The organism is Streptomyces sp. NPDC048659, assembly GCF_040650575.1.
Classification (GTDB): domain Bacteria; phylum Actinomycetota; class Actinomycetes; order Streptomycetales; family Streptomycetaceae; genus Streptomyces.
This window is the reverse complement of sequence record NZ_JBEZHM010000019.1, coordinates 1-56244: the sequence shown is the minus strand read 5'-3', so window position 1 is coordinate 56244 and position 56244 is coordinate 1. Positions and strand designations below refer to the sequence as shown.

At 72.6% G+C, this 56244-nt stretch carries 53 protein-coding genes and 1 riboswitch (1 of these 54 only partly in view); of the genes, 21 read left to right on the top strand and 32 right to left on the bottom strand.

Going from position 1 to position 56244, the window contains the following annotated elements; all coding sequences use genetic code 11:
• From AB0C99_RS17145 to AB0C99_RS17070, 16 genes are all read right to left on the bottom strand, one after another.
• A protein-coding gene (locus AB0C99_RS17145; protein WP_362475610.1) for a site-specific integrase crosses the window boundary here: on the bottom strand, positions 1 to 924 show its 5' portion. The gene continues 336 nt to the left of window position 1, outside the view; only the first 924 of its 1260 coding nucleotides appear in the window; it begins with the start codon at positions 922 to 924; its stop codon lies off the left edge, out of view.
• Positions 925 to 999: 75 nt separating this feature from the next.
• Positions 1000 to 1221 (bottom strand): helix-turn-helix domain-containing protein, encoded by a 222-nt coding sequence (locus tag AB0C99_RS17140; protein WP_362475608.1) that lies wholly within the window; start codon positions 1219 to 1221, stop codon positions 1000 to 1002.
• Between the two features lie 207 nt (positions 1222 to 1428).
• A complete protein-coding gene (locus tag AB0C99_RS17135; RefSeq protein ID WP_362475606.1) occupies positions 1429 to 2589 on the bottom strand; it encodes a DUF3631 domain-containing protein in 1161 nt (386 codons plus the stop codon).
• 65 nt (positions 2590 to 2654) lie between these two features.
• Complete coding sequence (locus AB0C99_RS17130) at positions 2655 to 3575, bottom strand: bifunctional DNA primase/polymerase (RefSeq protein ID WP_362475604.1); 921 nt, start codon at positions 3573 to 3575, stop codon at positions 2655 to 2657.
• Positions 3572 to 4297 carry a DNA methylase gene (locus AB0C99_RS17125; protein ID WP_362475602.1) on the bottom strand — a complete coding sequence of 242 codons (726 nt, stop codon included), beginning with the start codon at positions 4295 to 4297 and terminating at the stop codon, positions 3572 to 3574. Before AB0C99_RS17125 ends, AB0C99_RS17130 begins: the two co-directional genes overlap by 4 nt.
• 86 nt (positions 4298 to 4383) lie before the next feature.
• On the bottom strand, positions 4384 to 5133 hold the full coding sequence (locus AB0C99_RS17120) for a hypothetical protein (protein WP_362475600.1): 750 nt from the start codon (positions 5131 to 5133) through the stop codon (positions 4384 to 4386).
• Positions 5134 to 5156: 23 nt separating this feature from the next.
• Positions 5157 to 5411 (bottom strand): hypothetical protein, encoded by a 255-nt coding sequence (locus tag AB0C99_RS17115; RefSeq protein WP_362475599.1) that lies wholly within the window; start codon positions 5409 to 5411, stop codon positions 5157 to 5159.
• Positions 5412 to 5425: 14 nt separating this feature from the next.
• Positions 5426 to 5842, bottom strand: a complete 417-nt coding sequence (locus tag AB0C99_RS17110; RefSeq protein WP_362475597.1) for an RNase adapter RapZ — start codon at positions 5840 to 5842, stop codon at positions 5426 to 5428.
• 11 nt (positions 5843 to 5853) lie between these two features.
• Complete coding sequence (locus AB0C99_RS17105; protein ID WP_362475595.1) at positions 5854 to 6351, bottom strand: hypothetical protein; 498 nt, start codon at positions 6349 to 6351, stop codon at positions 5854 to 5856.
• A gap of 220 nt (positions 6352 to 6571) precedes the next feature.
• Positions 6572 to 8692 (bottom strand): hypothetical protein, encoded by a 2121-nt coding sequence (locus AB0C99_RS17100; protein WP_362475593.1) that lies wholly within the window; start codon positions 8690 to 8692, stop codon positions 6572 to 6574.
• Positions 8693 to 8694: 2 nt separating this feature from the next.
• On the bottom strand, positions 8695 to 10299 hold the full coding sequence (locus AB0C99_RS17095) for a hypothetical protein (protein ID WP_362475591.1): 1605 nt from the start codon (positions 10297 to 10299) through the stop codon (positions 8695 to 8697).
• Positions 10300 to 10378: 79 nt separating this feature from the next.
• On the bottom strand, positions 10379 to 10594 hold the full coding sequence (locus AB0C99_RS17090; protein WP_362475589.1) for a hypothetical protein: 216 nt from the start codon (positions 10592 to 10594) through the stop codon (positions 10379 to 10381).
• Positions 10595 to 10607: 13 nt separating this feature from the next.
• A complete protein-coding gene (locus AB0C99_RS17085; protein WP_362475717.1) occupies positions 10608 to 11000 on the bottom strand; it encodes a DUF3307 domain-containing protein in 393 nt (130 codons plus the stop codon).
• Between the two features lie 20 nt (positions 11001 to 11020).
• Positions 11021 to 12133 carry a hypothetical protein gene (locus AB0C99_RS17080; protein ID WP_362475715.1) on the bottom strand — a complete coding sequence of 371 codons (1113 nt, stop codon included), beginning with the start codon at positions 12131 to 12133 and terminating at the stop codon, positions 11021 to 11023.
• A complete protein-coding gene (locus AB0C99_RS17075) occupies positions 12127 to 12408 on the bottom strand; it encodes a DUF6303 family protein (RefSeq protein ID WP_362475587.1) in 282 nt (93 codons plus the stop codon). Before AB0C99_RS17075 ends, AB0C99_RS17080 begins: the two co-directional genes overlap by 7 nt.
• Positions 12405 to 12671: a DUF6284 family protein gene (locus AB0C99_RS17070; RefSeq protein ID WP_362475585.1), complete on the bottom strand. Its 267-nt coding sequence runs from the start codon at positions 12669 to 12671 to the stop codon at positions 12405 to 12407. Before AB0C99_RS17070 ends, AB0C99_RS17075 begins: the two co-directional genes overlap by 4 nt.
• A 577-nt stretch (positions 12672 to 13248) precedes the next feature.
• Here AB0C99_RS17070 and AB0C99_RS17065 point away from each other — a divergent pair.
• The 6 genes from AB0C99_RS17065 to AB0C99_RS17040 all read left to right on the top strand — a co-directional run bounded on the left by AB0C99_RS17065 (position 13249) and on the right by AB0C99_RS17040 (position 20158).
• A complete protein-coding gene (locus AB0C99_RS17065) occupies positions 13249 to 14085 on the top strand; it encodes a sigma-70 family RNA polymerase sigma factor (protein WP_362475583.1) in 837 nt (278 codons plus the stop codon).
• 1 nt (position 14086) lies between these two features.
• Positions 14087 to 14896: a protein phosphatase 2C domain-containing protein gene (locus AB0C99_RS17060; RefSeq protein WP_362475581.1), complete on the top strand. Its 810-nt coding sequence runs from the start codon at positions 14087 to 14089 to the stop codon at positions 14894 to 14896.
• 149 nt (positions 14897 to 15045) lie between these two features.
• A complete protein-coding gene (gene rlmN / locus AB0C99_RS17055) occupies positions 15046 to 16152 on the top strand; it encodes a 23S rRNA (adenine(2503)-C(2))-methyltransferase RlmN (RefSeq protein WP_362475579.1) in 1107 nt (368 codons plus the stop codon).
• 29 nt (positions 16153 to 16181) lie between these two features.
• Positions 16182 to 16291, top strand: a riboswitch (TPP riboswitch).
• A gap of 83 nt (positions 16292 to 16374) precedes the next feature.
• Positions 16375 to 17466, top strand: coding sequence for a thiamine ABC transporter substrate-binding protein (locus tag AB0C99_RS17050; RefSeq protein ID WP_362475577.1), 1092 nt, complete (start codon positions 16375 to 16377; stop codon positions 17464 to 17466).
• 59 nt (positions 17467 to 17525) lie between these two features.
• Positions 17526 to 19139 (top strand): iron ABC transporter permease, encoded by a 1614-nt coding sequence (locus tag AB0C99_RS17045; protein WP_362475714.1) that lies wholly within the window; start codon positions 17526 to 17528, stop codon positions 19137 to 19139.
• Positions 19139 to 20158, top strand: a complete 1020-nt coding sequence (locus AB0C99_RS17040; protein WP_362475575.1) for an ABC transporter ATP-binding protein — start codon at positions 19139 to 19141, stop codon at positions 20156 to 20158. Before AB0C99_RS17045 ends, AB0C99_RS17040 begins: the two co-directional genes overlap by 1 nt.
• Positions 20159 to 20190: 32 nt before the next feature.
• On the opposite strand, the gene AB0C99_RS17035 is transcribed toward AB0C99_RS17040, so the two are convergent.
• From AB0C99_RS17035 to AB0C99_RS17010, 6 genes are all read right to left on the bottom strand, one after another.
• Entirely contained in the window at positions 20191 to 21162 is a 972-nt protein-coding gene (locus tag AB0C99_RS17035) for a hypothetical protein (RefSeq protein WP_362475573.1), read from the bottom strand.
• Positions 21163 to 21241: 79 nt separating this feature from the next.
• Entirely contained in the window at positions 21242 to 22396 is a 1155-nt protein-coding gene (locus AB0C99_RS17030; RefSeq protein ID WP_362475571.1) for an LOG family protein, read from the bottom strand.
• Positions 22397 to 22444: 48 nt separating this feature from the next.
• The gene (locus AB0C99_RS17025; protein ID WP_362475569.1) at positions 22445 to 23533 is read right to left on the bottom strand and encodes a hypothetical protein; all 1089 of its coding nucleotides are present in this window, start codon (positions 23531 to 23533) and stop codon (positions 22445 to 22447) included.
• Positions 23515 to 24243: an ATP-binding cassette domain-containing protein gene (locus AB0C99_RS17020; protein WP_362475567.1), complete on the bottom strand. Its 729-nt coding sequence runs from the start codon at positions 24241 to 24243 to the stop codon at positions 23515 to 23517. The genes AB0C99_RS17025 and AB0C99_RS17020 overlap by 19 nt, the downstream gene beginning before the upstream one ends.
• Positions 24244 to 24440: 197 nt before the next feature.
• On the bottom strand, positions 24441 to 25820 hold the full coding sequence (locus AB0C99_RS17015) for an aspartate aminotransferase family protein (RefSeq protein WP_362475565.1): 1380 nt from the start codon (positions 25818 to 25820) through the stop codon (positions 24441 to 24443).
• Positions 25805 to 26311 carry an Lrp/AsnC family transcriptional regulator gene (locus tag AB0C99_RS17010; protein ID WP_132918998.1) on the bottom strand — a complete coding sequence of 169 codons (507 nt, stop codon included), beginning with the start codon at positions 26309 to 26311 and terminating at the stop codon, positions 25805 to 25807. The genes AB0C99_RS17015 and AB0C99_RS17010 overlap by 16 nt, the downstream gene beginning before the upstream one ends.
• A 191-nt stretch (positions 26312 to 26502) precedes the next feature.
• Here AB0C99_RS17010 and AB0C99_RS17005 point away from each other — a divergent pair, with 191 nt between their 5' ends.
• From AB0C99_RS17005 to AB0C99_RS16995, 3 genes are all read left to right on the top strand, one after another.
• Positions 26503 to 27939 carry a gamma-aminobutyraldehyde dehydrogenase gene (locus AB0C99_RS17005; protein ID WP_362475563.1) on the top strand — a complete coding sequence of 479 codons (1437 nt, stop codon included), beginning with the start codon at positions 26503 to 26505 and terminating at the stop codon, positions 27937 to 27939.
• A 132-nt stretch (positions 27940 to 28071) separates the two neighbouring features.
• Entirely contained in the window at positions 28072 to 29271 is a 1200-nt protein-coding gene (locus AB0C99_RS17000; protein WP_362475561.1) for a spermidine/putrescine ABC transporter substrate-binding protein, read from the top strand.
• Positions 29272 to 29384: 113 nt separating this feature from the next.
• Positions 29385 to 29960, top strand: coding sequence for a hypothetical protein (locus AB0C99_RS16995; RefSeq protein ID WP_362475559.1), 576 nt, complete (start codon positions 29385 to 29387; stop codon positions 29958 to 29960).
• Here AB0C99_RS16995 and AB0C99_RS16990 read toward each other — a convergent pair.
• The 6 genes from AB0C99_RS16990 to AB0C99_RS16965 all read right to left on the bottom strand — a co-directional run bounded on the left by AB0C99_RS16990 (position 29926) and on the right by AB0C99_RS16965 (position 35647).
• Complete coding sequence (locus AB0C99_RS16990; RefSeq protein WP_362475557.1) at positions 29926 to 31101, bottom strand: serine hydrolase domain-containing protein; 1176 nt, start codon at positions 31099 to 31101, stop codon at positions 29926 to 29928. The genes AB0C99_RS16995 and AB0C99_RS16990 overlap by 35 nt on opposite strands.
• A 121-nt stretch (positions 31102 to 31222) precedes the next feature.
• Entirely contained in the window at positions 31223 to 31912 is a 690-nt protein-coding gene (locus AB0C99_RS16985; RefSeq protein ID WP_362475555.1) for a response regulator transcription factor, read from the bottom strand.
• Positions 31909 to 33087 carry a histidine kinase gene (locus AB0C99_RS16980; RefSeq protein WP_362475553.1) on the bottom strand — a complete coding sequence of 393 codons (1179 nt, stop codon included), beginning with the start codon at positions 33085 to 33087 and terminating at the stop codon, positions 31909 to 31911. Before AB0C99_RS16980 ends, AB0C99_RS16985 begins: the two co-directional genes overlap by 4 nt.
• Positions 33088 to 33117: 30 nt before the next feature.
• Positions 33118 to 33897, bottom strand: a complete 780-nt coding sequence (locus AB0C99_RS16975; protein ID WP_362475551.1) for an SAM-dependent methyltransferase — start codon at positions 33895 to 33897, stop codon at positions 33118 to 33120.
• Complete coding sequence (locus AB0C99_RS16970) at positions 33894 to 34583, bottom strand: glycerophosphodiester phosphodiesterase (RefSeq protein ID WP_362475550.1); 690 nt, start codon at positions 34581 to 34583, stop codon at positions 33894 to 33896. The genes AB0C99_RS16975 and AB0C99_RS16970 overlap by 4 nt, the downstream gene beginning before the upstream one ends.
• Before the next feature lie 38 nt (positions 34584 to 34621).
• Entirely contained in the window at positions 34622 to 35647 is a 1026-nt protein-coding gene (locus AB0C99_RS16965) for an adenosine deaminase (RefSeq protein WP_362475548.1), read from the bottom strand.
• Between the two features lie 76 nt (positions 35648 to 35723).
• Between AB0C99_RS16965 and AB0C99_RS16960 the strand changes: the two genes are divergently transcribed.
• On the top strand, positions 35724 to 36296 hold the full coding sequence (locus AB0C99_RS16960) for a DUF4190 domain-containing protein (protein ID WP_362475546.1): 573 nt from the start codon (positions 35724 to 35726) through the stop codon (positions 36294 to 36296).
• Between the two features lie 171 nt (positions 36297 to 36467).
• Here the strand turns inward: AB0C99_RS16960 and AB0C99_RS16955 are convergent, their stop codons facing one another.
• On the bottom strand, positions 36468 to 37010 hold the full coding sequence (locus AB0C99_RS16955) for an NADAR family protein (protein ID WP_362475544.1): 543 nt from the start codon (positions 37008 to 37010) through the stop codon (positions 36468 to 36470).
• A 175-nt stretch (positions 37011 to 37185) separates the two neighbouring features.
• On the opposite strand from AB0C99_RS16955, the gene AB0C99_RS16950 reads away from it, so the two are divergent.
• From AB0C99_RS16950 to AB0C99_RS16915, 8 genes are all read left to right on the top strand, one after another.
• A complete protein-coding gene (locus AB0C99_RS16950) occupies positions 37186 to 38700 on the top strand; it encodes a gamma-aminobutyraldehyde dehydrogenase (protein ID WP_362475543.1) in 1515 nt (504 codons plus the stop codon).
• 49 nt (positions 38701 to 38749) lie between these two features.
• A complete protein-coding gene (locus AB0C99_RS16945) occupies positions 38750 to 39997 on the top strand; it encodes a spermidine/putrescine ABC transporter substrate-binding protein (protein WP_362475542.1) in 1248 nt (415 codons plus the stop codon).
• A gap of 40 nt (positions 39998 to 40037) precedes the next feature.
• Complete coding sequence (locus AB0C99_RS16940) at positions 40038 to 41189, top strand: ABC transporter ATP-binding protein (protein ID WP_362475541.1); 1152 nt, start codon at positions 40038 to 40040, stop codon at positions 41187 to 41189.
• The gene (locus AB0C99_RS16935; protein ID WP_362475540.1) at positions 41186 to 42112 is read left to right on the top strand and encodes an ABC transporter permease; all 927 of its coding nucleotides are present in this window, start codon (positions 41186 to 41188) and stop codon (positions 42110 to 42112) included. The genes AB0C99_RS16940 and AB0C99_RS16935 overlap by 4 nt, the downstream gene beginning before the upstream one ends.
• The gene (locus AB0C99_RS16930) at positions 42112 to 42906 is read left to right on the top strand and encodes an ABC transporter permease (protein ID WP_362475538.1); all 795 of its coding nucleotides are present in this window, start codon (positions 42112 to 42114) and stop codon (positions 42904 to 42906) included. Before AB0C99_RS16935 ends, AB0C99_RS16930 begins: the two co-directional genes overlap by 1 nt.
• 36 nt (positions 42907 to 42942) lie before the next feature.
• Positions 42943 to 44370 carry an FAD-dependent oxidoreductase gene (locus AB0C99_RS16925; RefSeq protein ID WP_362475536.1) on the top strand — a complete coding sequence of 476 codons (1428 nt, stop codon included), beginning with the start codon at positions 42943 to 42945 and terminating at the stop codon, positions 44368 to 44370.
• Positions 44371 to 44502: 132 nt separating this feature from the next.
• Positions 44503 to 44982 (top strand): hypothetical protein, encoded by a 480-nt coding sequence (locus AB0C99_RS16920; RefSeq protein ID WP_362475535.1) that lies wholly within the window; start codon positions 44503 to 44505, stop codon positions 44980 to 44982.
• A gap of 120 nt (positions 44983 to 45102) precedes the next feature.
• The gene (locus AB0C99_RS16915; RefSeq protein ID WP_362475533.1) at positions 45103 to 46908 is read left to right on the top strand and encodes a glycoside hydrolase family 18 protein; all 1806 of its coding nucleotides are present in this window, start codon (positions 45103 to 45105) and stop codon (positions 46906 to 46908) included.
• On the opposite strand, the gene AB0C99_RS16910 is transcribed toward AB0C99_RS16915, so the two are convergent.
• From AB0C99_RS16910 to gabT, 3 genes are all read right to left on the bottom strand, one after another.
• Entirely contained in the window at positions 46893 to 48197 is a 1305-nt protein-coding gene (locus AB0C99_RS16910) for a S41 family peptidase (protein ID WP_362475712.1), read from the bottom strand. The genes AB0C99_RS16915 and AB0C99_RS16910 overlap by 16 nt on opposite strands.
• Before the next feature lie 182 nt (positions 48198 to 48379).
• The gene (locus AB0C99_RS16905) at positions 48380 to 49126 is read right to left on the bottom strand and encodes a phosphatase PAP2 family protein (RefSeq protein WP_362475531.1); all 747 of its coding nucleotides are present in this window, start codon (positions 49124 to 49126) and stop codon (positions 48380 to 48382) included.
• 97 nt (positions 49127 to 49223) lie between these two features.
• A complete protein-coding gene (gene gabT, locus AB0C99_RS16900; RefSeq protein ID WP_362475529.1) occupies positions 49224 to 50558 on the bottom strand; it encodes a 4-aminobutyrate--2-oxoglutarate transaminase in 1335 nt (444 codons plus the stop codon).
• A 457-nt stretch (positions 50559 to 51015) separates the two neighbouring features.
• Here gabT and AB0C99_RS16895 point away from each other — a divergent pair, with 457 nt between their 5' ends.
• The 3 genes from AB0C99_RS16895 (at position 51016) to AB0C99_RS16885 (ending at position 56105) form a co-directional block, all read left to right on the top strand.
• On the top strand, positions 51016 to 53331 hold the full coding sequence (locus tag AB0C99_RS16895) for an ATP/GTP-binding protein (protein WP_362475527.1): 2316 nt from the start codon (positions 51016 to 51018) through the stop codon (positions 53329 to 53331).
• 105 nt (positions 53332 to 53436) lie between these two features.
• The gene (locus tag AB0C99_RS16890; protein WP_362475526.1) at positions 53437 to 55020 is read left to right on the top strand and encodes a PucR family transcriptional regulator; all 1584 of its coding nucleotides are present in this window, start codon (positions 53437 to 53439) and stop codon (positions 55018 to 55020) included.
• Between the two features lie 110 nt (positions 55021 to 55130).
• A complete protein-coding gene (locus AB0C99_RS16885) occupies positions 55131 to 56105 on the top strand; it encodes an EamA family transporter (protein WP_362475524.1) in 975 nt (324 codons plus the stop codon).
• The last annotated feature ends 139 nt before the right edge of the window (positions 56106 to 56244 follow it).

The following is a 56244-nucleotide window of genomic DNA, read 5'->3' as shown; positions in this document are numbered from 1 at the left end:
CGCCGTGTTGGTGAAGAGCAGGCGCACGGTGACGAGTGGCCCGTCCGGCGTACGCCAGGGGAGAGTCACCTCCACGGGCGGGTACTCCTCCGAGTGCCGACGCAGGGATGCGGCGACGTACGGGGACATGGGTACGTCCCGCTCCTTGTTGCCTTTCGGTGGGGCGAACACGGCCTTGCCGCGGATGAACCGCACCTGCCTGATGACATGGATGACTTCGGCGTTGTAGTCCACGGCGTCCTCGCCGAGGCCGAAGATCTCGCCCTGCCGCAGCCCGCATCCCGCCCCGGTGTCGCAGGTCGCGCGGTACCGGCCGGAGAGTCCTTGGCGGACGGCGAGGACGCGCTCGGGAGTCCAGGGGACGACCCGACGCGGCTCGGGCGACGGGGGCCGGACCGTCCGTGCCGCGCAGGGGTTGCGGGCCAGCAGCCCGTCGTCCACGGCGGCGGAGAGGACGGCCCGGACATCGCTGTAGATGTTCCGCGCGTACGAGGCGCCGATGGGGCTCGCCTCCAGGACGGCGAGGAGCTCCCGGATGTGCTGCGGCCGGAAGGAGTCCAGCGGCCGGGAGCCGAGGACGGGGAGCGCGTGGAGCCGAAGTCGACGCTCGATCTCGATCTGGCTCGACAGCTCTGAGGTCAGCCCCTGGAGCCACCTGTCGGTGTAGCTCTTGAAGGTGGTCCGCCCGGCGCGCGGGTCGACGTAGGTGCCCCGGGCCATGTCCGCCGCGATCTCTGCGATCCACCGCTCGGCGAGGCGCTTCTGCTTGTCGGGGAAGCTCTTGGACTTCTCGGTGCCGTCGGGGCCGATGTAGCGGGCCCGGTAGCGGAGGCCCGTGCCGTAGCGGTCGGTCTTGACTCTGACGGACTTGCCGTCGGGGCCGGTCTCGGCCTTGTACCAGCGGTCTTGGATGTGGCCAGCCATTGGGCTGAGGTCCTTTCGCTGCATGAGAAGGCCCGTGGCGCTCCGGGGGAAGCGCCACGGGCCGGGTGATTCGGGTCAGGCGACGATGTCGAGGCTGCTCTGTCTGGTGACCCAGTCGCGGACTGCGGCGGGGTCGTATCGGACGTGGCGGCCCACGCGGAATCCGGGCGGGCCGGTGCGCTGCTTGCGCCAGTGGTAGACGGTCTCGATCGGTACGGAGAACATCGCGGCGATGTCCTCGGGGGTGAGGTAGCGGTCCGGGAGTCCGGCCCGCAGCGTGGTGATGGCGGATGCCACGCTCGCTCTCCTCTCAGCGGGGCCTTCCCGGCCCCCTCCTGGAAAGTCCGCTACATGCGCTTCGCCGCTACATCGCAGGTCAGCGGCGTGGTGGGTGTAGCGGGAGGGTGGGATGTAGCGGCTACGGCAGGTTCCGGGCCCGTCCGGGTGTGGTGGGGCGGGGCTGGTGTGACGTGTGTGCGTAGCCGCTACATCGGGGGTGCCCCGCTACGCGGGAAGGGGCTGTGAGCTGGGATGTAGCGGCTGGAGCGCTTGTAGCGGCTGCTGGGAGGGGGGCGGGCAGTAGCGCTGCCAGGCGTCGTGGAGGTCGGTGGCGTAGTAGCCCTTCAGGATCCCGCCGGACGTGCGGATGTTGCGGGAGCCGATGGGCTCGTTGTCGCCGGTCATGTACTCGCTGAGCATCCGGGACAACCTTCGGTTGTCGAGGGGCTTGCCCTGGAGGTCGGCCCAGGGGGCGTCGTCGAGGGAGTTGAGGCGGTCCAGGACGGCGATGGTGGGGAGCCGGTCGACGCCGATCATGACGTGGTCGCGCAGGTCGGTCAGGAGCCGGATGCCGAGGGACCCCTTGTCGTCGGCCTGGGACGCCTTGACGAGTTCCAGGCACGCGGTGCGGGCGCGCTTGGGCCAGTCCCCGCCGGCCGCGTCGGCGACGGCGAGCAGCGGTTCCCACACGTCGGCGGGGCGGTCGGTGACTCCTTCGGGGAGCTCGGGCCAGGCGTCGCGGACCTGCTCGCTGACCTGCTCGGCCCATGCGGCGAGCTGGTCGCGGAGCTGGTGGCCCTCCTTCTCGTGGAGGCGCTGGCGGTAGGGCTCGACCCGCTCGTTGCGGGCGCGGCGGCGCATCCGGACGATGACGGAGCGGGTGAGGATGGTGTCGGGCAGGGACCCGAGTCCGGCGACCGCGACGGCGGTGTAGGACGGGAATGCCTGCACGGTCTGGTTGCCGCCGTCGCCGATGCACCGGTAGGTGACTCCGGAGCGGCGGTGCCCGGCGTTGAGGAAGCCGCGGAGTTCCTCGTTGTCCCCGGCCTTGGGGCCGAAGACGGTGTCGATCTCGTCGAAGAGGATCGTGGGCCGTCCCTCGCCGCTGGACACGGCGCGGAACAGGGCGGCGGCGGACGCGTTGACGGCGACCATCGGCTTGGGGACCAGGGTCTCCACGATCTCCAGCGCCCGGGACTTGCCGGAGCCGGGCTCGGGGGAGAGGAAGGCCAGTCGGGGGGTGGAGTCGAAGGAGTCCAGGAGGTGGGCGTGGGCGTCCCACAGCACCACGGCCACGTACGCGGCTTCCCTCGGGAACACGTTGAAGCGGCGGTGGAACTTCTCCACCTGGTCGAGCAGGGCGGCCCCGTCGATGGGCTCGGACATGCTGCTTTCCCTCCGGGCGGGGGCGCTGGGGGTGGTGCTTTTCAGGTGGGGGGAGTTGGGGCCGGTCATGCGGCGGCCTGCCGGGGGCGGGCGGTGCGGATGGACCAGTCCAGGGCGCTGCGGATGGTCGCGCGGCACTCGGCCGGCGGGAGTCCCGCCGCCTCCCCCGCTCCCTGAAAAGCGTCCTCGACCACGTGCCGGGGGAGGTCTCCCCACGCGACGAACCGCCCCAACGCCCTAACAGACGAGAGGAGTTGTGTGTTGCGTCCGCCCTCGGGCGAGCTCTGCACGGCGGTGGTCTCGCGTTCCAGGGCGACGGTGGCGACGCGCGGTCCGTTCACGGCCCATGTGGCCGGCGCGGCCTGGACGGGCTCGGGGCGGGCGGTGAGGGCATCCAGCAGCCATCCGGGCAGCGGGGCCGGGGGGCGGCTGTCGAGGAGGGTGTAGGTGCCGTCGGGGGTGGTGCTGCCGGGGGCGACGACGTACCCGCCCCAGCCCCGGGTGTCGATGTGAGTGCCGAGGCGCCCGGCGGTGGAGCCGAGGCGGGCGCCGGTGGGCGGGGTGAAGTACAGGTGCTGTCCACCACGGCACGTCCGGACTCGGTGGGTGAGGGGGACGGCCTGCCCGGCGCGCTCGCAGAGCGCTTCGAAGGAAGTCACGCCGTCAGGCGTTCCTTCCTGTTCTCCCTCTTTGACCGTGTCGAGGTCGACGACGAGCAGCCGGCTCGGGCCGGTGGCGATGCCGATGTTGTAGGGGGCGTGGGTCCAGGCGGCGGCGATGAGGTCCGGGTCGGTGGTGGCCCGCTGCTCGGGGGTGCGGTGCCCGGCGGCGCACCGGCCGGTGCCGGGGCAGGTCCGCTCGGGGTGGCCGGCGGGTCGCTTGTCGCGGGGGCGAAGGGGGAAGACGTGCCAGCCGCGCTCGGCCGCCGCGACGGCGTGGGCGAGCAGGTCCAGGCCCGCCAGGTCGATCGTGGGCAGGTCGTTCACGCCGCCACCTCCACCCGGACCTGGGCCATGAGCGCGGTGCCGATCCATTCGGTGTAGGCCGGGGGGATGGCCTCGGTGAGCTCCTCGCGGACGTCGGTCCAGGTGATGCCCATGGCGGCCTGGAGTTCCGCCACGGAGGGCTTGCCGCCGCCGTTGCCGTAGGCGGCGACGTACGGCCCGTCGAAGAAGGCGCCGTGCCTCCAGCCGCGCACCCGGCCCCGGTGGGGCTTGTGGGCGGGCTGGGCGGTCGTCCAGCGGCCGAGCTCGAAGTTGCGGTGGCGGATCACGCCGAGGCCGAACTGTTCGCCGCACAGGGTGAGGTCTTTGCGGATCTGGGCGCGGCCGTTGGGCTGCTCGATGACGTACGGCAGGCCGGACGCCTCCAGCAGGACGCGGGTCGGCGCGACCAGGTCCATGTGGGTGCCGCCCCAGCCCATGGCCTGGTTGGTGCCGACGGTCAGGGAGCATCCGGCCTGGCACGGCGGGGAGGAGTGCGCGGCCGAGAACTGGGCGATCTCGCCGGTGGCGATGAGGTCGGCGAGGAAGGCGAGGGCGTCGGCCTGGACGAAGGTGAAGGGGTAGTTCGGGCGCGGGGCGATGTCGACGCCGATGACGTCGAACCCGGCCCGGTGGTAGCCGGTGGCGGCGCCGCCGGCGCAGCAGAACAGGTCCAGGAGTAAGGGCCGGTGGCCATCTCGCCGGATGAAAGTCGAATGGGTCATGCTGGGTGCTCCAGTTCTGGCTGGAGCCGGGGCGACCGCATCCCTTTTGCCGAGACGACGCGGTCGCCCCGGCGTGTATGCGGGGGCTAGTGGGTGGCGGGCGTGACGCGGATGACGACGACGGTGGCGTCGTCGCGGTAGCCGTCGGAGTCGGGGCGGGCGGCGGCGGTGATGGCGTCGGCGAGGGCCTGCGGCTCGCCCGCGTGCTCCCGGACCAGCCGCTTCATCACGTCGTGGGTGGTCTGGGTGTGGGCGCCGTCGGACGTGAGGATCACCAGGCCGTCGGTGATGAACGCGAGCGGGACGGTGGCGATGGAGCAGCGGCCGAGGGCGGCGCGGGCGAGGTCGTCCAGGACGAGCGCGGCGGCCTCGGTGGTGACGGTCTCGTCGGGGCGGTCGTCGCGGTGGAGGGTGACGGCGGTGCCGCCCCAGTTCCGCAGCCACGTGCCCATGGTCTGGTCGGTGGACCGCTGGACGAGTTCGGTGCCGGTCCATCCGTAGATCCGGGCGTCACCGGTCCACGCGATCTGCGTGATGCCGGACTCGGCGCTGGAGACGGCGACGACGGCGACCCCGTCTTCCACGCGGGCGCCGGGCGGGGCGGCGGCCATCTCGGCGGCGGCCAGGATGCCGAGCAAGGGACCCTTGCGGGCACCGACGCGGGCGGCGACCTGAGCGGCGACGTAGGAGAACTCGACGGCGGCGGCGGTGTTGCCGATGCCATCGACGAGGGCGGCGGCCACCATCGGCGTCCCCGGCAGGCGGTGGACGACGGCGGAGTCGGCGTTGCGGGGGCGGGTGCCGCGCCGGGTGGCGACGGCGGTGGTCACAGACATGCGGATCTCCTGTCGGGCAGGGGCTAGAAGGGCGGTTCGTCGCTGTAGCCGCCGGACGGGGCGCGGCGCGGGAGCGGGAGGAGGGTCCAGGAGCGGGTCTCGTCCCAGCACAGGCAGGGCTCCCATTCGGTGCCGGCGTACTCGCCGGTGTCGTAGTCGCCGTAGTCGTACGAGCGCCCGCCCGCGCCGTGGCAGTCGGGGCAGTCGGGCCGGGGCGTGTCGGTGAGGGCGAGCGTGCGGCGGGTCCAGCCGGTCACACGGAGGCGCAGTCGGGGCATGGTGGTCCTTTGGGTCAGTGGCCGGTGAGGTTGTGGAGGCGGGAGCGGAGGATCGGCCGGGCGATGTGGCGGTGGGTGATCCGGACGTCGTCCTCGGTCAGCCGCAGATCCGCGGCGAGGTGTTCGGCGATGGCGACGGAGCGGTGGCGGCCGCCGTAGCAGTGGACGTGGACGTGGATGACGCGGTAGCCGGTGGCGATGCGGTGCTCGATCCGGCGCAGCGCGGTCGCGATGAGCTTGTCGGCGCCGGGGGTGGCGAGGACGTAGGCGGCGACGTCGGGGTGCAGGCCGGTGAGCTGGGTGAGGGTGGCCCGGACGGCGGGGTCGTCGGGCGGGTTGTGCAGGGTGGTGGTGTCGATGACGACCGGGGAGTAGGCGGCGGGCTTGTCGTGGTGGCCGGTGCCGTACGAGACGATCCGAATGCTGCTCAACTGGGCTCTTCTCAGCGGTTGTTGATGGTTCCGGACGCGCGGCCGAACAGTCCGGTCGCGGTGATGTTCTGCGTGATGTGCGTCGTCGACTCGCTCCCGCCGGTACCGCCGCCCGTGACGGCGCGGCGGGCGGTGCGGAGCAGGACGGGGACGGCGACGACCGCGGCGACGACGAGGGCGGCGGCGGACCACAGGGCATGGGTCATGGCGATGAGTCCCGGGGCGGCGTAGGAGAGCCCGATCCCGGCGGCGCCGATCCCGCAGCCGACCGTGGGGGCGAGGAGGGCGGTGGTCTTGGCCCATGCGGGGATCGGCTGGGTGGCGGGAAGCGGAATCTGCGCGGGCGCGGTGGGGTGGGTGTAGGCGAGGGTGCGGACGCCGTTGGGGAGGGTGACCCAGTCGACGCCGGGCGGGATCTCGGCGGGGACGATGACCGGCCCGGGGGTGGTGGCCGGCGGGGCGGTCCAGGCGGGCTGGGTGGTGATCTCGTACGGGGTCGGCTCGTACACAAGGTGCCCCTCTCGCGGCCCCGGGCAGCACCCCTCGTGGGGTGCTGCCCGGGTGGCCTGCTTGTCGTGTCGCTTGTCGTCTGGCTTGTCGCCTGCTTGTCGTGTGGCTTGTCGCTTGTCTTGTCTTGTCGCTTGTCGCCTCCCAGGTCAAAGCCCGTTTCGAGGTCACTGGGAGACCGGGAGGACTGTTCCTTGGGGTGGGGGCGACAAGCGGGCCAGGTCAGGTCTCGGCGGGGCCGGTGGGGGCGTGGGTGTGGTGGACGTAGCGGGTCTTGGTGCCGGTGCCGAGGCGGACGGCGGTGCCGTCGTCGGCCCACTCCTTGAGCCAGCCGACGACGGTCTGGCGGGTGGTGCCGTGCCGGTCGGCGAGGGCCCGGGAGATGGCGGAGGCGCCGGTGCCGTCCGGTCCGGCGGCGAGCAGGACGGCGAGCGCGTCCTTGCGGGCGCCGCTGTCCTGCTGCTCGATCCGGAACGCGGACAGGTTCAGCCCGCGCGACGGCTCGCGCTCCTCTGACTCGTCCGCGTCGGGTTCGGCGACGGTGCCGAACTCGGCGTCGATCTGCGCCATGAACTCGGCGGCGAGCGCGTCCTCGTCGCCCGCCGCCGGGGCGGCCTGGGTGGTGTTGCGGAGGGCGGAGAGGTTCAGTCCGCCGGGGCGGGCGGGCCGCTGCTCGGCCTGCGCGACGGGCTGTTCACTGGCGGCGGTTGTGGTGCGCATCCAGGCGGTGCGGGTGGTGTCCCAGCGGCGGGCGTAGTCGGGGCCGGCGGCCTTCGCGGACGGTTCGTCGAGCCGGGGGTGAAGGGCGCTGGTGGCGCGGACGACGTCGGCGATCTGCTTCGGGGTGATCCGCCACGACTTGAACAGGCCCGGCGCGGCTTCGGGGGTGCCGATGAACCCGGCGCCCTTGTACGGGGCCTGCTCCGGCTTCAGCCCCTGTGAGCCCTGGAACACCCGGGAGAGGTCCATGCCCTCGACTTCGCCGCCGGTCAGGACGACGCGGGCTTTGGCTTCGCGGCGGATCATCAGGTTGCCGAGGACGGTGCCGGTGGCGCCGAGGGCGGTGAGGACGTCGCGGATGCCCATGGCGCGCATGAGCCGGATGACCTCCAGGATCTTCGCGGCCAGCTTGCGCATCTTGGGGTCGTTGCTGGCGAGGATCTCCGCGCCCTCGTCGATGACGAGCATGATCTGGGGGATCTGTGCGGAGACGGGCAGCAGGTCGGTGTCGGCCTGGGCCATGAGGTCCTGGTAGACGACCTTGCGGTGCTTGCCCACCCGCAGGGCCGCGTCCAGCATCAGCGTGGCTTCCTCCGGGGTGGAGGCGAGCCAGTCGATCCCGGGCCGGGTCTCGCTGCTCGGGTTGCCGTCGCCGTCGAGGGCGGGGCGGACCCAGGGCAGGCCGGCGGATCCGGCGTTGAGGTCGATGACCCAGGTCAGGATGTCGGTGGCGCGGGCGAAGCCGCCCAGGACGGTGTGGACGAAGTTCGTCTTGCCCGACCCCGTCGGCCCCACCACGAGCGCGCACTGCTCGCGCAGGTAGACGTTGACCTCCCGGCCGTCGGAGCGGACGCCCCAGGGCAGGCCGGTGTGGATGGACAGGGGGCTGTAGTCCGCCGGGTAGGGGATCGCGTCCGCGAGGACGTTGACGGTGGAGACGTCGAGCAGGACGCGGCCCTGGTGGATGCCGGGGGTGGCGGCGACGGTGCAGCCGTGGGGCAGGCGGGCGTCGGCGGAGAGCTTGGCGGAGCCCTTCGCGATCTGGTCGTACGTGGTCGCCCCGGGCAGCTCGGCGTCGATGGTGAAGCCGGTGCCGGTGGGCCACTTCTCGATCGCGAGGACCGTGACGGTGACGCCGCAGACGCGCTGGATCCGCTCGACCCACTCCGCGGCGAGGGTCCGCCGCTCGGCCGACTGCTCGGCGGTGACCTGCCGCTCGGCGTGGGCGATGAGCTCCAGTTCGCGGGCGTCCTCGTAGAGGGAGGTGGAGCGGGCGGTGGTGCCGATGCCGACGCCGAGGACGGCGAGCGACCCGATCGCCGACCAGGTCAGCGGCCCGGTAGTGATGGCCCACGTCGTCCATCCGGCGCCCAGCAGCCAGGAGGAGGCGCGCAGGGCGACGGTGCGGGCGGACAGCCGCTCACGGAGGGTGGAGATGGTGTGCCCGATGGCGCCGGCGGCGCCGACCGCGAGGGCCCAGCTCGGGGGCATGCCGGTGGCGGCGCCGGTGGTGGCCAGGGCGAGGGCGCCGGTGGTGGCGGACAGGGCGCCGGTCACGGGTCCGTGACCGGCACTCCAGTCCCACACCGGCCCCGTGGTGTTGGGGGTGTCGGTGGTGGTCATGATCAGACGTTCCAGCCCTTCTCAGCCTCGATACCGTTGCGGGGCTCCTCGTGACGGGCGATGTCCTGCTCATGGACCTGGCGGAACAGCGGCCCGAGGTCGGCGGAGGAGTCGACCGCGCGCATCAGCGCGCCGTAGATCTCGTCGAACGCGACCGCGATCGGCTTCTCCAGCGGGAACTCGTTGTCGGAGCGCTCGGCCAGGGTCAGGAAGGTGTTCGCGATCGACTGGAGGGCCTCGGGCAGTCCCTCGACCATGGCGAAGATCTCCATGGCCGTCTCGGGGTCGTAGGTGCGGGCCGCGGCCTCCATCTCGGCGGCGGCCTCCTCGAACTTGAAACCGGACACGTTCGTAACCTCCAGCGGGGACGATGAGGGTGCGGCGGGGGTGAGGAAGGTGGGGCGCTCGGCCTTGTCGCCGATCTGCTGCTCCGGCGCCAGGTCGGCGTCGATCGCGGCCTCGGCGGCGGCCAGCCGCTCACGGATCGCGGCGTCGCGGGCGGCGCGCTGCTCTTCGGCGGTGCGCATCAGCCGCCGGTACAGGCGCCGTCCGGGGTACTGGAGCGCCTTGATCCCGAGCTTCCGGCCGAGCGGGGTGGTCAGCAGCCCGATGGCGCCGACGGGCGCCGCGAGGAGCGCGGCGAGCAGGCGGCGGCCCTGCTTACGCGCGGCGGAGCGCCAGAGCTGGCGGCGGGCGTCACGGCGGGCGGCCCGCTTCAGGAGCTTGGCCTGCTTCGCGGTCAGCGCCGCCTGAACCCTGCCCCGGGCCCCCTCGACCGCCCGCGCGGTGGACCGGTCACGGAGGTTGCGGGCCCGCTTCACCGCAGCATCCCGCACCCCCCGGGCGCGTCCCCCGAGCGGCGAACGACGCTTCTTGGGGCCGGAGTTGGGCTTACCGCTGTGTTTGCCGGTGCCGGTGCCGGTGCCGGTGGAGGGGCGGTGGGTGGGGGTGTTGCGGCGGGTATCGGCGACGTTCCGCCGGTCCTTGACCGCACCGGCCCGCTGCTGGGCACGGGTCTGGCCGGCGGCGGTCGAGCGGGCGTCCTGCCGCAGCGCCTTGACCTGCCCCATCCGCCCCGGCGACTTCGGCGAACGGCCCGAGGCGGACGACCCGCCGGTGCCGGAGCTGGAGCCGGTGCGGCCCGCAGGCGTCCGCGACGCCCCCGAACTGCTCCGGCCGCCACCCGCCCGATGGGCCCCGGTGCCGGTGTTGCGGTTGCCGGTGCCCCGGCTGCTGCTGCCGCTGCTGTGCGGCTGCCGGGGGGTGGGGACCTTCTTCGCGGCGCGGGTGGTGGTCTTGGCGGTGCGGCTGCGGGCAGCGCGGCGGGCCAGGACGGCGCCGCCGATGAGCACGGCCCCGGCCGCCGCGACGGCGGCCCCGGCCGGACCGGCGGCGAGCGCGGCGGCGGCGACGCCGCTGATCGTGCCGTTGGCACCGGTGGTGGCCAGCGGCACCACCGGCCACCCGCCCGGCGTGTGCTCGACCTTCGGGGCGTCCTTGACCGGCTGCTCGGCGGCCGGAGCCGCAGGCGCCGGGAGCGGGGTGTTCGGCGGGGGCGGAGCCGGGGCGGTGATGCCCACTACCGGCTCGGTGCTGATGTCCGTCATCCTTGCTACCTCCCTTAGGGAGAACAGGGGGCCCAGCCGGGCTGTGGAAGGTTCACGGCTGGGCCCGTCTTTGTGCAGGTCAGAGGGCGTTCGGCTCCACGGAGAAGAACAGGACGATCGCGCCGTCCATCCGGCTGTTCGGGTACAGGCGGACGGCGTCCTTGCGGAGCTGGGTGAGCAGGTCGAACCGGGTCCGGCCCGGGGCCGGGGTGTGGGTCCCGGACATCGTGTGGAGGCGGCCGGTCTGGGCCTGGAGCGTCAGCACGTACATGTGGCTGCCCTGTGCGTTCGGCATGAGGGGCTCCTTTTCAGGCGGCGAGGGCGAGGGCGGCGAGGGCCAGCGCGGTGATGTGGGCGGTCTGGTCGACGTGCGCGGCGCCGCCGTTGGCGGCCCAGCCGGTCTGGCCGAAGCGGGCCATCCACCAGCGCACCGGCCAGCGGCGGTCGATGAACGCGTGCGTCCCGCCGACCCAGGCCAGGGCCGCGTACGCGGACAGGGTGGGGATGTGCAGGTCGAGCACGGCCATGCCGGTCAGCAGCGTGATCGCGCAGGTGGCGACGTGGACGCCGGCGTGGTGGAGGTTGGCCCGCCACCCGGCGGTGCCGGGGTCGGCCTTGTGGGCGGCCTGGTGGTCGGTCTGGAACGGGTAGTCGGCCAGCAGGTGACCGATGTAGAGCAGCAGGAACACGGTCGCGAACACGGACAGCTCCTCGGTGTCGGTCACCCGGCGGTCTCTTCCTGGGACATCAGGGCGCCCCAGGCGGCGCGGACGCGGGCCTCTGCGCCGACGTAGCCCTGCTCGCGGAACGCGGCGGCGGCCTGCCGGTAGGAGAGCGGCGGGTCGGCCGAGTACCGCAGGAACCGCAGCACCACGGCGAGCTGCGTGTCGGTGAGCGGGACGGACGGCTCCGGGGCCGTCACGCCCGTGACGGCCGCCAGCTCCGCCAGCGTCACCGGCGGCTCCGCCGGAGCCTGAACCGGCTCGTCGTCGGTGTCCGTGACGGGCTCCGTCACGGGCGTCACGGCCGGGACCGTAACGGGCGTGACGGGCACCGGCTCGGCGTCGGGCTCGGGGGTGCTGACCTGCGTGTCCTGCCCGTCACGGAGCCCGTCACGGGCAGGTTCGAGCGCGGCCCGCTGCGGGGTCTCCAGGACGCCGACGGGCTCGGCCGTGACGGTGGGCGTCACGGCCCGCGTCACGGTGAACATGTCGGTCAGGGCCGCGTCGGCCCCGGCCGTGACGCGCTCGCGCTGGACGCCGACCAGACGCGTGCCCAGGGACACGTCCCCGATGCCGACCTTCTTCGCCAGCCGCCACGACGCCCGCTCGGACTGGTTGCGGGTCTTCTCGTCGGGGTGGTTGGCGGCGCGTGCCCGGTGGAAGGCGAGGGACTGCACGACCGCCGCCGTGCGGGCCTCGGCCTCGGCGTCACGGCCGTCACGGTGGACGACGATCCGCCGGGCCAGGAACGCTGCGCCCTCGGCTGCGGCGGTCATGCCGAGCGGGGTCAGTGCGTAGACGACGATCCTGTCGCTGCTGGCCGCCGTCGCCGACATCACCGACGCGGCGGCCGGCAGCGCCCACAGACCGGCGCGGATCACGAGCGGCGAGGACTGGCCGAGCATCGTCAGCCCGAGCAGCACCAGGGCCAGCACTGCCGTCGCACCCTCACCCGCGGCGACCGCACCGGCCGCCGTCCCGTCGCCGTAGACGGCGCTCATGTTGGAGTACGTGCCGTACGCGCCCGCCCCGCCCGTGACCACCATCGGCACGAACGCGGCGCCCAGCACCCACTTCTGCCCCGTGCTCAGGGGCCGCCCGCCGCTCACGATGCGTTCTTGCCGGTGAGGGACTGGACGGGGAAGCGCGCGAGGAGCCGGACGCGGTAGTCGTCCGGCTCGGACAGCTCCAGCCACTCCCAGTCCGCCTCCAGGTTGACCGGCTCATAGCCGAGCGTGGCCAGCGCCTCCATTCGCTCCGCCCAGTTCGGCGCCGACGCGCGGGAGAACTCGAAGGCGGGCCAGTCCGACGCCTTCTGGCCGTCGGTGACGACGTACAGCGACCACAGCCCGGTGAACCGGGTGACCAGGCGTGCTTCGTACGTCATGCCACACCGCCCATCAGGGCCAGGGCGGCGCGGTTGGTCAGGTCGCAGCGCGCGGCCAGGACCCGGTTCCGGGCCCGGCGGATCCGCCGCTCGCCCAGCACCGTGACCGGGCGGTCCAGCAGGTCAATCTCCACGTCGAGCAGCTCGACCTCCGCCAGGATCAGCGGCATCTCCAGCTCGACCGCGTCCAGCTCCGCGTCCGACGGTTCGTCGTCGAACGGGGTGGCCGTAACAACGGCCTGAAGTGCAACGATGGACTTCATTGGGTGTGTTCCTTCCAGAGAGGAACGGCCCGAACGAACCCCCGGTGTTACAGCACCGGGGGTTCTCGCCGTTGGAACCATCCGGCTCCCCTCAACCCCGCCCGTACGAGCCCCACGAGGGGGTCGGACGGGCGGAGGAGGCAGCCGGCCGCAGCCGAAACGGCCTGCGGGACCGGGCAAGCGGGTCGCGATCTTTGCCCCTGTGTCACCGCACGTGACGAGTCCTGGGCCGACCCGAGGGGCGACCGAAGGAGAAGGTGCGTGCTGCTTCGTGCGGCAGGGCCCACGGCTTGTCGCAGGTGCCTGGGCGATCTGACGGCCGCTCTTCCCTAGCGAAGGCTGCGGTGCGTCCTCTGTTCAGTTCTCAAGTACCAGGCGCTTCCATCGAGCCGACCCGTTTTCACGGAGCCCTCCGGGCGACCAAGTGGCAAGGGGGGGTTAGCACCCAAGCCGTCCGGGATCCCTCCTGTTAAGGGGGGGTTGCCACATAGCTTGGCGGCGACTGGCGGGCGATGTCAAGCCCCCCTTAACATGGGGCCAAAGAAGCACCCTCTGAGTCGATTCGGGAGGCGAGACGTTGATCGAGGAAGTGCGACGGGTCTCGGCGATGCAGGATCACTCCCTGCGCGTCAAGGCCGCTGTGGACCTGATGACAGAGCTGCAAGCCGCGGTCGTCGAGACATCGCGGATGCGCAAGGAGAGCATCGCGTGGCTGCGGAAGAACGGTCACTCGATGGCGGACGTGGCCAAGCTGATGGGGGTGAGTCGTGCGCGCGTGGCTCAGCTTCGGGACGCCGGACCGCCGCCGGAGCGGGCATTCCTCGGCACCCAGCTCGTACAGGTCGTCGTGCCGCTCCGGCCCGGCGAGCGGGAGTACGTGGCCGTGGAGGACAGCTCGACCGGACAGCGGCTCCTGGCGATGGCCCAGAGCCTTCAGCTCGATGGGGAGCTCGGGTACATCCCGGTGACGGGAGAGCTCGACCTCAACCGTGACGATCTGGTGGTGGTGTGCGGGCCCAAGACGTCCCCGGAGGCTGCCGCCGCGCTCGCTCAGGACCCCCGGCTCTCGTTCGAGACGCTGCCCGACGGGCGGTGGGCTCTCACGGAGCGGGAGAGCGGCAAGGTATACACGTCGCCGAGCGATGACCCGCAGGACCCGGCGCCGGCAGACGTGGCCTACCTCGGCAGGCTCCCGCGACCTGACGGGCAAGGGACGTTCGTTCTGATCGCCGGAGTCCATGCCGTTGGGTCGCTCGGCGTGGCTCACTACCTGAGCGAAAACCTCTCGTCCCTCTATGAGGAAGCGGGCACCGAGCCCTTCTCCATGGTCGTGGCGTGCGACTACGACCCCAGCGACAAGTCGGTGACGGCGAGCCGATCGGCAAGCGGCGTGCTCCGGCACGAGGCTGCCTGACATGGATGTGTCGGCGTCCAGCAGCGCGTGCCCGGGGCGGGCCAATGAGGATTTCGCGGCCTGGGGCGACTGCGTGGCCGTCGTCGTGGACGGTGCCGGTATGCCCGACACGCTTCAGGCGCCGTGTATTCACGGTGTCTCCTGGTTCGCCAGGACGCTGGGTACGGCGCTGTGCAGTGCGGCCGGCGGGGACGGGACCCTTCGGGACGCCCTCGCCGGCGCGATCGAGCACACGGCCCGCGCGCATCGCGACACGTGCGCCCTTGGCGATCCGCTGTCCCCGTCGGCGACGCTCGCCGCCCTTCGGCTGCGCGAGGACGTAGTTGAGTGGCTGGTCCTGGGAGACTGCACCCTCGTGGTGGAGCACGGAGGGGTGGTGGACGCGGTCTCGGACGCCCGCCTCGCGGAGGTGGGCCGGAGCGAGCGGGCCGCCATGAAGCGCGCGGTCCCCGGGTCGCCCGAGCGTCGGCACCTCCACGCCCGCCTCGTGCAGGTGGAACGAGCCTCGCGGAATCGACCGGGAGGCTACTGGGTGGCCGCCTCGGAGCCCCAGGCCGCCGAGGCGGCGGTGTGCGGCTCCTTTCCCGTGCGTGACGTGGCGCGGGCAGCGCTCATGACTGATGGGGCTGCCCGTGCCGTGACGGCGTTCGCCTTGGCCGACTGGGCGGGCTGCCTGGACCTTCTGGAGCAGGAAGGGCCCGAGGCGCTGGTCCGCCGGGTTCGCGACGCGGAGCTGTCCGACATCGCCCTGACCAGGTGGCCCCGCAGCAAACCGCATGACGATGCCACCGTGATCTACGTCCGCCCATAGCGTGAGGCCGACCCCGAAAGGGCCCGGCCGTGGGGCCGTCTCTGGGCCGTCTGAGGGCCGCCAACGATCACCAATGGCCACCATCAGCCACCGCTCGGCGGCCGGACAAACGGAGGTCATGGGTTTCCGTCTGCGACACTGGTAGGACCATGCCCAAGCCCGGAGAACTCACTTTCGTCGCCCCGCGCGGAGCCAAGAAGCCGCCGCGGCACCTCGCCGACCTCACGCCCGCCGAGCGCAAGGAGGCGGTCGCCGCGATCGGCGAGAAGCCGTTTCGCGCCAAGCAGCTGTCCACGCACTACTTCGCGCGCTACGCGCACGACCCGGCGGAGTGGACCGACATCCCCGCCGGCTCGCGCGAGAAGCTGGCGGGGGAGCTGCTGCCCGATCTGATGTCGGTCGTGCGGCACATCTCCTGTGACGACGACACCACCCGCAAGACGCTGTGGCGGCTGCACGACGGCACGCTCGTCGAGTCGGTGCTCATGCGCTACCCGGACCGGGTGACCATGTGCATCTCCTCGCAGGCGGGCTGCGGGATGAACTGCCCGTTCTGCGCCACCGGCCAGGCGGGGCTCGACCGCAACCTGTCCACCGCCGAGATCGTCCACCAGATCGTCGACGGGATGCGCGCCCTGCGCGACGGAGAGGTGCCCGGCGGGCCCGCGCGGCTCTCCAACATCGTCTTCATGGGCATGGGCGAGCCGCTCGCCAACTACAAGCGGGTCGTCGGCGCCATCCGCCGGCTCACCGACCCCGAGCCCGACGGCCTCGGCCTGTCCCAGCGCGGCATCACCGTCTCCACCGTCGGGCTCGTCCCGGCGATGCTGCGGTTCGCCGACGAGGGCTTCAAGTGCCGCCTCGCGGTCTCGCTGCACGCCCCCGACGACGAGCTGCGCGACACCCTCGTCCCCGTGAACACCCGGTGGAAGGTCCGCGAGGTCCTCGACGCCGCCTGGGAGTACGCGGAGAAGTCCGGCCGCCGGGTCTCCATCGAGTACGCCCTGATCCGGGACATCAACGACCAGGCATGGCGCGGCGACCTGCTCGGCAAGCTGCTCAAGGGCAAGCGGGTGCACGTCAACCTGATCCCGCTGAACCCGACGCCCGGCTCCAAGTGGACCGCGTCGCGGCCCGAGGACGAGAAGGCGTTCGTCGAGGCCATCGCGCGCCACGGGGTGCCCGTCACCGTGCGTGACACCCGGGGCCAGGAGATCGACGGCGCCTGTGGACAGCTGGCCGCCGCCGAGCGCTGACCTTGTAGTCTGAGCTCGAACACATCTTCATATTCCGACAGGGGAGCGCCACAGCGCTGAGAGTGCGGCACCGTCAGGCCGCAGACCCTCTGAACCTCGCCCAGGTCATTCTGGGTAGGAAGTTCGGTCGTAACTCGAGCTGTTGCGCCCTGCCCGCGTCCGGTCCCCCCGGGCGCGGGCAGGGCCGCGTCTCTTCCTGGACACCCCCAGGAGGACATCCACGTGAACACCAAGAAGGCGGCCGCCGCCGCACTCGTCGCGGCGCTCGGCGTCACCACCCTGGCCGCCTGCGGCGGCGGGGACACCGGCAAGGACAAGGCCACCGGCACGCCCGCGCCGAAGACCGTCACGCTCGTCAGCCACGACTCCTTCAACGCCTCCAAGGAGGTGCTGGCGGACTTCACCAAGCAGACGGGTTTCACCGTCAAGGTCCTCAAGAGCGGCGACGCCGGCGCGGCCATCAACAAGGAGATCCTGACCAAGGGCTCCCCCCAGGGCGACGTCTTCTTCGGCGTCGACAACACGCTGCTCTCCCGCGCCCTCGACAACGGCATCTTCACGCCGTACCAGGCCAAGGGACTGGACCGGGTCCCCGCCGCGCTCCAGCTCGACAAGGAGCACCGGGTCACCCCGATCGACTCCGGCGACATCTGCGTCAACTACGACAAGCAGTACTTCGCCGACAAGAAGCTGGCCCCGCCGGTCACCTTCGACGACCTGGCGAAGCCCGCGTACAAGGACCTCCTCGTCGTCGAGAACCCCGAGCGGTCCTCCCCGGGCCTCGGCTTCCTGCTGGGCACCGCCGCGCAGTACGGCGACGCGGGCTGGCAGGACTACTGGAAGAAGCTCAAGGACAACGGCGTGAAGACCGTCGACAGCTGGGAGCTCGCCTACAACCAGGAGTTCTCCGGCTCCGCCGGCGGCAAGAAGGCCAAGGGCGACCGCCCGCTCGTCGTCTCCTACGCCTCCAGCCCCCCGGTCGAGGTGCTCTACGCCGAGCCCCAGCCGAAGGTCGCCCCCACCGGCGTCTCCACCGGCACCTGCTTCCGCCAGACCGAGTTCGCCGGCCTGCTGAACGGGGCGAAGAACCCCGAGGGTGGCAAGGCGCTGATCGACTTCCTGATCTCCAAGAAGTTCCAGGACGACATGCCGCTCCAGATGTTCGTCAACCCGGTGACGAACGACGCGACCCTCCCCGAGCTCTTCACCAAGCACGGCGTGGTCGTCGACAAGCCGCAGACCATGGCCCCCGACAAGATCGCCGCCAACCGTGACCAGTGGATCCAGCAGTGGACCTCGCTCGTCCTGAAGTAGCCGCGCCGGCCCGCCAGGGCCGCCCCGGCCGTACGGGGAACGCGGCGCGGCTCGCCCTCATGGCGCTGCCCGCCGCGTTCTTCGCGGTCTTCTTCGCCTGGCCCGTCGTCTCCATCGTCGAGCGCGGACTGCGGCCGGACGGGCACTGGGAGCTCGGCCGCTTCACCGAGACGCTCGGCAGCCCCGAGATCCTCGACGTGCTGTGGTTCACGCTGTGGCAGGCGCTCGCCTCCACCGCGCTCACCCTGCTGATCGCGCTCCCCGGCGCGTACGTCTTCGCCCGCCTCGACTTCCCCGGCAAGGGGATCCTGCGGGCCGTCGTCACCGTGCCCTTCGTGCTGCCCACCGTCATGGTCGGCACCGCGTTCCTCGCCCTCGTCGGGCGCCGCGGACTCCTCGACGAGCTGTGGGGCGTCCGCCTCGACACCGGCGTCTGGGCCATCCTCATCGCCCACGTCTTCTTCAACTACGCCGTCGTCGTCCGCACCGTCGGCGGCCTCTGGGCCCAGCTCGACCCGCGCCAGGAGGAGGCCGCCCGGGTCCTCGGCGCCTCCCGGTGGCGCGCCTTCCGGACGGTCACCCTGCCCGCCCTCGGGCCGTCCGTCGCCGCCGCCGCGCTCATGGTCTTCCTGTTCACCGCGAGCTCCTTCGGCATCGTGCAGATCCTCGGCGGCCCCGCGTACTCCACCCTGGAGACCGAGATCTACCGGCAGACCGCCGACCGGCTCCAGCTCTCCACCGCCGCCGTCCTCACCATCGTGCAGTTCCTCGCCGTCGCCGCGATCCTCCTCCTGCACGCCCGGATGGTCCGCCGCCGCGAGACCGCCCTGCGGCTGGTCCCCGCCGAGCGGACCGCCGCCCGCCCGCGCGGCGCGGGCCAGTGGCTGCTGCTCGCCGCCGTCCTGCTGTCGATCGGGCTGCTCATCCTGGCGCCGCTCGGCGTCCTCGTCGAACGCTCCCTCGCCACCCCCGCCGGCTATGGCCTCGACTACTACCGGGCGCTCCAGACCGTCGACGAGAACGGCACCTTCCTCGTGCCGATGACCGACACCATCGTCAACTCCCTCCAGTACGCGCTCGCCGCCACCGCCATCGCCCTCGTCATCGGCGGGCTCGCCGCCGCCGCGCTCACCCGGCGGGCCGGGCGGCTGGTCCGCGGCTTCGACGCGCTGCTCATGCTGCCGCTCGGGGTGTCCGCCGTCACCGTCGGCTTCGGCTTCCTCATCACCCTCGACGAACCGCCGCTCGACCTGCGCGCGAGCTGGATCCTCGTCCCGCTCGCCCAGGCGCTGGTCGGCGTCCCCTTCGTCGTACGGACCATGCTCCCCGTGCTCCGCGCGGTCGACGAACGGCTCCGCGAGGCCGCCGCCGTCCTCGGCGCCTCCCCGTGGCGCGCCTGGCGCGAGGTCGACCTGCCGCTGGTGCGGCGGGCCCTGCTCATCGCCGCCGGGTTCGCCTTCGCCGTCTCGCTCGGCGAGTTCGGCGCCACGGTCTTCATCGCCCGCCCCGACAACCCGACCCTGCCGGTGGCCGTCGCCCGCCTGCTCGGCCGGCCCGGCGAGCTCAACTACGGCCAGGCCATGGCCCTCTCGACGATCCTCATGGTGGTGTGCGCGGTGTCTCTGCTGCTCCTCGAACGGCTTCGCACCGACCGGACCTCGGGGGAGTTCTGATGCTGACGCTCACGGACACGACCGTCCGCTTCGGCGACCGCGCGGTCCTCGACGCGGTGGACCTGGAGGTCGCCGAGCACGAGATCGTGTGCGTGCTCGGCCCCAGCGGCAGCGGCAAGTCCACCCTGCTGCGGGCCGTCGCCGGACTCCAGCCGCTCACCGCCGGCCGGGTGCTCCTCGGCGGCGCCGACCAGACCGGGGTGCCCGCGCACCGGCGCGGGGTCGGCCTCATGTTCCAGGACCACCAGCTCTTCCCGCAGCGGGACGTCGCCGGGAACGTCGCCTTCGGGCTGCGGATGCACGGCGTGCCCCGCGCGGAGCAGGGGCCGCGCGTCGAGGAGCTCCTCGACCTCGTCGGGCTGCCCGGCGCCGGCCGCCGCGCGGTCTCCGCGCTCTCCGGCGGCGAACAGCAGCGGGTCGCCCTCGCGCGCGCCCTCGCCCCCCGGCCCCGGCTCCTCATGCTCGACGAGCCGCTCGGCCAGCTCGACCGGGGGCTGCGCGAACGGCTCGTGGTCGAGCTCCGGGGCCTCTTCGCCCGCCTCGGCACCACCGTCCTCGCCGTCACCCACGACCAGGGCGAGGCATTCGCGCTCGCCGACCGGGTCGTCGTCATGCGCGACGGGCGGATCGCCCAGACCGGCACGCCCCTGGACGTCTGGCGGCGGCCCGCCTCCGAGTTCGTCGCCCGTTTCCTCGGCTTCGACAACGTGGTCGCCGCCACCGTCACCGGAACCGCCGCCGACACGGTCTGGGGCCGGATCCCCGTCCCGGACGGCTCCCCGCAGGGGGCCGGGCGCCTCCTCGTCCGCCCCGGCGGCGTCCGCCTCGTCGCCCCCGGCGAGGGCCTGAGCTGCCGCGTCGCCTCCCGCACCTTCCGCGGCAACCACGTCGCCGTCCGCCTCGCCCCGGCCGAGGGCCCGCCCCTGGAGGCCGAGTTCCCGCTGCGGGACGCGCCGGACGAGGGCGCCGAGACGGGGGTCGCGTTCCGCGCGGAGGACGTGGTGGTCCTCGGGGAGTGAGCCGCCGGGGGCCCGCCCGTCAGCGGCGCCCGTCAGCAGCGCCCGCACGCCCTCCGGGTCGCCCGCTGGTGGACCAGGGCCGCCCGCGCGAGGGCCAGGCCGAACAGGCTGAAGCCGCCGTACGCGACCACCACCACCCAGGGCGCGTGCCCGGCGAGCCCGGCCTCGGTCACCCCCGTCCAGGCGAGCACGCCCAGCACCGCGAGCAGCACGCCGAACGGGGCCAGCGCCCCCGCCCCCGCCCAGCCGAGCCCCAGCAGCAGCGGGCGGGGCAGCCGCCGCCCCCACGGCCGGGTCAGCGCCAGCGCCAGCAGCATCCCCAGCACGGCGAGGACCGCCGTGACGTCGACCCCGTGGTCGTACAGCCACAGGCCCGCGTCGCTCGTGTAGCGCGGATCGGCGCCCGGCCGGCCCCCGCCCGTGTACCCGAACGTGAGGCCCAGCGCCCACGCCGTCTTCAGGGCGGTGTACGGGACGAGGGCGGCGACCGCCACCAGCCCCGCCCGGCCCGCCTCGCCCGGCACCGCCGCCGCCCGCCCGCCGCAGTACGCACAGCTCCCCAGCCGCGCCCGCCGCCCGGCCAGCGCCGCGCACCCCCACAGCGCGGCGCCCAGGACCGCCGCGCCCTGGTTGGCCCAGGCCGCCCAGTCCATCGGGTCCTGGCCGCGCGAGAGGAACGTCGCGAGCAGCCACACGGGGCTGAGCAGGAAGGCGAAGCCCGAGGTCACGCACAGCCCGGCCACCGCCCACGCGCCCGCCGTGCGCCCGCGCCCCGCGGGCCCGCGGAGCAGCGCGTACGCGAGGACGGCGGCGGCCCCGTACAGCCCGGCCGCGGCGGCCTCGAAGCCCGGCCCGGTGCCCTTGCCGAGCAGTGCGTATCCGTAGGCGGGGCCGGTGGCGGCGGCTAGGGCCGCGCCCGCCGCGTACAGCAGCGACCAGCCGAGGGCGGCCCGCGTCGCCCACGCCGGCCAGTCGGCCAGGAATCCAGGTTTCAACGTGGTCATGCCACGAGCCTCCCGGCCGGGCCCGCCCCGCACGTCCGACCAGGGTCGCGACCGGCTCCGCCGCGCGGGGGAGCGGCGGCTACCCCGCCGCTGCCCGGCCCCCCGCCAGCCGGGCCAGCGCCTCCGGGGCCTCGTCGACCGAGTCGACCAGGGCGATCCGGGCCGCCATCGGGCGGCCTTCCGCCAGTGTGCGCAGCAGCGGCCAGACCGGCAGTCGCTCGGTCCAGTGGGACCGGTCCACCAGGACCATCGGGGCCGGTTCGCCGTGCGAGCCGTAGTAGTTCGGGGTGGCCGCGTCGAAGACCTCCTGGACGGTCCCGGCGGCGCCCGGCAGGAACACCACGCCCGCGCCCGAGCGGGCCAGCAGGCCGTCCTCGCGGGTCGCGTTGGCGAAGTACTTGCCGATCAGGGCGGCGAAGGCGTTCGGCGGCTCGTGCCCGTAGAACCAGGTGGGGATGCCCACCGACGCGCCGCCGCCCGGCCAGCGCTCGCGCACCTCGAAGGCGGCGCGGGCCCAGTCCGTCACCGAGGGTGTGAACGAGGGCGCCTTGGCCAGCAGGGCCAGCGCCTCGTCGAGGACCCCGTCGCCGAGCGGCGCGGCGTACGCGCCCAGGTTCGCCGCCTCCATCGCGCCCGGCCCGCCGCCGGTCGCCACCGTCAGCCCGGCGCGGGCCAGCGCCCGCCCGAGCCGCGCGGCCCCCGCGTACGCCTCCGTGCCCCGGGCCGTCCGGTGCCCGCCCATCACGCCGACCACGCGGGCGTCCGCCAGGTAGTCGTCCAGGGCGTCCGAGACGGCGTCGTCGTGGAGGGAGCGCAGCATCGAGGAGAAGATGTCGCCGTCGCCCTCGGTCCGCTGGAACCAGGCGTACGTGCGGTGGTCGGGCGTCGCCGTGTAGGCGTGGTCCGCGATCCCCTCGTACAGCTCGTCGGGGGAGTAGAGCCGGGCCCGGTACGGGTCGAACGGCAGGTCCGGCACCGGCGGGAAGACCAGCGCCCCGTCCGCCCGCACCTTCGCGGCGGCCTCGGGCTGCATGGCGCAGCCGAGGAACACGGCGTCCGCGGTGGACGCGGAGAGCAGCGCGAAGGTGCGGTCGGTCAGGTCGACGGACTGGACGCGGGACGCGGCGAGCGAGCCGGGCTCGCCGAGCGCCGCGTCGAACGCGGCGAGGGAGCGGATCTCCCGTATCCCCCGGGTTCGGCGGGTGTTCCGGGTCTGCCGGGCGTTCCGGGTCATGGGCCCACGATAGGGGCCGGGCGCGGTGGCGGTCCCGCGTCCGGCCGCTCAGCCCCGCAGCGGTACGGCCGCCAGCTCGCCGACCGTCCAGGTCAGCGGCACGAAGACGGCCAGCAGCACGCCCGCGCGCAGCAGCGCCGCCGAGCGCAGGGCGGTCGGCGGGGCGCCGATCCGCAGCAGCGCCTCGGTGGTGCGGGCCCGGGACTGGCGCGACTCCAGGGCCGCGGTCAGCAGCGTCGCCGACGTGCAGCCCACCACCAGCGCGGCGCCCAGACCGGCCAGCGGCCCGAAGCCGGTGCCGAGGGCGAGCGCCGCCACCGCGCCGGAGCCGACCGCGCAGACCACGCCCAGCGGGCGCCCGATCCGGCGCGCCTCGGTCATCAGGACGCGGCCGGCGAGCAGCCGCACCGCGCCGGGGCGGACGAGCTGGAGCAGCCGCCCGCACGCGTGGGTCAGGCCGGGGCCCGCCATCGCGAGGCCCGCCGCGGTGAGGATCCAGCCGGCCAGCACTCCGCCGCCGCCGTCGCGGCCCGCGTAGGTCTCCAGGGCGAGGCCGACGGCGAGGAGGGACACGCCCCAGGGGAGCCCGGAGGGCTGCGTGGAGGGGCGTGGCGGGGTGGCCGTGGTGGTGCGGGGGCGCAGCGAGAGGCCGGCGGCGGTGGCCGCGACGACGGGCAGGATCGCCAGCAGGGTGAGCGCGGCGGGGACCGGCATGGGCTGGTCGGCGGCGAGCAGTTCGGCCGCCGCCCCGTCGAAGGGGAGCCCGGTGATGTCGCCGCGCAGGTGCAGGTAGAACAGCAGCGCGACGGCCGAGCCGAGGGTGCAGGCGACCGCCGTGGAGGCGGCGGCGAGCGCGGTGAGCCGGGCGGGGCCGAGGCCGACGGCGTCGAGGCCCTGCCGGGGCCGGGTGCTGGGGTCGGTGCGGGCGACGGCGACCGCGAACTGCGCCGTCGCGGCGAGCGGCAGCACGCACCACAGCAGGCGGACGCCGGAGGCGGCGGAGCGGTCGGGGTGCCCGACCGCGTAGCCGAGGGCGCACAGCAGGAGGAAGCCCACCCCGGCCGCCGCCGCCGCGACCGCGAGGCGGCGGAGCTGGACGAGGGGGTGGGTGCCGCGGACTAGACGGAGAGCGAGCACGCGGCGACGCCCTCCGCCCCGGTGGCCGGCGGTACGGAGCCGACGCGGCGTCCGTCGAGGAGGGCGACCGAGCGGTCGGCGAGGGCGGCGACCTCGGGGTCGTGGGTCGCGAGCAGCACGGTGATCCGGTGCGAGCGGGCGGCGGCGGTGAGGGTGCGCAGCACCTGGGCGCCGTCGGCGCGGTGCAGGGTGGCGGTCGGCTCGTCGGCGAAGAGCACCGAGGGGGTGGTGACGAGCGCGCGGGCGATCGCGATCCGCTGCCGCTGGGAGTGGTTGAGGGCGCCGGGGCGGCGGCGCGCGGCGGCGCCGATGTCGAGGCGGTCGAGCCATTCCAGGGCGCTGGTCTTGGCGGCGCGGTGGGAGATGCCGCGCAGCAGCAGCGGCAGGGCCGCGTTCTCCCAGCCGGTGAGCTCGGGGACCAGGCCGGGCTCGGGGTCGATCCAGCCGAAGCGCTCGCGGCGGACGCGCTCGCGCCGGGCGGTGCCGAGGGTGTGCAGGGGGGCGCTGTTGAACCAGACCTCGCCCTGCTGGGCCACGGTCTGGCCGGAGAGGCAGCGCATCAGGGTGGTCTTGCCGCTGCCGCGGGGGCCGGTGAGGGCGAGGATCTCGCCTTCGCGCACACCGAGGGAGACCCCGGTGAGGACCTCGGTGCCGCCCAGGGTGCAGTGCAGGGAACGCGCCCAGAGCACGTCGTTGTCCGGTGGGGCCATCGCGTACACCTCGATGCTGAATCCGACGGGGTCCGTTCCCCCGTCCGGGGGAACGAGGGGAGGGGCCTGTCGGTCACCGTAAGGATTCAGATCAGCTTGTACGGACAGCACGCGGCCCGGGTCGCCGCCATCCACTCGGATGGCCGCACACCCGGGCCGGGGTCACACCGTGAGGGCGGTGTGGCGCACGTCGAGACCTACAGCTTCGTCCACGCCTCGGTGAGGGTGTTGCGGAGGATCTGCTCGATCTCGTCGAACGTGGACTGGTCCGCGATCAGCGGCGGAGCCAGCTGGATGACCGGGTCGCCACGGTCGTCGGCACGGCAGTAGAGGCCGTTCTCGTACAGCGCCTTGGAGAGGTAGCCGTAGAGGACGCGCTCCACCTCCTCGTCGTTGAAGGACTCCTTGGTGACCTTGTCCTTGACGAGCTCGATGCCGTAGAAGAAGCCGTTGCCGCGGACGTCGCCGACGATCGGCAGGTCGTGCAGCTTCTGCAGCGTCGAGAAGAAGTTGCCCTCCTGGTCCAGCACGTGCTGGTTCAGGCCCTCCTTGTCGAAGATGTCGAGGTTCGCCAGGGCCACGGCGGAGGACACCGGGTGGCCGCCGAAGGTGTAGCCGTGCAGGAAGGTGTTGTCGCCCTTGTAGAACGGCTCGGCGATGCGGTCCGAGACGATGCAGGCGCCGATCGGGGAGTAGCCCGAGGTCATGCCCTTGGCGCAGGTGATCATGTCCGGGACGTAGCCGAACTTGTCACAGGCGAACATCGTGCCGAGGCGGCCGAAGGCGCAGATCGTCTCGTCGGAGACGAGCAGCACGTCGTACTGGTCGCAGATCTCGCGGACGCGCTGGAAGTAGCCGGGCGGCGGCGGGAAGCAGCCGCCGGCGTTCTGCACCGGCTCCAGGAAGACGGCCGCGACGGTGTCGGGGCCCTCGAAGAGGATCTGCTGCTCGATCTGGTCGGCGGCCCAGCGGCCGAACGCCTCGGGGTCGTCGCCGTGGATCGGGGCGCGGTAGATGTTGGTGTTCGGCACCTTGTGCGCGCCGGGGACCAGCGGCTCGAAGGGGGCCTTCAGGGCCGGCAGGCCGGTGATGGACAGGGCGCCCTGCGGGGTGCCGTGGTAGGCGACCGCACGCGAGATGACCTTGTACTTGGTGTGCTTGCCCTGCAGCTTGAAGTACTGCTTGGCGAGCTTCCACGCGGTCTCGACGGCCTCGCCGCCACCGGTGGTGAAGAAGACCTTGTTCAGGTCGCCGGGGGCGTAGTCCGCCAGACGCTCGGCGAGCTCGACGGCCTTGGGGTGCGCGTACGACCACACGGGGAAGAACGCGAGCTCCTGGGCCTGCTTGTACGCGACCTCGGCCAGCTCCTTGCGGCCGTGGCCGGCGTTCACCACGAACAGGCCGGCGAGGCCGTCGAGGTAGCGCTTGCCCTTGTCGTCGAAGATGTAGGTGCCCTCACCGCGGACGATGGTGGGGACGGGGTTGTTCTCGTACGACGACATGCGGGTGAAGTGCATCCACAGGTGGTCGTAGGCGGTTTTCGAGAGGTCCTGGCTCACGGCTATCGGGTTCCCCACATATAGGTCTGCTTCTTGAGCTTCAGGTAGACGAAGCTCTCGGTGGAGCGCACCCCGGGGAGGGTGCGGATGCGCTTGTTGATCACATCCAGGAGGTGGTCGTCGTCCTCGCAGACGACCTCCACCATCAGGTCGAAGGAGCCCGCGGTCATCACCACGTACTCGCATTCGGCCATCGCGGTCAGCGCCTCCGCGACCGGATCCAGGTCACCCTCGACGTTGATGCCGACCATCGCCTGCCGCCGGAAGCCCACGGTGAGCGGGTCGGTGACGGCGACGATCTGCATGACGCCCTGGTCGAGCAGCTTCTGGACGCGCTGTCGTACGGCGGCTTCGGAGAGGCCGACGGCCTTGCCGATGGCGGCGTAGGGACGGCGACCGTCCTCCTGGAGCTGTTCGATGATCGCCAGGGAGACGGCATCGATCGTCGGGGACGAACCGGTTCCGGTTCTGGAGTCTGTGCTTCGACTGGCCACGACTTCACTGTGCACCGAACCTCGTCGTTCTTGCAACCCCGGAGTGATGAAATTCGTTGTTTGGAGGGCTTGAACACACGGAATCCGAAGTTGACGGGGATCCGGCCTGTTGAAAGCGTCTGTGAACCGACTAGGCTGAGGTGTCTCGCTCAGCGGGACGCCGCACGACGGAGTGCGGGAACAGAACGTGACAGGAGGGGTGGCAAGTGACCACCGAGCTGCGGCGGCTGCGCAACTACATCAACGGCGAGTTCCGGGACGCGGCCGACGGCCGCACGATCGACGTGATCAACCCTGCCACCGGTGAGGTGTACGCGACCTCCCCGCTGTCCGGCCAGGCCGACGTCGACGCCGCCATGGAGGCCGCCGCGGCGGCCTTCCCCGCCTGGCGCGACACTACGCCGTCCGAGCGCCAGAAGGTCCTGCTCAAGATCGCGGACGCCTTCGAGGAGCGCGCCGAGGACCTGATCGCCGCCGAGGTCGAGAACACCGGCAAGCCGGTCGCCCTCACCGCGAGCGAGGAGGTCCCGCCGATGGTGGACCAGATCCGCTTCTTCGCCGGTGCCGCCCGCCTGCTCGAGGGCCGCTCGGCCGGCGAGTACATGGAGGGCATGACCTCGATCATCCGCCGCGAGCCGGTCGGCGTCTGCGCCCAGGTCGCGCCGTGGAACTACCCGATGATGATGGCCGTGTGGAAGTTCGCCCCGGCCCTCGCCGCGGGCAACACGGTCGTCCTCAAGCCCTCCGACACGACCCCCGCGTCGACGGTCCTGATCGCCGAGATCATCGGCCGGATCGTCCCCAAGGGCGTCTTCAACGTCATCTGCGGCGACCGCGAGACCGGCAAGGCCATGGTCGAGCACCCGACCCCGGCGATGGCCTCCATCACCGGCTCGGTGCGCGCCGGCATGCAGGTCGCCGAGTCCGCCGCCAAGGACGTCAAGCGCGTCCACCTGGAGCTGGGCGGCAAGGCGCCGGTCGTCGTCTTCGAGGACACCGACATCGAGAAGGCCGTCGAGGACATCTCCGTCGCCGGCTTCTTCAACGCCGGCCAGGACTGCACGGCCGCCACCCGCGTGCTCGTCCACGAGTCCATCCACGACGAGTTCGTCGCCGCGCTCGCCAAGGCCGCCAGCGAGACCAAGACCGGTCAGCCGGACGACGAGGACGTGCTGTACGGCCCGCTGAACAACGCCAACCAGCTCCAGCAGGTCAGCGGCTTCATCGACCGCCTGCCGGCGCACGCCAAGGTCGAGGCGGGCGGCCACCGGGTCGGCGACAAGGGCTACTTCTACGCCCCGACCGTCGTCTCCGGCCTCAAGCAGGACGACGAGATCATCCAGAACGAGGTCTTCGGCCCGGTCATCACGGTCCAGTCCTTCACGGACGAGGCCCAGGCGCTGGAGTTCGCCAACGGCGTCGAGTTCGCCCTGGCCTCCTCGGTCTGGACGAAGGACCACGCCCGCGCCATGCGCATGTCCCGCTCGCTCGACTTCGGCTGCGTGTGGATCAACACCCACATCCCGCTGGTCGCCGAGATGCCGCACGGCGGCTTCAAGAAGTCCGGCTACGGCAAGGACCTGTCGGCGTACGGCTTCGAGGACTACACGCGCATCAAGCACGTCATGACCTCCCTGGGCTGACCGAGCCCGCCCCGCGCGGCCCCGGCACCTCGACCACCTGCCCCAGGTGATCGACAAGGTGTCGGGGCCGCGCCGTCCCGGTCGACGTACCGTCCATTGCAGCTGGTCGCCCCGGGCGACCATGCTGTCCGGGTGAGAGCCAGAGCAATCGACCCCGCCCGCCTGAACCCCACCCGCCGCGCCCTGCTGCGGGGCCTCGGCGGTGCCGGCGCCGCCGCGCTCCTCGCCGCGTGCGGGGTGCCCGCCGCCTACGTCGACCCGGAGGACCGGGCCGGGCGGGACCTCTCCGACCGGGACCGGGTGCTGCACTTCGCGAACTGGCCGCTCTACATCGACACCGATGACGACGACAAGTCGAAGCGGCCCACCCTGGACGCCTTCCGGAAGCGGACCGGGATCTCCGTGCGCTACACGGAGGAGATCAACGACAACGACGAGTTCTTCGGCAAGGTCGGCCCGGCCCTGATGAACCACCAGGAGACCGGCCGGGACCTCATCGTGATCAGCGACTGGATGGCCGCCCGCTACGTGCGCCTCGGCTGGGTCCAGGAGATGGACCGGGCCGCGCAGCCCCACGTCGCGAAGAACCTCGACCCGCTGCTGCGCAACCCCGCCTTCGACCAGGGGCGGCTGCACTCGGTGCCCTGGCAGTCCGGGATCACCGGCATCGCGTACAACCGCAAGAAGCTCGGCCGGGAGATCCGCTCCACCAAGGAGCTGTGGGCCGACGACCTGCGCGGCAAGGTCACCCTGCTGTCCGGGCTCGACGAGTCCTTCTCGCTGCTCATGCAGGGCATGGGCGTCGACGTGACCCGCTGGACCGCCGACGACTTCCACGCGCTGTGCGAGCAGATCGAGGGCCTGGTCCGCCGCAAGCACATCCGCCGCTTCACCGGCAACGACTACATCAAGGACCTGTCCACCGGCGACGTGCTCGCCTGCCAGGCGTACTCCGGCGACATCATCCAGCTCCAGGCCGACAACCCGGACATCGAGTTCGTCGTGCCCGAGGAGGGCGCCGAGCTCTGGGCCGAGTCCCTGATGATCCCCAACCTGGCCCAGCACAAGCGCAACGCCGAGAAGCTCGTCGACTACTACTACGAGCCCGAGGTCGCCGCCGACCTCGCCGCCTGGGTCAACTACGTCTGCCCGGTCCCCGCGGCCCAGGCCGTCCTCGCCGACTCCGGTGACGAGGAGCGGGCCGCGCTCGCCGAGGACCCGCTGATCTTCCCGGACGACGCGATGCGGGCGCGGCTCGCCATCGCGCGGGACATCGGCGCGGACGAGCGGGCCGAGTTCACCAAGCGCTGGAACGCGATCGTCGGCCTGTGAGGACGGGATCCCGGCCCCGGCGGAGCGCCTCCGCCGGGGCCTTTCCGCGCTCCCGTTCCGCCGGAGCGGGACCCCCTTTTTGAACATGTTCATGAGGGGCGTACGCTGCCCTCATGAGCGACACGAACGGGCCCAGAGCCCTTCTCACGCGCATCCGCGTCTGGCTGGTCGTCTTCATCGTCTGCCTGGTGCTCAGCGGCGCCACGGCCTTCCCGCTCGTCACCGAACTCCGCCTGCTCGACGGCGCCCTGGACACCTGGGCCGCCCCCGTCGCCGACACCCTCCCCGGCCTCGCCGAGTGGATCTCCCGCGTCCGCGCCGGCATCGAGGGGGCCGACGCGACGGCCCCGTACCTCCTCTACGGCACCGACTGGCTGGCCTTCGCCCACCTCGTCATCGCCGTCGCCTTCTACGGGCCCTACCGCGACCCGGTCCGCAACATCTGGGTCATCGAGTTCGGCATGATCGCCTGCGTCGGCATCATCCCGCTCGCCCTCATCTGCGGACCCGTCCGGGGCATCCCCTTCTGGTGGTCCGTCATCGACATGTCCTTCGGCGTCATCGGCATCCTGCCGCTCCTCGCCGTCCGCCGGCTCATCAAGCGGCTGGAAGCCCTCCAGCGGGCCGCCGGGTCGCCGCCCGCCGCGCCGGAGCTCACTTCGACGGCGGGCCGTACGTCGCCAGCATGAGGTTCAGCGCCGTCCGGTTCATGTCCTGGCCCTTGGCGTCCGTCGCGTTGACGCTGTACACCAGCGTGCGGGCGCCGTCACGGGTCGAGGCGATCGCGGTGGTGTAACCCCAGCGGCTGCCCGTCTTGCCCCACACCTCGCGCCCGCCCAGCCTCATCATCGACAGGCCGACCGAATACGCCGCCGGAGCACCGGACTTGACGTCCGCGACCTTCGGCAGGGTGAACATCTCCTCCAGCAGCGGCCCGCGCACCACCCGGCCCGCGAACAGGGCCTTCGTGAAGCGCTCCAGGTCCGCCGTGGTGGAGATCAGGTCCCCGGCCGCCCAGCCCTCCGTCGGCCCCCACGCCGTCACGTCCCGCAGCTCCGTCGACCCGTCCGCCCGCGTCATCACCTGGTAGCCATGGTTGTGCCGGCCCTCGATCCGGGGGCTCCGGCCCGGCAGATACGTGTCGCGCAGCCCCAGCGGGCCCAGGATCCGGGCGCTCACCTGGTGCTCGTACGAGTCACCCGTCACCCGCTCGATGACCAGACCCGCGATCGTGTAGCCGATGTTCAGATAGTGCTGCTTCTCGCCCGGCGCGAACTCCCTCGGCTGCGCCGTCGCCGAGCGGACCAGATCCCTCGGGTCGTGCCGCGTGAAGCGGTTCGCGTACCACTCCTCGACCGTCTCCCCGGGCAGCTCCGCCGCCGGGATGCCGTGCGTGTGGTTCAGCAGCTGGCGCACCGTCACCTCGCCGTACGCCGCCGGGATCAGCTCCGGCAGATACGAGCGGGCCGTCCGGTCCAGGTCCAGGCGGCCCTCGCCCGCCAGCTGCAGCGCCACCGCCGCCGTGAACACCTTCGTCACCGAACCCGCCCGGAACCGGCCGCCCGGGTCCGCCGGACGGTTCGTCCGCAGGTCGTGCACGCCCGCGCTGCCCTGCCAGACGCCCTCCGTGCCGCCGACTCGCACCAGGGCCGCCGTCGCGTCCCCCGACGGGAGGGCCGCGATCGCCCGCTCCAGGGCGGCCGTGTCCAGGGGCGCGGTGGCCGTGGCCGCCGCGGGCGCCGGTGCCGCCAGCGCCGGGAGGACCGACGGGCCCGCCGCCACTCCCAGGACCAGCGCGGCGGCCAGCAGCGTGCGGGTGGTGTTCCTCATGGTCAACTCCGGTGGTGTGAGCCGTTGTTCTCGATGGCTCCATCCTGCTGACCAGCGGCGATTCGCGGATCGCCCGTGGTGGGGGTTCCGCCGCTCCGGCTTTCTCGCCGGTGCGGGGGAGTCAGGCCCGCCGCGGCTCCCCCTCGCGGGGGAGGCCCGCCGCCACCAGGCCCGTCTCGTACGCGCAGATCACCGCCTGCACCCGGTCCCGCAGCCCCAGCTTCGCCAGCACGTTCCCCACATGCGTCTTCACCGTGTGGTCGCTCACCACCAGCTCCGCCGCGATCTCCGCGTTCGACAGGCCCCGCGCGAGCAGCAGCAGCGTCTCCCGCTCCCGGCCCGTCAGCACCTCCAGGCGCGCGTCCGCCGACGCGTCCGGGCGGCGTCCTGGCCCCGCTGTGTACTGCTCCACCAGCCGCCGCGCCACCGACGGCGCCAGCAGCGCCTCGCCCGCCGCCACCACCCGCACCGCGTGCACCAGATCGTCCCGGCGCACGTCCTTCAGCAGAAAGCCGCTCGCGCCCGCGTGCAGCGCCTCGTACACGTACTCGTCCGCGTCGAAGGTCGTCAGGATCACCGTCCGGCACGCCGACTCCGCGCTGATCAGCCGGCACGCCTCGATCCCGTCCATCACCGGCATCCGGATGTCCAGCAGCGCCACGTCCGGCCGCAGCCGCCGCACCGCCTCCACCGCCGCGGCCCCGTCGCCGACCTCCGCGACCACCTCGATGTCCTCCTGCACGTCCAGGATCAGCGCGAAACCGCTCCGCACCAGCTCCTGGTCGTCCGCGACCACCACCCGCAGCGTCATCCCCGTACCCCTCGTGCCACTCGTGCTTCTCGTACTTCTCGTACTTCCAGCGGGAGCACCGCCCGCAGTTCGAAACCGCGCCCGTCCGGGCCCGGGCCCGCCGACGCCGTGCCCCCGTGCGCCGCCGCCCGCTCGCGCACGCCGACCAGGCCGTGCCCGCCCGAACCCCCGGGGCGCGGCCCCCGGCCGTCGTCCGTCACCCGGACCTCCACCTCGTCCCTCCCGTACCCCAGGCACACCGACACCGTCGACGCCCCCGCGTGCTTCACCACGTTCGTCAGCGCCTCCTGCACGATCCGGAACACCGTCGCCCCCGTCGCCGCCGGCAGCGGGCGCACCGTGCCGTCCGTCGCGTACCGCACGTCCAGGCCCCCGCCCCGCACCCGCGCGACCAGCTCCGGCAGCCGGTCCAGGCCGGGCTGCGGGTCCCTCGGCGCCGGGCCGCCGTCACCGTCGCCCTCCCGCAGCACGCCCAACATCCCGCGCAGTTGCCGCATCGCGTCCCGGCCCGTCTCCGAGATCGCCTCGAACGCGGCCTCCGCCCGCTCCGGCGCCCGGCGCACCGCCAGCGGGCCCGCCTCCGCCTGCACCACCATCAGGCTCACCGCGTGCGACAGGATGTCGTGCATCTCCCGCGCGATCCTGGCCCGTTCACGCGCCGCCGCCTGCTCCGCCTCCACCCGGTTCGCCCGCTGCCGGGCGTCCGTCAGCCGCCCGAACGCGTACGCCGCGCCGAACACGAAGAGGGAGAAGGTCAGTTCGCGCGCCGACTGCGTGTTCAGCCACACCGACACCGGCACCGCCACGAACAGCAGCACCCCCGTCACCAGCCGCTTCCACGGCGCCGACAGGACCGCCACCGTGTACACCGACACCAGGCCCGTGTACGGCAGCGGCTGCCCCGGGCCCTCCAGCGCCAGCTTGTACAGCGCGCTCGTCGCCAGGACCGCGAGCAGCACCGCCACCGGTGCCCGGCGGCGCCACACCAGCGGCACCACCGTCAGCGTCGTCAGCCCGTACGCCGGCCACGTCGCCGGCTCCAGCTCCGGACCGCGCGGCACGACGAACGGCATCGTCATCGCCGCCTGCACCAGCAGCGCCAGGGCGATGTCCACCGCCCACGGGTTCGCCGCGGCCCAGGTTCTCAGGCGGTCGCCGTTGGTCCTTATGTTCATTTTCTTTGGTTCCCCCGTGCTCTTTCTCTTTTAGTTCTTGCGGGCCACCGCCCCGTACTGCGCCACCTCCGGCGCCTGGGGCGCCCGCCACCTCGCGCACGACACGATGCCCGGCTCCAGCAGCTCCAGGCCCTCCAGGAACGACGCGAACTCCGCCCGGCTCCGCGCGGTGATCGGCGGCGTCGCGTGCGCGTTCCAGAACTCCATCGCCGCCACGTTCGCCTCGCCGCCCAGCTCCGCGTCGTACGTCGGATGCGTCAGCACCAGATGGCTCCCGGGCGGCAGCGCCCCCATCACCGTGCGCACGATCCGCCCCGCCTCCGCCGTGTCCAGCACGAAGTTCAGGATCCCCAGCATCAGCACCGCCACCGGGCGCCCGAAGTCCAGCGTCCGGCCCGCCGCCGCCAGGATCTCCTCCGGGTCGTGCGCGTCCGCGTCCACGTACTCCGTCACGCCCTCCGGCGCGCTCGTCAGCAGCGCCCGCGCGTGCGTCAGCACGATCGGATCGTTGTCGACGTAGACCACCCGGGCGTCCGGCGCCACCCGCTGCGCCACCTCGTGCGTGTTGTCCGCCGTCGGCAGCCCCGTCCCGATGTCCAGGAACTGGCGGATCCCCGCCTCCGCCGCCAGATACGTGACCGCCCGGCCCAGGAACGCCCGGTCCGCGCGCGCCACTTCACCGATGCCCGGATGGAAGGACGTCACCCGGTCGCCGACCTCGCGGTCCACCGGGTAGTTGTCCTTGCCGCCCAGCCAGTAGTTCCACACCCGCGCGTTGTGGGCGATGTCGGTGCGGATCCTGTCGTTCATTCACGGCCCTTTCGCAGCACGCCCGCGAGGGTGTCGATCCGGTTGGTCGTGATCGAGTCCACCCCGGCGCGGATCAGCTTACGCATCGACCTCGCGGTGTCCGGCGTCCAGGCCGACACCAGCAGGCCGTCCCCGTGCACCCGCTCCACCAGCTCCCGGTCCGCCAGGCCGAAGCGGTAGTTGAGCCAGCGCGGGCGCACCGCGTCCAGCAGCGTCCGCCGGGGCGGGACCAGCGTGTTCCACGTCAGCGCGATCTCCGCCGCCGGGTCCGCCGCCCGCACGTGGAGCATCGCGACCGCGCCCGCGCAGTAGTACACCCGCTCGCCCGCGCCCGACTCGCGGACCGTGCCCACGATCCTGCGCACCGAGCGCTCGTTCCCGCCCGGCAGGTCCAGCATCAGGCGGTGCGGGCCGGCCGCGATCAGGGCCTCCCGCAGGGTCGGGACGCCGCCCTCCGTGAGCTCCTCCACGTCCGTCGCCGTCAGCGACGCCAGCGGCTGGTCGACGCCCCACAGACGCTTCAGGGTGTCGTCGTGGAGGAGGACGGGGACGTCGTCCCGGGTGAGCCGGACGTCGATCTCCACCGCGTCCGCGCCCCGCTCGATCGCCGAGACGATCGAGGGGACGGTGTTCTCGCGGACGCGGTACGGGTCGCCGCGGTGGCCTACGACAGTGACGGGGTTCATGCCGTCCATTCTGCTCGGGCCCGCGCCCCGTGCCCCGGTCAGCGCGCCAGCCACTGCTCCGTGTACGCGTCGATCTCCTCGGTGATCCGCGCCTTGCCGGCCTCGTCCAGGAACGACGCCTCCACCGCGTTCTTCGCGAGGGCCGCGACGCCGCGCTCGTCCAGTCCGAGGAGCCGGGCCGCGACCGCGTACTCGTTGTTCAGGTCCGTGCCGAACATCGGCGGGTCGTCGCTGTTGATCGTCACCAGCACGCCCGCCTCCACCATCCGCTTCACCGGGTGGTCCTCCAGGCGCTCCACGGCCCGGGTGGCGATGTTCGAGGTCGGGCAGACCTCCAGCGCGATCCGGTGCTCGGCCAGGTGCTTCAGGAGCTCCGGGTCCTGCACCGCGCTCGTGCCGTGGCCGATGCGCTCGGCGCCCAGGTCGTTCAGGGCGTCCCAGATCGTCTGCGGGCCCGTCGTCTCGCCCGCGTGCGGGACCGAGCGCAGGCCGGCCTCGCGGGCGCGGTCGAAGTACGGCTTGAACTGCGGGCGCGGCACGCCGATCTCCGGGCCGCCGAGGCCGAAGGAGACCAGGCCCTCCGGGCGCAGCTCCACCGCCAGGCGCGCGGTCTCCTCCGCCGCCTCCAGGCCCGCCTCGCCGGGGATGTCGAAGCACCAGCGGAGGATCACGCCGAGCTCGGTCTCGGCGGCCTTGCGGGCGTCCTCGATCGCCGCCATGAACGCGTGCTCGTCGATGCCGCGGCTGGTCGAGCTGTACGGGGTGATCGTCAGCTCGGCGTAGCGGATGTTCTGCCGGGCCATGTCGCGGGCGACCTCGTACGTCAGCAGGCGCACGTCCTCCGGGGTGCGGACCAGGTCCACCACCGACAGGTACACGTCGATGAAGTGCGCGAAGTCCGTGAAGACGAAGTAGTCGCTCAGCGCCTCCGGGTCCGTGGGGACCTTCGAGTCCGGGTGACGGGCGGCGAGCTCGGCGACGATGCGGGGCGACGCGGAGCCGACGTGGTGGACGTGGAGCTCGGCCTTGGGGAGGCCGGCGATGAAGGGAAGCAGGTCGGTCATCGGGTCATCGTAGGCCGAGGCGGTCCGCCGGAAGAGGGAGGTCGTAGCATGGATCGACCACGATGGGGGAGGCCCTATGTCCGAAAACAGCGATCAGCCGGTGGACCCGTGGGCTCCGCCCGGCCCGGACGGCGTACAGCTCGGCAAGGCCGCGACGCCTCCGGTCCATGACCAGAACACCGTGATCTCGATGCCCGGCGCCGGTGCCGGCGAGGTCGCGCCGCCGCCGGTGGCGCCCGGTGGCGCCTACGGGTATCCGGCGCCGGCCGCGCCGCCCTCGTACGGCTATCCGCCCTCCTCGCCCTACCCGGCGTACGGGCAGCCGGGGTGGCAGCAGGCGCCCGCCAACGGGATGGGCACCACCGCGATGGTGCTCGGCATCGTCGCCGTCGTCGGCTTCTGCTTCTACGGGCTCGGCGTCGTGCTGGGTGTCCTGGCGCTGATCTTCGGCATCATCGGGCTGAAGAAGGTGAACCGGGGCGAGGCCAACAACCGGGGGATGGCCATCGCCGGGATCGTGCTCGGGGGGGTGGGTGTTCTCGTGAGTGCCGTTTTTCTCGGGTTCATCATCTGGGCCATCACCATGGATCCCGGGTCCATGGAGGGGGCTGACGATCCGTTTGCCACCTCGCTCGTCCTTGGGCGGTAGTGCCTTGAGGTGAGGCTTGGGGTGGGTGCGCGGGGGACGGGCAGGGGGCCGCGTTCCTGACTGCATGATTTACGGCGCGGGACGGGTGCGGGCAGAGCGCGGGCCCTTGTTCCGCGCCGCAAATCACGCTTTACGTCTGGAACGCGGCCCCCTGCCCGTCCCCCGCTTCTGTTACCGCAGGCGCTCCCTGGCTGCCATCAGCGCGAAGCCCAGGAGGTTCTTGCCGCGCCAGCGGGCCGGGTCCTGTGCCCTGGGGTCGTCCGCCGTCATGCCGATGCCCCATACGCGGTCCATCGGGCTCGCCTCCACCAGGACTCGGGTGCCTGTGCCCAGGAGGTAGGTGCGGAGGGCGTCCGTTGACGTGAACTTGTGCACGCTGCCGGTCGTCACGATCTCCAGGCGGTTCTCCTCCCAGGTGCGCTCCTCGAAGTTCCGGACCAGGCGGCCCGCGTTCTTCGCCTGTGCGGGAGTGGGGGCCGAGAGGATTGCCTGTTCGGCTGCCGTGTCGCCGAACAGGCGGGCCTTCTCCGCCATCATCCAGTGCTCGGCCGTCGCGTAGTGTATTTCGTCGATCACGAAAGGCGACGGCCACCATTGGCTCAGGCAGCTTGCCGAGAGTTGTCCGGTGGGGTGTGGGCGGTGGCCCCAGAAGTGCAGCCACTTGACGCGCTCACCCCGTCTGACCTGGTCAATCAGGTGCTCCAGATCCTTCATGCATGTCACCCTTTCACCCGCCACTGACACTCCGTACGGCAATTTCCTGTTGTTCTCGACACATGGTCGACCGATTCCGTCGCGTAACCAAAAGGCAACAACGGAATCACTTGTTGCACCCGTATGTCTCTGTCAGGATCGGCACTCAATTCGAGCTGGAACTACGGAGAGCGTCATGGGCAACCGCTTCCAGGTGTCGGACCGTTTCGCGGACGGCGCGCAGTACATCGGGGGGCGGCTCCGCCCCGGAACCTCAGGGCAGGAGCACAGCGTCATCGACCCCGCCACGGGGGAGAGTGTCTTCACTTATCAGTTGGCCTCGGTGGAGGACGTCGATCTCGCCGTCGCCGCCGCCAAGGCCGCCTTCCCGGGCTGGGCCGCCACCACCCCGGGGGAGCGCTCCGAGGCGCTGCACCGGTTCGCCGGTGTCCTCGCCGCGCGGGCCGAGGAGTTCGCGGTGGTCGAGTCGCTCCAGTGCGGCAAGCCCATCAAGCTGACCACCGAGTTCGACGTGCCCGGCACGATCGACAACACCGCCTTCTTCGCCGGTGCCGCCCGTCATCTCCAGGGGCAGTCCGCCGCCGAGTACGACGGTGATCACACGTCCTATGTGAGGCGTGAGCCGATCGGGGTCGTCGGGTCCATCGCGCCCTGGAACTATCCGCTTCAGATGGCCGCCTGGAAGATCCTCCCGGCGGTCGCCGCGGGTAACACGATTGTTCTCAAGCCGGCCGAGCTCACGCCGCTGACCTCCCTGATGTTCGCCCAGGCCGCCACCGAGGCCGGGATCCCCGACGGGGTCATCAACGTCGTCAACGGGGCCGGGCGGGTCGTCGGCGAGCACCTGGTGGGGCATCCGGATGTCGTGATGACCTCGTTCACCGGGTCCACGCCCGTGGGCAAGCGGGTCGCCGAGGTCGCCACCGCCACCGTCAAGCGGCTCCACCTGGAGCTCGGCGGCAAGGCCCCCTTCGTCGTCTTCGACGACGCCGACCTGGAGGCCGCCGCCCACGGCGCCGTCGCCGCCTCGCTCATCAACAGCGGGCAGGACTGCACCGCCGCCACCCGCGCCTATGTGCAGCGGCCCCTCTTCGACGCCTTCGTGGCGCGGGTCGCCGAGCTCATGGAGAGTGTGCGGCTCGGGGATCCGTTCGACTCGTCGACTGATCTCGGGCCGCTGATCAGTCATGTGCAGCGGGACCGGGTCGCCGGGTTCGTCGAGCGGGCCCGCGCCTACGCCACCGTCGTCACCGGCGGCGAAGCCCCTGGTGGGGCGCTGAAGGACGGGGCGTACTATCGGCCCACCCTGATCACCGGCGCGGCGCAGGACAGCGAGGTCGTGCAGTCGGAGATCTTCGGGCCGGTCCTGGTGGCCCTGCCGTTCGACAGCGACGACGAGGGCATCCGGCTCGCCAACGACACCCCCTACGGGCTCGCCGCCTCCGCCTGGAGCCGTGACGTGTACCGGGCCAACCGGGCCACCCGCGAGATCAAGGCCGGCTGCGTGTGGGTCAACGACCACATCCCGATCATCAGCGAGATGCCCCACGGCGGCACCAAGGCGTCCGGGTACGGAAAGGACATGTCGGCGTACTCCTTCGAGGAGTACACGCAGGTCAAGCACGTGATGTTCGACAACACGGCGGTCGCCGCGAAGGACTGGCACCGCACGATCTTCGGGGACCGATAGCAGTCAGCCGTCCGACCAGCGGCGAACCCATCCCGAAAGGGCACAGCGCATGGAGCAGTACCAGCCCGACCCCCTGTCCGCGGCGCAGATCGCGGCGATGCGGCGCAGTCTGACCAGCGGCCGGGGCGCGCTCACCCGCCGTTCGGTGCTGCGGGCGGGTGGCGTCGGAGCGCTCACGGTCGGCGGGCTCGCCGGCCTGAGCGCCTGCGGCATCCCGCCGGCCAAGCGGGAGGGGCAGGGGCCCGCGGCCACGGACTTCTCGGCCAAGGAGAAGAGCCTGAACTTCTCCAACTGGACCGAGTACATGGACGTCAGCGAGGACGAGAAGTCCCGGCCCACCCTGGAGGCGTTCGCCAAGCGCACCGGGATCAAGGTCAAGTACACCGAGGACATCAACGACAACGTCGAGTTCTTCGGGAAGATCAAGCCGCAGCTCGCCGCCGGGCAGGACACCGGGCGGGACCTGATCTGTGTGACCGACTGGCTCGCCGCCCGGATGATCCGGCTCGGCTGGGCGCAGAAGCTGGACGCCGCCAACCTGCCGAACGCCTACGCCAACCTGTCCGCGCAGTTCCGGCGGCCCGACTGGGACCCGGGGCGGGCCTACTCGTACCCCTGGACCGGCATCTCCACCGTCATCGCCTACAACTCCAAGGCGACCGGCGGCAAGAAGGTCGACTCCGTCAGCCAGCTGCTCGACGACCCCTCGCTGAAGGGGCGGGTCGGCTTCCTGACGGAGATGCGCGACACGATCGGCATGACCCTGCTCGACCTCGGCAAGGACCCCGGCTCCTTCACCGACGCCGACTACGACGCGGCCGTCGGGCGGATCCAGAAGGGCGTCGACAAGAAGCAGATCCGGCGCTTCACCGGCAACGACTACACGTCCGACCTGTCCAAGGGCGACCTGGCCGCCTGCCTCGCCTGGGCCGGTGACGTCATCCAGCTCCAGGCCGACAACCCGGACATCAAGTTCGCCATCCCCGCGGCCGGCTACATCACCTCCAGTGACAACCTGCTGGTCCCCGCCCAGGCCCGGCACAAGACCAACGCCGAGAAGCTCATCGACTACTACTACGAGCTTCCGGTGGCCGCGCAGCTCGCCGCGTACATCAACTACGTCTGCCCGGTCGACGGGGTGAAGGACGAGCTCGCCAAGATCGACCCCGAGCTGGCGAACAACACGCTGATCGTCCCCGACAAGGCGATGGCCCGGAAGTCGCACGCCTTCCGCTCGCTCAGCAGCGCGGAGGAGACGGCGTACGAGGAGAAGTTCGCCAAGCTCATCGGTGCCTGACCGCCGCCCCTTTCCTTACGACCCTCCGGGACCGCAACCCATGACTGACAAGAACACTGGCGGCGACGTCCGTCTCTCCGGCATCAGCAAGTCCTACGGCTCCTTCCATGCCGTCCGCCCGCTCGACCTGACGATCCCCCAGGGCTCGTTCTTCGCCCTCCTCGGCGCCTCGGGCTGTGGCAAGACCACCACGCTGCGCATGATCGCCGGCCTGGAGGACCCCACCACGGGCACCGTCTTCCTCGGCGACCGGGACGTCACCGACCTCCCGCCGTACAAGCGCCCGGTGAACACGGTCTTCCAGTCCTACGCGCTCTTCCCGCACATGACCATCTCCGAGAACATCGCCTTCGGCCTGCGCCGGCGCGGCATCAAGACCGTGAAGCCGCAGGTGGACGAGATGATCGAGCTGGTGCAGCTCGGCGAGCACGCGCACAAGAAGCCGCACCAGCTCTCCGGCGGCCAGCAGCAGCGCGTCGCCGTGGCCCGCGCGCTCATCAACCACCCGCAGGTCCTGCTGCTCGACGAGCCGCTGGGCGCGCTCGACCTCAAGCTGCGCCGCCAGATGCAGCTGGAGCTGAAGCGCATCCAGACCGAGGTCGGCATCACCTTCGTGCACGTCACCCACGACCAGGAGGAGGCCATGACCATGGCCGACCAGGTCGCGGTCATGAACGGCGGCCGGGTCGAGCAGCTCGGCGCCCCCGCCGACCTGTACGAGAACCCGAACACCACCTTCGTCGCCAACTTCCTCGGCACCTCCAACCTGATCGAGGCCGAGGTCGTCGAGACGGGCGGCTCGGATGTCCTGGCCACGGCCGGCGGCGGCAAGCTCCGGGTGCCCCGCGAGCGCTGTACGGACACGGTCCGCAGCGGCGGCAAGGTCCTCGTCGGCGTGCGGCCGGAGAAGATCTCGATCGCCCACGCGGACGACGCGGGTGCCATCGCCGACGGCCGCAACCGGGTCACCGGGCGGATCGTCGACTCCTCCTTCATCGGCGTCTCCACCCAGTTCGTGGTGAACTCGCCGGCCGGCGCCGGGCTCCAGGTCTACGAGCAGAACATCGAGCGCGACGCCCGCCTGGCCCCCGGGGCCGAGGTCGTCCTGCACTGGAACCCCGCCCACACCTTCGGCCTGGACGCCGCTCAGGACATCGACGCCGGTGTGGAGACGGTGGAGGACGCCGCGTGAGCGCCCCCACCCTCGTCAAGGAGGAGACGGCGGCGGAACCCGTGCTCCGCAAGCCCGCCACCCGCAAGCGGCTCGTCCCGTACTGGCTGCTGCTGCCCGGCATCGTCTGGCTGCTCGTCTTCTTCGCGCTGCCGATGGTCTACCAGGCGTCGACCTCGGTGCAGACCGGCTCCCTGGAGCAGGGTTTCCAGGTCACCTGGCACTTCCAGACCTACTGGGACGCCTTCCAGGAGTACTGGCCGCAGTTCGTCCGCTCGCTGCTGTACGCCGGCACCGCGACCCTGCTGTGCCTGCTGCTCGGCTACCCGCTGGCGTACCTGATCGCCTTCAAGGCCGGGCGCTGGCGCAACGTGCTGCTGGTGCTGGTCATCGCCCCGTTCTTCACCAGCTTCCTCATCCGTACGCTGGCCTGGAAGACGATCCTCGCCGACGACAGCCTCGTGGTCGACGTGCTGAACGCGCTGCACGTCCTCGACGTGACCAGCTGGCTCGGCTGGACCGAGGGCAGCCGCGTGCTCGCCACCCCGATGGCGGTCGTGTGCGGCCTCACGTACAACTTCCTGCCCTTCATGATCCTGCCGCTCTACACCTCGCTGGAGCGGATCGACGGGCGGCTGCACGAGGCGGCGCAGGACCTCTACGCCTCCCCGGCCACCACCTTCCGCAAGGTGACGTTCCCGCTGTCCATGCCGGGTGTCGTCTCCGGCACGCTGCTCACCTTCATCCCGGCGAGCGGCGACTACGTCAACGCCGAACTGCTCGGCTCGACCGACACCAAGATGGTCGGCAACGTCATCCAGTCGCAGTTCCTGCGCGTGCTCGACTACCCGACGGCCGCCGCGCTGTCCTTCATCCTCATGGCGATCGTGCTGCTCATGGTCACCGTCTACATCCGCAAGGCGGGAACGGAGGACCTGGTCTGATGCGTTGGATCCGACGGAACCTTGTCGTCATCGCGGGCGTGCTGACGCTCGCGTACATGATCCTGCCGAACGTCGTCGTGATGGTGTTCTCGTTCAACAAGCCGAACGGGCGCTTCAACTACGCGTGGCAGCAGTTCTCCCTGGACGCCTGGAAGGACCCCTGCGGCGTCGCCGACATGTGCGGCTCGCTGTCCCTCTCGCTCCAGCTCGCCGCCTGGGCCACGGTCGGCGCGGTCGTCCTCGGCACGATGATCGCCTTCGCGCTGGTCCGCTACCGCTTCCGGGCGCGCGGCGCGATCAACTCGCTGATCTTCCTGCCGATGGCGATGCCCGAGGTCGTCATGGCCGCCTCGCTGCTCACCCTGTTCCTGAACATGGGCGCCGAGCTGGGCTTCTGGACGGTCCTGATCGCCCACATCATGTTCTGCCTGTCGTTCGTCGTGACGGCGGTCAAGGCGCGTGTGATGTCCATGGACCCGCGCCTGGAGGAGGCCGCCCGCGACCTGTACGCGGGGCCGGTGCAGACCTTCCTGCGGGTGACGCTGCCGATCGCGGCGCCCGGCATCGCGGCCGGCGCGCTGCTGGCCTTCGCCCTGTCGTTCGACGACTTCATCATCACCAACTTCAACGCGGGCTCGACCGTGACCTTCCCCATGTTCGTGTGGGGCTCGGCGCAGCGCGGTACGCCCGTCCAGATCAACGTCATCGGTACGGCGATGTTCGTCATCGCGGTGCTGGTGGTAGTGGCCGGTCAGATCGTCACCAACCGGCGCAAGAAAACAGCAACAGCCTGACCGACAGCCGGTCAGGCACCGAAGGAGTTGGAAACCATGGCCCCAGTCGCCATGCGTCTCGCTGCACAATCTCTCTCCGACGCCCAGCCCGTCCCCTTCTGGCTGGAAGATCCCGGCAAGCCCGGGGCGCTGCCCGCACTCACCGGCAGCGAGCGCTGCGACCTGCTGGTCGTGGGCGGCGGCTACAGCGGTCTGTGGACCGCGCTGATCGCCAAGGAGCGCGACCCCTCCCGGGACGTCGTGCTCATCGAAGGCCGCGAGGTGGGCTGGGCCGCCTCGGGCCGCAACGGTGGCTTCTGCGCCGCCTCCCTCACGCACGGCCTGGGCAACGGGCTCGCCCGCTGGCCGGGCGAGCTCGCCACCCTGGAGCGGATGGGCGAGCGGAACCTCGACGCCATCGAGGAGGCCGTCGGCCGCTACTCGCTGGACTGCGACTTCGAGCGCACCGGCGAGATCGACGTGGCCACCGAGTCGTACCAGGTCGACGAGTTGCACGAGCTGTACGAGGAGGCGGCGCGGCTCGGTCTCGCCGACGGGCTGGAGCTCCTCGACGGCGAGGCCATCCGGGCCGAGGTCGCCTCGCCGACCTTCAAGGGCGGGCTGTGGGACCGCCGCGGGGTCGCCATGCTGCACCCGGCCAAGCTGGCCTGGGGCCTCAAGCAGGCGTGTCTCGACCTGGGTGTGCGGATCTTCGAGAACACCCCGGCGCTCGACCTGGCCTCGGCGGGCGGCGCGAGCGGCGGCATGGCCGTGCGCACCCCGTACGGCCGGATCGCGGCCCGCAAGGTCGCGCTCGGCACCAACGTCTTCCCCTCGCTGGTCAAGCGGCTGCGGCACTACACCGTCCCGGTCTACGACTACGCGCTGATGACCGAGCCGCTCTCCGCCGAGCAGCTCGCCTCCATCGGCTGGAAGAACCGGCAGGGCCTGGGCGACAGCGCCAACCAGTTCCACTACTTCCGCATCACCGCGGACAACCGGATCCTGTGGGGCGGCTACGACGCCATCTACCAGTTCGGCGGCAAGGTGACCGCCGAGATGGACCACCGCCCGGAGACCTATCTGAAGCTGGCCCAGCACTTCTTCACCTGCTTCCCGCAGCTGGAGGGGCTCCGCTTCAGCCACGCCTGGGGCGGCGCGATCGACACCTGCTCGCGCTTCTCGGCCTTCTTCGGCACCTCGCACCAGGGCAAGGTGGCGTACGCGCAGGGCTACACCGGCCTCGGCGTCGGCGCCACCCGCTTCGGCGCGGACGTGATGCTGGACCTGCTGGCGGGGGAGCCGACCGAGCGCACGCGCCTGGAGATGGTGCGATCCAAGCCGCTGCCGTTCCCGCCGGAGCCCATCGCCTGGGCGGGCATCGGGCTGACCAAGTGGTCGCTGGCCCGCGCCGACGAGAACGGCGGCCGGCGGAACCTGTGGCTGAAGACCATGGACAAGCTGGGGCTGGGCTTCGACAGCTGACCCGTCCCCCTTGTCGTGTGATCCAGATCACAACTCGCGGGTAGGAAACCCGCGTAAGAGGAGGGCCGGGGCGCGCTCTCTCCGTACGACACCGCGACCGCGGTGCCCGTACGGAGAGAGGGGATCGTCGCGATGACTGGTTCGGGGGCCGCGGAGGCCAGGACCGCGGTGGAGTGGCTGGCCTCGGCGGCGCCGGATCCCGACGCCTGCCGGTGGGAGTGGGAGCGCAATCCGCACGGGATCGCGCTGCTGCCCGCGGGCAGGCGCTGGGACGTGCTGATCCTGCCGGCCGAGCTCGGCTATCCGACGCTCGACGTGCTGACCCGCCTGGTGGACCGGCCGGGCCCGGTGCTCGCCGACTTCGGCGACGCCCGGATGGGCTTCTTCGTGCCGCCGGGCACCGCCGCCCGCTGGCTCGGCACCGGGGTGCGCGGGGCGGGCAGCGGCACCTGGATCGTCGTCCCGTACCCGGGCCGGGTGACCGGCGGGGTGCGCTGGCTGGTGCCGCCGGACGCCTCGGGCACGCTCACGGACGCGGCGCTGCTGGAGCTCGCGATGCACGAGGCCGCGGGCCAACTGGCAAGGGGGGAGAGGGAGTCGGGGGGAGGGTGAGGCGGCGGGGCGGCCTCGTCTGACACCGCGTCATACCGGACAGAGGTCTTGACCACTCAATTGGTCTGGACCATGCTGTGGCGCGCTCCACCTCGATTCCCCCCACTCCCGGAGGCAGTTGTGGACCGCACCAGACCCCTGACCCTGCTCCTGGCGGGCGCCCTCGCCGCCGGCGGCCTCGTGACGCTCACCCCCCTGGCCCACGCGGCCGACACCGAACTCGCCCGCAACGGCGGCTTCGAGGCCGGTCTGGACGGGTGGAGCTGCACGGCCGGCAGCGGGGCCGTCGTCTCCACCCCCGTGCACGGCGGCACGAAGGCCCTCCAGGCCACGCCCGCCGGCAGCGACAACGCCAAGTGCTCCCAGACCGTCACCGTCAAGCCGAACTCCACCTACCAGCTCAGCGGCTGGGTCCGCGGCAGCTACGTCTACCTCGGCGCCTCCGGCACCGGGACCACCGACGTCTCCGCCTGGACCCAGTCCGCCCCCGACTGGCAGCGGCTCGCCACCAGCTTCACCACCGGCGCCTCGACGACCTCCGTCACCCTCTACACCCACGGCTGGTACGGCACCGGCGCCTACGTCGCCGACGACCTGTCCCTGCTCGGCCCCGGCGGCGACCCGGTCCAGCTCCCCGCCACCCCGACCGGCCTCACCGCGGGCGGCGCCACCGCCTCCTCGGTCACCCTGAGCTGGCCCGCCGTCTCCGGCGCCACCTCGTACAAGGTCTACAAGGACGGCGTCGCCCTCGCGACCGCCGCCGGCACCTCGTACACCGCGACCGGCCTCGCCGCCGCCACCTCGTACAGCTTCCAGGTCACCGCCGTGAACAGCGCCGGCGAGTCGGCCCGGTCCACCGCCGTCACCGGCACCACCACCAGCGGGGGCGGCGGCAACCCCGGCGGCCAGCTCCCCGCCCACGCCCTCGTCGGCTACCTCCACGCCAGCTTCGCCAACGGCTCCGGCTACACGCGGATGGCCGACGTCCCCGACTCCTGGGACGTCATCAACCTCGCCTTCGGCGAGCCGACCTCCGTCACCTCCGGCGACATCCGCTTCAGCCTCTGCCCCGCGACCGAGTGCCCGGGTGTCGAGTCCGTCGCCGACTTCAAGACCGCCATCAAGGCCAAGCAGGCCGCCGGCAAGAAGGTCCTGATCTCCATCGGCGGCCAGAACGGCCAGGTCCAGCTCTCCACCACGGCCGCCCGCGACACCTTCGTCTCCTCCGTCTCGAAGATCATCGACGAGTACGGGCTCGACGGCCTCGACATCGACTTCGAGGGCCACTCCCTCTCGCTCCAGACCGGCGACACCGACTTCCGCAACCCGACCAGCCCGGTCATCGTCAACCTGATCTCCGCGGTCAAGACCCTCAAGGCCAAGTACGGCGCCAAGTTCGTCCTCACCATGGCCCCGGAGACCTTCTTCGTCCAGCTCGGCTACCAGTACTACGGCTCCGGCCCCTGGGGCGGCCAGGACCCGCGCGCCGGCGCCTACCTCCCGGTCATCCACGCCCTGCGCGACGACCTCACCCTGCTGCACGTCCAGGACTACAACTCGGGCTCGATCATGGGCCTCGACAACCAGTACCACTCCATGGGCGGCGCCGACTTCCACATCGCCATGACCGACATGCTCCTCACCGGCTTCCCCGTCGCCGGCAACACCGACCGCGTCTTCCCGGCCCTCCGCCCCGACCAGGTCGCCATCGGCCTGCCCGCCTCCACCCAGGCCGGCAACGGGCACACCACGCCGGCCGAGGTGAACAAGGCCCTGGACTGCCTCACCAAGAAGCAGAACTGCGGTTCGTACCAGACCCACGGCACCTGGCCCGGCCTGCGCGGCCTGATGACCTGGTCCATCAACTGGGACCGGTACAACCAGTGGGAGTTCAGCCGGAACTTCGACGCCTACAACTGGAGCTGACGCACCGCCGCGTCGAACGCCGAGTCGCGGCCCGCCGCGAACTCCTCCTCCGTGAAGACCGGGGTCCACACGTGCGGCGGGATCCCGGTCCCGTCGAAGGTCCGGCCCGAACGGGTCAGGAACTCCTCGTTCGGCAGCCACACCTCCATCCCGTCGGGGAGCCCGCGCGTCAGGGTGTCCGAGAAGACCCCCTGGGTGGGCTGCCCGACCCGCACCGCGCCGCCGGGCCGGTCGATCAGCGCCTGGGTGAACGTCTCGCCCGCGCTGAACGTCGTCCCGGCGGTGAGCACCGCCACCGGACCCGTGTACCGGGCCGCGCCCCGCTGCGGGACCACCCCCACCGGCTCCGGGGCGGTGTACCGGGTCCGCTTGCGGTAGGCCGTGTACGGGCGGTCCGTGAGCCGCCCGGCCACCCGCAGGCCCAGCGCGTCCGAGCCACCGCCGTTGATCCGCACGTCGATCACCAGCCCCCGCAGCGAGGCCGCCCGCTCCGGCGTGAGGACCGCGTCCAGCGCCCGGTCCAGCTCCGCGAGCTGCGCGGCGTACGAGGGGTCCCGCCGGTCGTAGCCGGCGAAGCCCGAGATCCGCAGATAGCCCATGCCGTCCGGCAGGTCCGCGTAGCCGATCCGCCCGTTCGCGAACTCCGTGAGCGGCCGCCCGCCCAGGTCCCGGCGCACGATGTGGGCCTTGGCCCTTGCGTCGAGCTCCGGACCGGGGACGGTCGTGCCGGGCCGCACCCCGGCGAAGTAGCGGTCGCCCTCGAACACGGCCACATGGGCGTCGTTCAGCGGCCGCACCATGTCGGAGAAGATCCCGAACAGCTCGTCCCGGCTCGTCCCCGCGTGCACCCGGGGCCGGTACGCGTCCCGTACCGCGTGCCAGTCGATCCCCTTGGCGGCGAAGAACGGGTAGTTCTCCTCGAACGACTGCCAGAACACGTCGAAGGCCGTCAGCGGATCCGCCGGCAGCGGGTGCCGGCACGCCTCCGGGAGCCCCGGCAGCCGCCGCAGCTCCCGCGTGCCGGCCGACCCGGCGACCGCCAGCCGCCCGTTGGGGCGCAGCGTGAACACGGTGCCGTCGTCCGTGCGGTAGGCCCCGGGCGCCGTCGTCCGCCGGGCCGTGAAGCCCGGCACGCACCCGGCGGCCGAGGTCTGGTACTCGCGCAGCACGCCGTCGGCCGCCGACAGCACCGTCCCGTACCCCGTCACCCGCCAGACGCCGTCCTCGGCGGTCTTGCCGCCCCGCTCCCGCGCCGCCGCGCCGGGCGCCACGGCCCCGCCCGCGAGCACCAGCGCCAGCGCGACGACCGCGACCTTCGATCCTCTGTGGAACACCCGTCCGTCCTTCCCCGTACCCGTGTGGACCGCTCGTACGGCCACTGGGAACGATCATGGGCGTGGCGGGCGGCCGGGACCATCCGGCGAACCGGTGGTACGAGGCGGGGGACAGCCCCCGTGGTCCGCCGCGCGGCCTACGGGGCGGGTCGGCTCCGGCCGAGGCGCGCCGCGTACACCGGCCAGCGCAGCACGGGCACGCACAGGGCCAGGGAGGCCAGCACGTCCAGGGGCCAGTGGAAGCCGCGCAGCACCAGTCCGGCCGCCGTCACGGCCGTGAGCAGGGCGGCGAGGGGGAGGAGGCGGCGGGAGACCAGCAGGGCGGCGCTGGTGTAGGCGATGAGCGCGGTGGCCGTGTGGCCCGAGGGGTAGTAGCCCTGGGCCCAGGGTTCGAGCGGGCCGGGGCGGGCCGTCCACGCCTTCAGGGGGACCACCAGGAGCGGGACGGCGGCCATCGCGAGCCCCGCGCAGAGGGCCTGGGCGCGGCGGCCCCGCCACACGGCGTACGCCAGGGCGAGGGCGAGCACCGGCAGTGCGACGGTCAGGTTGCCGAGGTCGGAGGCGGCTTCGCTCAGCCCGCGCGGGACGGTGCCGACCAGGGCGCGGGAGAGGCGTTCGTCGAGGCGGGCGAGGGGGCCGTGGACGAGGACCTGCCAGGTGGTCAGGGTGAGCACGACCAGGGCCCAGAAGACAGCCGGCCGCCCCGGAACAGGGGGGGTTGTTCCGGGGCGGCCGCCCGGACCGGGCTGCCGCGCGCCCCGGGGGGTGTGGGGCGGGCGGCCATCCGATCGGTGAGGAGTTCCGGAGCCCAGGGCTCCAGCGGTGTGCGCGAGGGCACGGTGTGGGCGGGGCTGGGGAGGCTCCGCCCGGGGTGTTTCTCTCATCTGCGGAAACCGTACGCCACGAAAAGGGGGACCGACAGCCGGATCTCCATCCCGCCATCGGCCCCCCACAGCTTCTTCACACCGGGTGCCGGAAGCCTCAGATCTGGGCGAACGCGCTCTCGATGACGTCCAGGCCCTCGTTCAGGAGGTCCTCGCCGATCACCAGCGGCGGCAGGAAGCGCAGCACGTTGCCGTAGGTGCCACAGGTCAGGACGAGGACGCCCTCGTTGTGGCAGAACTTGGCGAGCGCGGCGGCGGCCTCCGGGTTCGGCTCCTTGGTCGCCTGGTCCTTGACCAGCTCGATCGCGATCATCGCGCCGCGGCCGCGGATGTCGCCGATGGCCGGGAACTTCTCCTGCATGGCCGTCAGGCGGGCCTTCATGACCGACTCGATCTTCTTCGCCGCGGCGTTGAGGTCGAGCTCCTTCATGGTCTCGATGGCGCCGAGGGCACCGGCGCACGCGACCGGGTTGCCGCCGTAGGTGCCGCCGAGGCCGCCGCCGTGGACGGAGTCCATGATCTCGGCGCGGCCGGTGACGGCGGCGAGCGGCAGGCCGCCCGCGATGCCCTTGGCGGTGGTGATGAGGTCGGGGACGATGCCCTCGTCCTCACAGGCGAACCACTGGCCGGTGCGGCAGAAGCCGGACTGGATCTCGTCGGCGACGAAGACGATGCCGTTGTCGTTGGCGAACTTCACGATCGCCGGCAGGAAGCCCTTGGCCGGCTCGATGAAGCCGCCCTCGCCGAGGACCGGCTCGATGATGATCGCGGCGACGTTGTCGGCGCCGATCTGCTTGGTGATCTGGTCGATGGCCTGGGCGGCGGCCTCGGGGCCGCAGTTCTCCGGGCCGGTGGGCCAGCGGTAGCCGTAGGCGACCGGCACGCGGTAGACCTCGGGCGCGAACGGGCCGAAGCCCTGCTTGTACGGCATGTTCTTGGCGGTGAGCGCCATCGTCAGGTTCGTACGCCCGTGGTAGCCGTGGTCGAAGACGACGACGGCCTGGCGCTTGGTGTACGAGCGGGCGATCTTCACCGCGTTCTCGACGGCCTCGGCGCCGGAGTTGAACAGCGCGGACTTCTTGGCGTGGTCGCCCGGGGTCAGCTCGGACAGCGCCTCGCAGACCTCGACGTACCCCTCGTACGGCGTCACCATGAAGCAGGTGTGGGTGAAGTCGGCGAGCTGCGCGGCGGCGCGGCGCACGACGGCCTCGGCGGAGGCGCCCACGGAGGTCACGGCGATGCCGGAGCCGAAGTCGATCAGGCGGTTGCCGTCGACGTCCTCGATGATGCCGCCACCGGCCCGCTTGGTGAACACGGGAAGCGTGGAGCCCACGCCACCGGCGACCGCGTCGAGACGGCGGGCCTGAAGCTCCTGCGACTTCGGGCCGGGGATGGCGGTGACGACGCGCCGCTCCTGCGGGACAGCGTTCATGCGGGGCTCCTGGGGTGTTCTGGACGCACGTGCGGGGTTTCCTCCGCAGGCTAGGTGCGGGGGCGGGCCGGAGGCATGTGCCGATAGGGAGTGTTGCGGGGCGCGTCGTTATCCGCGATGGACATGACGGCACACCTCGCGCCCGGCCGGGCGAAACGGCTCGGCGGGGGCGGATCAGCACTAGATTGACGCTTGCACGGATGCGGCGACCTGGCTGGTCAGGGGGCAGGGGTTCATGGACACCGAAGGCATGACCGAGGGCGCGTACGAGTCGCGGGACCGCGCCGGGGGGACGACGGGGCGGGAGGGGGGTGGGGCGGGCTCCGTGCCGGGGGTGCCGCGGCCGGCGGGGGCGCCGTCCGTACCTGCGGCTCCGGCGTCGGCGCCTGCGGTGCCGCCGTCGTCCGTCCCCGCGCCTCCGGCAGCCGCGCCCGCGGTGCCTCCGCCGTCCGCGCCCGTGGCGCCTCCCGCCCCCGCCGCCCCGCCGCTCGTACCGCCGCGCCCCGCCGCCGCCCCGGCGGCCCGGCATCCCATGGTGGAGTGGCTGGACGCGCCTCGGCCCAAGCCGGGGGCGGGGATCTGGCGGTTGCGGTACACCCCGGCCCCGCCGCCGCCCGAACGCCTGGCGCCCATCACCGTCGTCGGGCTGCTGCTGCCCCTCGCCATCGGCGTCGTCATCTGGTCCGCCTGGCGCACGGGCCTCTTCCCGTACAAGACCGAGATCGTGTGGAGCGTGACGCCGGAAGGGTGGTTCTGGCCCGCCACCACGAGCCCCGTCGACTGGCACGGCGACGCGGCGCGCGTCGTCATCGACGGCGTCTTCTTCACCCTCGTCGTCGCGGGCGTCGGGTTCCTCGGCTCCTGGCGCAGGATCGCCCTGCACTACATGGAGCGGTTCCAGCCGGCCCGCCGCGCACTGCTCGCCGCCGCTCTCGCGTTCGGCGCGCTGCTCTTCGTATGGCCCGAGGCATTCGGTCTCGACTGGACGCCGGTCCCCGTCGCGAGCACGCTCTTCTCGCTCATCGCGCTGGTCACCGGCGGCTTCGAGGTCTTCACCTCGCCGCTCCTCGTCTACAGCGTCTACGGGGCGATCACGCTCGTCGTGCTGTGGCCCTTCGCCCGGCTCGGCGACTGGCCGGGGCTCCTCCGTGCCCGGCGGGCCCGCTCCGCCGCCGTCGCGCCCGCCGCACCCGTCGGCGTCGTCGTCCCGCCCTCCCAGTGGCCGCAGCTCCGGGAGGCGGGCGAGCACCGCGCCGCCGACCTGCTCGCCGCCGAGGTGGCCGGTGGGCGGATGAACGACGTCGACTGCGCCCGCGTGCGCCGAGGCTGGGGCGAGACCGCCCGTGACGCCGTCGCCCGCGCCACCCTCGTCCGCACCCTGCTGGAACAGGGCGCCGCCACCGCCGCGCACCCCTCGGGCGCCCGCGACCTGCCGCACCGCTCGGCCCCGCACGACCTCCTGACGGGACAGGTCATGCTCGGGCGGTACGAGACCGCCGAGCGCACCCCGCACGCCTATCAGGGCGCCGGGCTCGCCCTCGATCCCGGACTCCTCGCCACCTCCCTCCTCGCCGTCGGCCCCTCCGGTGCCGGAAAGAGCCGCGCCCTCGTCCGGCCCGTCGTCGAGTCCCTCGTCCTCCAGGCCCTCACCGGCGGCTGCGCCCTCGTCGCCGTCGGCACGGCGGGCGCCCCGTTCGGCGCCGACGAGTCCTACGACGTCGTGGTGCGCGTCGGCGACCCCTCCTCGCCCTACGACCTCGACCTGTACGCCGGGACCACCGACCCCGACGAGGCCGCCGCCGTCCTCGCCGAAGGGCTCGTCGGCGATGTGGACGGTGTGGAGACGCGCCGCGCCGCGACCGCCCTCGCCCAGCTCCTCGGCCCCTACCGGGCGGTGTACGGGCGCTTCCCCACCGTGCCGGTCCTCCGCGAACTGCTCGAAGCCCGCCCCGAGACCCTGCGCACCCTCCTCGACCTGCTGCCCGCCGAGGGCGCGTCCGCCATGCGCCGCGAGCTGGAGTCGCGGATGCGCCAGGCCGGCACGGCGACCGACGTCGGCCCGGTCCTCGCCGACCGGCTCTCCACCCTCGACCGGCCGGTCTTCGCCGAGTTCTTCGGGGGCGGCGGCGAGGCGCGGCCCTTCTCCCTGCGGGCCGTGGCCCGGCACCCCATGCGGGTGCGGATCACCCTGCCCGAGGGCAGCCACGAAGAGGCCGCCCGCCTGCTCAACCGGCTCCTGCTCGCCCAGTTCCAGTCCGTCACCCGCGACCGCGCCGGGCGAGGCCCCTTCGCCTGCCTGGTCCTCGACGACGCCGCCGGGGCGCTCACCCCGGGCACCGTCCGGGCGCTCCAGCGGCTGCGCCCGCAGAACGCGGGCGCCGTACTCGCCCTGCGCACCCTGGCGGACGTGCCCGCCGCCCTGCACGGGCCGCTGCTCGCCGCCGTCGGCTGCCGGATGGCCTTCGCCGGACTCTCCGCCTGGGAGGGCCGGTTCTTCGCCGAAGCCTGGGGCACCGAACGCGTGGAGACCAAGGAAGTCGCCCACCACACCGTCTTCGCCGACCAGCCCATGACCCGCGCCCTGCACGCCCTCCGCAAGAAGCTCACCGGCGAGGCCGTCACCACCGAGGCCGTCACCGTCCGCGAGGTCGAGCGCGAGCGCTGGTCCGCCTCCGACCTCGCCCACACCGTCCCGCCCGGCCACGCCGTCGTCTCCCTCACCCACGTACACGGCGAGCAGACGCCCCCGCTCCTCGTGGACCTGCGCGGCTGAGCCCCGCCCGCGCCGAAGGCGCCCCCGTCGGCGGGCTGGCACAATCGGGGGCGCGCCGCCCGACGGGCAGCGCCTCCCCTCCTCCCGAAGGTCCACCGGTCGCCAATGCCGCCCACCCTCGCCTCGCTCGTCCAGCACTCGGCGCTCAAACTCACCGTCCGAGCCGGTGAGGACCGCCTCGACACCCCGGTGCGCTGGGCGCACGTCAGCGAGCTCGCCGACCCCGTCCCCTACATGGAGGGCGGCGAGCTGCTGCTCACCACCGCGCTCACCCTCGACGCCGAGGACCCGGAGACGATGCGCCGCTACGTCCGGCGGCTGCTCGGCGCGGGCGTCGTCGGGCTCGGCTTCGCCGTCGGCGTCAACTACGAGGCGATCCCGCAGGCCCTCCTCGACGCCGCCCGCGAGGAGTCCCTGCCGCTCCTCGAAGTGCCCCGCCGCACCCCCTTCCTCGCCATCAGCAAGGCCGTGTCCGCGGCCATCTCCGCCGACCAGTACCGCGCCGTCACCGCCGGCTTCGAGGCCCAGCGCGAGCTGACCCGGGCCGCGCTCGCCGAGGGCCCCGACGCGGTCGTCGCCCGGCTCGCCGCGCACGTCGACGGCTGGGCCGCGCTCTACGACACCTCCGGCAGCGTCGTCGCCGTCTCGCCCGAATGGGCCGCCCGCCGCGCCGCCCGGCTCACCGCCGACGTCGAGCGCCTCCGCGAGCGCCCCGCGCCCGCCAGCGCCGTCGTCGGCGGCACCGACGACCGCGTCGAGCTCCAGTCCCTCGGCACCGGGCGGCGGGTCCGCGGCGCCCTCGCCGTCGGCACCGGCGCCCCGCTGGGGACGGCCGAGCGGTACGCCGTGCACTCGGCCATCGCCCTGCTCACCCTCACCACCGAACGCTCCCGCTCCCTCCAGGCCGCCGAACAGCGGCTCGGCGCGGCGGTGCTGCGGATGCTCCTCGCCGGGCAGCCCGACCACGCCCGCGCCGTCGCCGGCGACCTGTACGGCGGGCTGCTCGACGCGCCGTTCCGGCTGCTCATCGCCGAGCCCGCCACCGCCGCCGAGCCGCCCTCCCCGGGCTCGGGCGAGTCGCCGCTGGCCGTGCTCGCCGAGTCCCTGGAGGCCGCCGCGGCCCGGGCCGGCGAGTCGGTCCTGGCCGTGCCCGACGGCGAGGAGCGGCTGGTCGTCCTCGCCGGGGACGGCGGCGCCGTCGTCACCGCCTGCGAGGGGTACGCCTCGCGCGAGGCCGAGGACGCCGGGATCGTCGTCGGGCTGTCCGCCCCGACCGGGCCCATCGCCGCCGCCGCGGCCTACAAGCAGGCCGAACAGGCCCTGTCGGTGGCCCGGCGCCGGGGCAGGGCGCTCGTCGAGCACGAGGAGCTGGCCGCCGGATCCGTCCTGCCGCTGCTCGCCGACGACGCGGTGCGCGCGTTCGCCGACGGGCTGCTGCGCGCGCTGTACGAGCATGACGCGACCGGGCGCGGCGACCTCGTCGCCTCCCTGCGCGCCTGGCTCTCCCGGCACGGGCAGTGGGACGCCGCCGCCGCCGACCTGGGCGTCCACCGGCACACCCTGCGCTACCGGATGCGCCGCGTGGAGGAGATCCTCGGGCGCTCCCTCGACGACCCGGACGTACGGATGGAGCTGTGGCTGGCGCTGAAGGCCACGGGGGACGGGGCGGGGAGCGGGGCGGGGGCGTAGTCGCGGCCGGTTGAGGCCGAGGGCCGACTGAGGTCGATTCCCGCTCTGGCCTGCCCGGTTCCGGGCAGGATTCGTGGTGTTCCCGTCGGTCGCCGCTTAATCTCCTGCGCATGACAACCCCCGCCGTCGATCCGGCACCCGAGCTCCACACCTCTCCCGCCGCCTCCGGCGCCGCCCCCGCCCCCGCCGCGCGGCGGATACCCGTCGCCGTCTGGGCCGCGCTCGGGATCGTCTATGTCGTGTGGGGGTCCACGTACCTCGGGATCCGGATCGTCGTCGAGACCATGCCGCCGTTCCTCTCGGCCGGCGCCCGCTTCGTCACCGCCGGGCTGCTGCTCGCCGGGATCATCGCCTGGCGCCAGGGGCCCGCCGCGCTCAAGGTCACGCCCCGGCAGCTCGGCTCCGCCGCCGGTGTCGGACTGCTGCTGATCCTCGGCGGCAACGGGCTCGTCGTGCTCGCCGAGACCTCCATCCCCTCCGGGCTCGCCGCGCTGCTCATCGCCGTCGTCCCCGCCTGGGTCGTGATCCTCAAGGCGCTCGCCGGGGACCGGCCGACCGCGGGCGGGCTCGCGGGCGTGCTCCTCGGCCTCGTCGGGCTCGGCGTGCTGACCCTGCCGGGGCTGAGCGGCGACGTGCGGGTCGGCGGGGTCGTCCTCGTCGTCGCCGCGACGCTCTGCTGGTCGGTCGGCTCGTTCTCCTCGTCCCGGCTGCCGCTGCCCGGCAACCCGTTCACCGCCAGCGCGTACGAGATGGTCGCGGGCGGGCTCGCCGGGGTCGGGGTCGGGCTGGTCCGGGGCGAGCACCACGGGCTGGACCTGTCCGCCGTCTCCGGGCGCTCCTGGGGCGCCCTCGCGTATCTGATCGTCTTCGGTTCGCTGCTCGCCTTCACCGCGTACGCCTGGCTGCTCCAGGCCGCCCCGCTCTCGCTGGTCGCCACCTACGCCTACGTGAACCCCGTCGTCGCCGTCGCGCTCGGCGCGCTCGTCCTGGACGAGGCCCTGAGCTGGCCGATCGTGCTCGGCGGGCTGATCGTCGTGGGCGGGGTCTGTCTCATCGTCTCCACGGAGCGGCGCGGGAAGGGGTAGGGGTAGGTCCCGGTGGTGCGGCGGGGGCCGGGGTCGGAACGGGGGCAGGGTGTCCGGACTGCGACCTCCGCTTCGCTTCGCTCGCTCCGGGCGCGAGGGCGTCGCAGGCGGCGAGGTCGCAGCCGGGGTCGGTGGTGCG

What these genes read in the sequence shown, in the direction of transcription:
- AB0C99_RS17135 (WP_362475606.1), bottom strand. Translation starts at nt 2,589, where the DNA reads ATGTCCGAGCCCATCGACGGGGCCGCCCTGCTCGACCAGGTGGAGAAG.
- AB0C99_RS17125 (WP_362475602.1), bottom strand. Translation starts at nt 4,297, where the DNA reads ATGACCCATTCGACTTTCATCCGGCGAGATGGCCACCGGCCCTTACTC.
- AB0C99_RS17120 (WP_362475600.1), bottom strand. Translation starts at nt 5,133, where the DNA reads ATGTCTGTGACCACCGCCGTCGCCACCCGGCGCGGCACCCGCCCCCGC.
- AB0C99_RS17115 (WP_362475599.1), bottom strand. Translation starts at nt 5,411, where the DNA reads ATGCCCCGACTGCGCCTCCGTGTGACCGGCTGGACCCGCCGCACGCTC.
- AB0C99_RS17100 (WP_362475593.1), bottom strand. Translation starts at nt 8,692, where the DNA reads ATGACCACCACCGACACCCCCAACACCACGGGGCCGGTGTGGGACTGG.
- AB0C99_RS17095 (WP_362475591.1), bottom strand. Translation starts at nt 10,299, where the DNA reads ATGACGGACATCAGCACCGAGCCGGTAGTGGGCATCACCGCCCCGGCT.
- AB0C99_RS17090 (WP_362475589.1), bottom strand. Translation starts at nt 10,594, where the DNA reads ATGCCGAACGCACAGGGCAGCCACATGTACGTGCTGACGCTCCAGGCC.
- AB0C99_RS17075 (WP_362475587.1), bottom strand. Translation starts at nt 12,408, where the DNA reads ATGACGTACGAAGCACGCCTGGTCACCCGGTTCACCGGGCTGTGGTCG.
- AB0C99_RS17070 (WP_362475585.1), bottom strand. Translation starts at nt 12,671, where the DNA reads ATGAAGTCCATCGTTGCACTTCAGGCCGTTGTTACGGCCACCCCGTTC.
- AB0C99_RS17060 (WP_362475581.1), top strand. Translation starts at nt 14,087, where the DNA reads ATGGATGTGTCGGCGTCCAGCAGCGCGTGCCCGGGGCGGGCCAATGAG.
- rlmN (WP_362475579.1), top strand. Translation starts at nt 15,046, where the DNA reads ATGCCCAAGCCCGGAGAACTCACTTTCGTCGCCCCGCGCGGAGCCAAG.
- AB0C99_RS17045 (WP_362475714.1), top strand. Translation starts at nt 17,526, where the DNA reads ATGGCGCTGCCCGCCGCGTTCTTCGCGGTCTTCTTCGCCTGGCCCGTC.
- AB0C99_RS17040 (WP_362475575.1), top strand. Translation starts at nt 19,139, where the DNA reads ATGCTGACGCTCACGGACACGACCGTCCGCTTCGGCGACCGCGCGGTC.
- AB0C99_RS17035 (WP_362475573.1), bottom strand. Translation starts at nt 21,162, where the DNA reads ATGACCACGTTGAAACCTGGATTCCTGGCCGACTGGCCGGCGTGGGCG.
- AB0C99_RS17030 (WP_362475571.1), bottom strand. Translation starts at nt 22,396, where the DNA reads ATGACCCGGAACGCCCGGCAGACCCGGAACACCCGCCGAACCCGGGGG.
- AB0C99_RS17020 (WP_362475567.1), bottom strand. Translation starts at nt 24,243, where the DNA reads ATGGCCCCACCGGACAACGACGTGCTCTGGGCGCGTTCCCTGCACTGC.
- AB0C99_RS16995 (WP_362475559.1), top strand. Translation starts at nt 29,385, where the DNA reads ATGAGCGACACGAACGGGCCCAGAGCCCTTCTCACGCGCATCCGCGTC.
- AB0C99_RS16990 (WP_362475557.1), bottom strand. Translation starts at nt 31,101, where the DNA reads ATGAGGAACACCACCCGCACGCTGCTGGCCGCCGCGCTGGTCCTGGGA.
- AB0C99_RS16985 (WP_362475555.1), bottom strand. Translation starts at nt 31,912, where the DNA reads ATGACGCTGCGGGTGGTGGTCGCGGACGACCAGGAGCTGGTGCGGAGC.
- AB0C99_RS16980 (WP_362475553.1), bottom strand. Translation starts at nt 33,087, where the DNA reads ATGAACATAAGGACCAACGGCGACCGCCTGAGAACCTGGGCCGCGGCG.
- AB0C99_RS16975 (WP_362475551.1), bottom strand. Translation starts at nt 33,897, where the DNA reads ATGAACGACAGGATCCGCACCGACATCGCCCACAACGCGCGGGTGTGG.
- AB0C99_RS16970 (WP_362475550.1), bottom strand. Translation starts at nt 34,583, where the DNA reads ATGAACCCCGTCACTGTCGTAGGCCACCGCGGCGACCCGTACCGCGTC.
- AB0C99_RS16965 (WP_362475548.1), bottom strand. Translation starts at nt 35,647, where the DNA reads ATGACCGACCTGCTTCCCTTCATCGCCGGCCTCCCCAAGGCCGAGCTC.
- AB0C99_RS16960 (WP_362475546.1), top strand. Translation starts at nt 35,724, where the DNA reads ATGTCCGAAAACAGCGATCAGCCGGTGGACCCGTGGGCTCCGCCCGGC.
- AB0C99_RS16955 (WP_362475544.1), bottom strand. Translation starts at nt 37,010, where the DNA reads ATGAAGGATCTGGAGCACCTGATTGACCAGGTCAGACGGGGTGAGCGC.
- AB0C99_RS16950 (WP_362475543.1), top strand. Translation starts at nt 37,186, where the DNA reads ATGGGCAACCGCTTCCAGGTGTCGGACCGTTTCGCGGACGGCGCGCAG.
- AB0C99_RS16945 (WP_362475542.1), top strand. Translation starts at nt 38,750, where the DNA reads ATGGAGCAGTACCAGCCCGACCCCCTGTCCGCGGCGCAGATCGCGGCG.
- AB0C99_RS16940 (WP_362475541.1), top strand. Translation starts at nt 40,038, where the DNA reads ATGACTGACAAGAACACTGGCGGCGACGTCCGTCTCTCCGGCATCAGC.
- AB0C99_RS16930 (WP_362475538.1), top strand. Translation starts at nt 42,112, where the DNA reads ATGCGTTGGATCCGACGGAACCTTGTCGTCATCGCGGGCGTGCTGACG.
- AB0C99_RS16925 (WP_362475536.1), top strand. Translation starts at nt 42,943, where the DNA reads ATGGCCCCAGTCGCCATGCGTCTCGCTGCACAATCTCTCTCCGACGCC.
- AB0C99_RS16920 (WP_362475535.1), top strand. Translation starts at nt 44,503, where the DNA reads ATGACTGGTTCGGGGGCCGCGGAGGCCAGGACCGCGGTGGAGTGGCTG.
- AB0C99_RS16905 (WP_362475531.1), bottom strand. Translation starts at nt 49,126, where the DNA reads ATGAGAGAAACACCCCGGGCGGAGCCTCCCCAGCCCCGCCCACACCGT.
- gabT (WP_362475529.1), bottom strand. Translation starts at nt 50,558, where the DNA reads ATGAACGCTGTCCCGCAGGAGCGGCGCGTCGTCACCGCCATCCCCGGC.
- AB0C99_RS16890 (WP_362475526.1), top strand. Translation starts at nt 53,437, where the DNA reads ATGCCGCCCACCCTCGCCTCGCTCGTCCAGCACTCGGCGCTCAAACTC.
- AB0C99_RS16885 (WP_362475524.1), top strand. Translation starts at nt 55,131, where the DNA reads ATGACAACCCCCGCCGTCGATCCGGCACCCGAGCTCCACACCTCTCCC.